This is a genomic window from Limosilactobacillus portuensis, from assembly GCF_028607025.1.
GTDB lineage: Bacteria > Bacillota > Bacilli > Lactobacillales > Lactobacillaceae > Limosilactobacillus > Limosilactobacillus portuensis.
The window spans coordinates 288,358-345,008 of sequence record NZ_CP117296.1; the positions used below are offsets into that span (position 1 = coordinate 288,358).

At 40.6% G+C, this 56,651-nt stretch carries 65 protein-coding genes, 5 tRNA genes and 1 riboswitch (2 of these 71 only partly in view); of the genes, 64 read left to right on the forward strand and 6 right to left on the reverse strand.

The genetic code is table 11. The annotated features are described in order from the left end of the window. The 3 genes in view from PRK60_RS01255 to PRK60_RS01265 are tightly spaced (at most 16 nt apart) and all read right to left on the reverse strand, a layout consistent with a single transcriptional unit that may run on beyond the window. Positions 1 to 78 carry the 5' portion of an amino acid ABC transporter permease gene (locus PRK60_RS01255; RefSeq protein WP_102168171.1) on the reverse strand. 561 nt of this gene lie to the left of the window's left edge, so 78 of the gene's 639 nt are visible here — the first part of the coding sequence; the start codon lies at positions 76 to 78; its stop codon lies off the left edge, out of view. Then, complete coding sequence (locus PRK60_RS01260; protein ID WP_273646168.1) at positions 79 to 906, reverse strand: transporter substrate-binding domain-containing protein; 828 nt, start codon at positions 904 to 906, stop codon at positions 79 to 81. Positions 907 to 922: 16 nt separating this feature from the next. Then, complete coding sequence (locus PRK60_RS01265) at positions 923 to 1,663, reverse strand: amino acid ABC transporter ATP-binding protein (RefSeq protein WP_273646169.1); 741 nt, start codon at positions 1,661 to 1,663, stop codon at positions 923 to 925. A 272-nt stretch (positions 1,664 to 1,935) separates the two neighbouring features. Here PRK60_RS01265 and PRK60_RS01270 point away from each other — a divergent pair, with 272 nt between their 5' ends. The 5 genes from PRK60_RS01270 to PRK60_RS01290 all read left to right on the forward strand — a co-directional run bounded on the left by PRK60_RS01270 (position 1,936) and on the right by PRK60_RS01290 (position 5,511). Further along, entirely contained in the window at positions 1,936 to 2,412 is a 477-nt protein-coding gene (locus PRK60_RS01270) for a universal stress protein (RefSeq protein ID WP_102168168.1), read from the forward strand. Between the two features lie 196 nt (positions 2,413 to 2,608). Continuing rightward, entirely contained in the window at positions 2,609 to 3,292 is a 684-nt protein-coding gene (locus PRK60_RS01275) for a VIT1/CCC1 transporter family protein (RefSeq protein ID WP_102168167.1), read from the forward strand. A gap of 14 nt (positions 3,293 to 3,306) precedes the next feature. Continuing rightward, positions 3,307 to 3,996 (forward strand): VIT1/CCC1 transporter family protein, encoded by a 690-nt coding sequence (locus PRK60_RS01280; RefSeq protein WP_102168166.1) that lies wholly within the window; start codon positions 3,307 to 3,309, stop codon positions 3,994 to 3,996. A gap of 85 nt (positions 3,997 to 4,081) precedes the next feature. Further along, a complete protein-coding gene (locus tag PRK60_RS01285) occupies positions 4,082 to 4,615 on the forward strand; it encodes a helix-turn-helix domain-containing protein (protein ID WP_102169382.1) in 534 nt (177 codons plus the stop codon). An 8-nt stretch (positions 4,616 to 4,623) separates the two neighbouring features. Then, complete coding sequence (locus PRK60_RS01290; RefSeq protein WP_260846181.1) at positions 4,624 to 5,511, forward strand: IS3 family transposase; 888 nt, start codon at positions 4,624 to 4,626, stop codon at positions 5,509 to 5,511. A 67-nt stretch (positions 5,512 to 5,578) separates the two neighbouring features. On the opposite strand, the gene PRK60_RS01295 is transcribed toward PRK60_RS01290, so the two are convergent. Beyond that, positions 5,579 to 6,481 carry a cation diffusion facilitator family transporter gene (locus PRK60_RS01295; RefSeq protein ID WP_273646170.1) on the reverse strand — a complete coding sequence of 301 codons (903 nt, stop codon included), beginning with the start codon at positions 6,479 to 6,481 and terminating at the stop codon, positions 5,579 to 5,581. A 183-nt stretch (positions 6,482 to 6,664) separates the two neighbouring features. Here PRK60_RS01295 and PRK60_RS01300 point away from each other — a divergent pair, with 183 nt between their 5' ends. The 20 genes from PRK60_RS01300 (at position 6,665) to PRK60_RS01395 (ending at position 28,466) form a co-directional block, all read left to right on the forward strand. Continuing rightward, positions 6,665 to 7,330, forward strand: coding sequence for a metal-dependent transcriptional regulator (locus tag PRK60_RS01300; RefSeq protein ID WP_102168806.1), 666 nt, complete (start codon positions 6,665 to 6,667; stop codon positions 7,328 to 7,330). A gap of 119 nt (positions 7,331 to 7,449) precedes the next feature. Next, the gene (locus PRK60_RS01305; RefSeq protein WP_102168805.1) at positions 7,450 to 8,205 is read left to right on the forward strand and encodes a threonine/serine exporter family protein; all 756 of its coding nucleotides are present in this window, start codon (positions 7,450 to 7,452) and stop codon (positions 8,203 to 8,205) included. Between the two features lie 9 nt (positions 8,206 to 8,214). Next, positions 8,215 to 8,688, forward strand: coding sequence for a threonine/serine exporter family protein (locus PRK60_RS01310; RefSeq protein ID WP_102168804.1), 474 nt, complete (start codon positions 8,215 to 8,217; stop codon positions 8,686 to 8,688). A 50-nt stretch (positions 8,689 to 8,738) separates the two neighbouring features. Beyond that, positions 8,739 to 9,413, forward strand: coding sequence for a phosphatase PAP2 family protein (locus PRK60_RS01315; RefSeq protein WP_102168803.1), 675 nt, complete (start codon positions 8,739 to 8,741; stop codon positions 9,411 to 9,413). A gap of 71 nt (positions 9,414 to 9,484) precedes the next feature. Further along, entirely contained in the window at positions 9,485 to 9,958 is a 474-nt protein-coding gene (locus PRK60_RS01320) for a GNAT family N-acetyltransferase (RefSeq protein WP_178696360.1), read from the forward strand. A 48-nt stretch (positions 9,959 to 10,006) separates the two neighbouring features. Beyond that, positions 10,007 to 10,180: riboswitch (Lysine riboswitch) on the forward strand. A 99-nt stretch (positions 10,181 to 10,279) separates the two neighbouring features. Continuing rightward, complete coding sequence (locus PRK60_RS01325; protein ID WP_148444435.1) at positions 10,280 to 11,758, forward strand: amino acid permease; 1,479 nt, start codon at positions 10,280 to 10,282, stop codon at positions 11,756 to 11,758. A gap of 159 nt (positions 11,759 to 11,917) precedes the next feature. Then, positions 11,918 to 12,559 (forward strand): deoxynucleoside kinase, encoded by a 642-nt coding sequence (locus tag PRK60_RS01330; RefSeq protein WP_102168800.1) that lies wholly within the window; start codon positions 11,918 to 11,920, stop codon positions 12,557 to 12,559. A 64-nt stretch (positions 12,560 to 12,623) separates the two neighbouring features. Beyond that, positions 12,624 to 12,696 (forward strand) — tRNA-Val (locus tag PRK60_RS01335). Between the two features lie 3 nt (positions 12,697 to 12,699). Continuing rightward, a tRNA-Leu gene (locus tag PRK60_RS01340) sits at positions 12,700 to 12,782 on the forward strand. An 84-nt stretch (positions 12,783 to 12,866) separates the two neighbouring features. Continuing rightward, positions 12,867 to 12,938: transfer RNA gene (locus PRK60_RS01345), tRNA-Gly, on the forward strand. 6 nt (positions 12,939 to 12,944) lie between these two features. Then, positions 12,945 to 13,018 (forward strand) — tRNA-Arg (locus tag PRK60_RS01350). Between the two features lie 49 nt (positions 13,019 to 13,067). Further along, a tRNA-Pro gene (locus tag PRK60_RS01355) sits at positions 13,068 to 13,141 on the forward strand. Between the two features lie 197 nt (positions 13,142 to 13,338). Next, positions 13,339 to 14,304, forward strand: a complete 966-nt coding sequence (locus PRK60_RS01360; RefSeq protein ID WP_273646171.1) for a serine hydrolase domain-containing protein — start codon at positions 13,339 to 13,341, stop codon at positions 14,302 to 14,304. 199 nt (positions 14,305 to 14,503) lie between these two features. After that, positions 14,504 to 15,526, forward strand: a complete 1,023-nt coding sequence (gene adhP / locus PRK60_RS01365) for an alcohol dehydrogenase AdhP (RefSeq protein ID WP_273646172.1) — start codon at positions 14,504 to 14,506, stop codon at positions 15,524 to 15,526. Positions 15,527 to 15,803: 277 nt separating this feature from the next. Then, on the forward strand, positions 15,804 to 16,271 hold the full coding sequence (locus tag PRK60_RS01370; protein WP_102168797.1) for a CtsR family transcriptional regulator: 468 nt from the start codon (positions 15,804 to 15,806) through the stop codon (positions 16,269 to 16,271). 14 nt (positions 16,272 to 16,285) lie between these two features. Further along, on the forward strand, positions 16,286 to 18,763 hold the full coding sequence (locus PRK60_RS01375; RefSeq protein WP_273646173.1) for an ATP-dependent Clp protease ATP-binding subunit: 2,478 nt from the start codon (positions 16,286 to 16,288) through the stop codon (positions 18,761 to 18,763). A gap of 234 nt (positions 18,764 to 18,997) precedes the next feature. Continuing rightward, on the forward strand, positions 18,998 to 19,591 hold the full coding sequence (locus tag PRK60_RS01380; protein ID WP_102168795.1) for a TetR/AcrR family transcriptional regulator: 594 nt from the start codon (positions 18,998 to 19,000) through the stop codon (positions 19,589 to 19,591). 224 nt (positions 19,592 to 19,815) lie between these two features. Then, the gene (rpoB, locus tag PRK60_RS01385; RefSeq protein WP_273646174.1) at positions 19,816 to 23,436 is read left to right on the forward strand and encodes a DNA-directed RNA polymerase subunit beta; all 3,621 of its coding nucleotides are present in this window, start codon (positions 19,816 to 19,818) and stop codon (positions 23,434 to 23,436) included. A gap of 49 nt (positions 23,437 to 23,485) precedes the next feature. Beyond that, positions 23,486 to 27,121: a DNA-directed RNA polymerase subunit beta' gene (rpoC, locus tag PRK60_RS01390; protein ID WP_273646175.1), complete on the forward strand. Its 3,636-nt coding sequence runs from the start codon at positions 23,486 to 23,488 to the stop codon at positions 27,119 to 27,121. 127 nt (positions 27,122 to 27,248) lie between these two features. Beyond that, positions 27,249 to 28,466, forward strand: a complete 1,218-nt coding sequence (locus tag PRK60_RS01395; protein ID WP_102168792.1) for a DUF998 domain-containing protein — start codon at positions 27,249 to 27,251, stop codon at positions 28,464 to 28,466. Here the strand turns inward: PRK60_RS01395 and PRK60_RS01400 are convergent. Then, the gene (locus PRK60_RS01400) at positions 28,422 to 28,946 is read right to left on the reverse strand and encodes a prepilin peptidase (RefSeq protein WP_273646176.1); all 525 of its coding nucleotides are present in this window, start codon (positions 28,944 to 28,946) and stop codon (positions 28,422 to 28,424) included. The two genes, PRK60_RS01395 and PRK60_RS01400, sit on opposite strands and share 45 nt — an antisense overlap. A 428-nt stretch (positions 28,947 to 29,374) precedes the next feature. On the opposite strand from PRK60_RS01400, the gene rpsL reads away from it, so the two are divergent. The 5 genes from rpsL (at position 29,375) to PRK60_RS01425 (ending at position 35,346) form a co-directional block, all read left to right on the forward strand. Then, positions 29,375 to 29,794, forward strand: coding sequence for a 30S ribosomal protein S12 (rpsL, locus tag PRK60_RS01405; RefSeq protein WP_040530789.1), 420 nt, complete (start codon positions 29,375 to 29,377; stop codon positions 29,792 to 29,794). A 21-nt stretch (positions 29,795 to 29,815) separates the two neighbouring features. Beyond that, the gene (rpsG, locus tag PRK60_RS01410; RefSeq protein WP_003716646.1) at positions 29,816 to 30,286 is read left to right on the forward strand and encodes a 30S ribosomal protein S7; all 471 of its coding nucleotides are present in this window, start codon (positions 29,816 to 29,818) and stop codon (positions 30,284 to 30,286) included. Between the two features lie 139 nt (positions 30,287 to 30,425). After that, positions 30,426 to 32,510: an elongation factor G gene (gene fusA, locus PRK60_RS01415; protein WP_102168790.1), complete on the forward strand. Its 2,085-nt coding sequence runs from the start codon at positions 30,426 to 30,428 to the stop codon at positions 32,508 to 32,510. Between the two features lie 155 nt (positions 32,511 to 32,665). Further along, on the forward strand, positions 32,666 to 34,006 hold the full coding sequence (gene guaD, locus PRK60_RS01420) for a guanine deaminase (RefSeq protein WP_273646177.1): 1,341 nt from the start codon (positions 32,666 to 32,668) through the stop codon (positions 34,004 to 34,006). Positions 34,007 to 34,020: 14 nt separating this feature from the next. Further along, a complete protein-coding gene (locus tag PRK60_RS01425; protein WP_102168788.1) occupies positions 34,021 to 35,346 on the forward strand; it encodes a uracil-xanthine permease family protein in 1,326 nt (441 codons plus the stop codon). A gap of 64 nt (positions 35,347 to 35,410) precedes the next feature. Here the strand turns inward: PRK60_RS01425 and PRK60_RS01430 are convergent, their stop codons facing one another. Continuing rightward, positions 35,411 to 38,305: a YfhO family protein gene (locus PRK60_RS01430; RefSeq protein WP_273646178.1), complete on the reverse strand. Its 2,895-nt coding sequence runs from the start codon at positions 38,303 to 38,305 to the stop codon at positions 35,411 to 35,413. Positions 38,306 to 38,648: 343 nt separating this feature from the next. On the opposite strand from PRK60_RS01430, the gene rpsJ reads away from it, so the two are divergent. From rpsJ to rplM, 34 genes are all read left to right on the forward strand, one after another. Beyond that, positions 38,649 to 38,957 carry a 30S ribosomal protein S10 gene (gene rpsJ, locus PRK60_RS01435; RefSeq protein ID WP_003716651.1) on the forward strand — a complete coding sequence of 103 codons (309 nt, stop codon included), beginning with the start codon at positions 38,649 to 38,651 and terminating at the stop codon, positions 38,955 to 38,957. A gap of 37 nt (positions 38,958 to 38,994) precedes the next feature. Beyond that, the gene (gene rplC, locus PRK60_RS01440; protein ID WP_003716652.1) at positions 38,995 to 39,657 is read left to right on the forward strand and encodes a 50S ribosomal protein L3; all 663 of its coding nucleotides are present in this window, start codon (positions 38,995 to 38,997) and stop codon (positions 39,655 to 39,657) included. 22 nt (positions 39,658 to 39,679) lie between these two features. Further along, positions 39,680 to 40,303 carry a 50S ribosomal protein L4 gene (rplD, locus tag PRK60_RS01445; RefSeq protein WP_102168786.1) on the forward strand — a complete coding sequence of 208 codons (624 nt, stop codon included), beginning with the start codon at positions 39,680 to 39,682 and terminating at the stop codon, positions 40,301 to 40,303. After that, the gene (gene rplW, locus PRK60_RS01450; protein WP_102168785.1) at positions 40,303 to 40,596 is read left to right on the forward strand and encodes a 50S ribosomal protein L23; all 294 of its coding nucleotides are present in this window, start codon (positions 40,303 to 40,305) and stop codon (positions 40,594 to 40,596) included. The genes rplD and rplW overlap by 1 nt, the downstream gene beginning before the upstream one ends. Before the next feature lie 25 nt (positions 40,597 to 40,621). Beyond that, positions 40,622 to 41,467: a 50S ribosomal protein L2 gene (gene rplB / locus PRK60_RS01455; protein WP_102168784.1), complete on the forward strand. Its 846-nt coding sequence runs from the start codon at positions 40,622 to 40,624 to the stop codon at positions 41,465 to 41,467. A gap of 40 nt (positions 41,468 to 41,507) precedes the next feature. After that, positions 41,508 to 41,783, forward strand: a complete 276-nt coding sequence (gene rpsS / locus PRK60_RS01460; protein WP_003716656.1) for a 30S ribosomal protein S19 — start codon at positions 41,508 to 41,510, stop codon at positions 41,781 to 41,783. A gap of 18 nt (positions 41,784 to 41,801) precedes the next feature. Further along, the gene (gene rplV, locus PRK60_RS01465) at positions 41,802 to 42,149 is read left to right on the forward strand and encodes a 50S ribosomal protein L22 (RefSeq protein ID WP_003716657.1); all 348 of its coding nucleotides are present in this window, start codon (positions 41,802 to 41,804) and stop codon (positions 42,147 to 42,149) included. A 12-nt stretch (positions 42,150 to 42,161) separates the two neighbouring features. Continuing rightward, positions 42,162 to 42,821 (forward strand): 30S ribosomal protein S3, encoded by a 660-nt coding sequence (gene rpsC / locus PRK60_RS01470; RefSeq protein WP_003716658.1) that lies wholly within the window; start codon positions 42,162 to 42,164, stop codon positions 42,819 to 42,821. Positions 42,822 to 42,823: 2 nt separating this feature from the next. Continuing rightward, a complete protein-coding gene (gene rplP / locus PRK60_RS01475; protein ID WP_003716659.1) occupies positions 42,824 to 43,258 on the forward strand; it encodes a 50S ribosomal protein L16 in 435 nt (144 codons plus the stop codon). Beyond that, the gene (gene rpmC / locus PRK60_RS01480; protein WP_003716660.1) at positions 43,248 to 43,454 is read left to right on the forward strand and encodes a 50S ribosomal protein L29; all 207 of its coding nucleotides are present in this window, start codon (positions 43,248 to 43,250) and stop codon (positions 43,452 to 43,454) included. Before rplP ends, rpmC begins: the two co-directional genes overlap by 11 nt. Before the next feature lie 25 nt (positions 43,455 to 43,479). After that, positions 43,480 to 43,746, forward strand: coding sequence for a 30S ribosomal protein S17 (gene rpsQ / locus PRK60_RS01485; protein ID WP_003716661.1), 267 nt, complete (start codon positions 43,480 to 43,482; stop codon positions 43,744 to 43,746). A 64-nt stretch (positions 43,747 to 43,810) separates the two neighbouring features. Then, positions 43,811 to 44,179 carry a 50S ribosomal protein L14 gene (rplN, locus tag PRK60_RS01490; protein WP_003716662.1) on the forward strand — a complete coding sequence of 123 codons (369 nt, stop codon included), beginning with the start codon at positions 43,811 to 43,813 and terminating at the stop codon, positions 44,177 to 44,179. A 34-nt stretch (positions 44,180 to 44,213) separates the two neighbouring features. Beyond that, positions 44,214 to 44,522, forward strand: coding sequence for a 50S ribosomal protein L24 (gene rplX / locus PRK60_RS01495; protein WP_003716663.1), 309 nt, complete (start codon positions 44,214 to 44,216; stop codon positions 44,520 to 44,522). 30 nt (positions 44,523 to 44,552) lie between these two features. Further along, the gene (rplE, locus tag PRK60_RS01500; RefSeq protein WP_003716664.1) at positions 44,553 to 45,095 is read left to right on the forward strand and encodes a 50S ribosomal protein L5; all 543 of its coding nucleotides are present in this window, start codon (positions 44,553 to 44,555) and stop codon (positions 45,093 to 45,095) included. A gap of 15 nt (positions 45,096 to 45,110) precedes the next feature. Continuing rightward, entirely contained in the window at positions 45,111 to 45,296 is a 186-nt protein-coding gene (locus tag PRK60_RS01505; protein WP_003716665.1) for a type Z 30S ribosomal protein S14, read from the forward strand. 30 nt (positions 45,297 to 45,326) lie between these two features. Further along, positions 45,327 to 45,725, forward strand: coding sequence for a 30S ribosomal protein S8 (gene rpsH, locus PRK60_RS01510; protein ID WP_040530800.1), 399 nt, complete (start codon positions 45,327 to 45,329; stop codon positions 45,723 to 45,725). A 29-nt stretch (positions 45,726 to 45,754) separates the two neighbouring features. Further along, positions 45,755 to 46,291 (forward strand): 50S ribosomal protein L6, encoded by a 537-nt coding sequence (rplF, locus tag PRK60_RS01515; RefSeq protein ID WP_102168783.1) that lies wholly within the window; start codon positions 45,755 to 45,757, stop codon positions 46,289 to 46,291. Positions 46,292 to 46,356: 65 nt separating this feature from the next. Beyond that, the gene (gene rplR, locus PRK60_RS01520; RefSeq protein ID WP_040530802.1) at positions 46,357 to 46,713 is read left to right on the forward strand and encodes a 50S ribosomal protein L18; all 357 of its coding nucleotides are present in this window, start codon (positions 46,357 to 46,359) and stop codon (positions 46,711 to 46,713) included. A 22-nt stretch (positions 46,714 to 46,735) separates the two neighbouring features. After that, entirely contained in the window at positions 46,736 to 47,245 is a 510-nt protein-coding gene (rpsE, locus tag PRK60_RS01525) for a 30S ribosomal protein S5 (protein WP_003716669.1), read from the forward strand. A gap of 14 nt (positions 47,246 to 47,259) precedes the next feature. After that, complete coding sequence (rpmD, locus tag PRK60_RS01530; RefSeq protein ID WP_003716670.1) at positions 47,260 to 47,442, forward strand: 50S ribosomal protein L30; 183 nt, start codon at positions 47,260 to 47,262, stop codon at positions 47,440 to 47,442. Between the two features lie 32 nt (positions 47,443 to 47,474). Beyond that, entirely contained in the window at positions 47,475 to 47,909 is a 435-nt protein-coding gene (gene rplO / locus PRK60_RS01535) for a 50S ribosomal protein L15 (RefSeq protein ID WP_270529683.1), read from the forward strand. After that, positions 47,910 to 49,232, forward strand: coding sequence for a preprotein translocase subunit SecY (secY, locus tag PRK60_RS01540; protein ID WP_003716672.1), 1,323 nt, complete (start codon positions 47,910 to 47,912; stop codon positions 49,230 to 49,232). Between the two features lie 5 nt (positions 49,233 to 49,237). Next, on the forward strand, positions 49,238 to 49,888 hold the full coding sequence (locus PRK60_RS01545) for an adenylate kinase (protein WP_219721772.1): 651 nt from the start codon (positions 49,238 to 49,240) through the stop codon (positions 49,886 to 49,888). A gap of 129 nt (positions 49,889 to 50,017) precedes the next feature. Continuing rightward, entirely contained in the window at positions 50,018 to 50,236 is a 219-nt protein-coding gene (gene infA, locus PRK60_RS01550) for a translation initiation factor IF-1 (RefSeq protein ID WP_040530804.1), read from the forward strand. A 35-nt stretch (positions 50,237 to 50,271) separates the two neighbouring features. Continuing rightward, positions 50,272 to 50,391, forward strand: coding sequence for a 50S ribosomal protein L36 (gene rpmJ, locus PRK60_RS01555; RefSeq protein ID WP_003714521.1), 120 nt, complete (start codon positions 50,272 to 50,274; stop codon positions 50,389 to 50,391). 31 nt (positions 50,392 to 50,422) lie between these two features. Next, positions 50,423 to 50,788 carry a 30S ribosomal protein S13 gene (rpsM, locus tag PRK60_RS01560; RefSeq protein ID WP_003716675.1) on the forward strand — a complete coding sequence of 122 codons (366 nt, stop codon included), beginning with the start codon at positions 50,423 to 50,425 and terminating at the stop codon, positions 50,786 to 50,788. A gap of 33 nt (positions 50,789 to 50,821) precedes the next feature. Next, positions 50,822 to 51,211, forward strand: coding sequence for a 30S ribosomal protein S11 (gene rpsK / locus PRK60_RS01565; RefSeq protein ID WP_003716676.1), 390 nt, complete (start codon positions 50,822 to 50,824; stop codon positions 51,209 to 51,211). 82 nt (positions 51,212 to 51,293) lie between these two features. Further along, positions 51,294 to 52,238: a DNA-directed RNA polymerase subunit alpha gene (locus PRK60_RS01570; RefSeq protein WP_102168780.1), complete on the forward strand. Its 945-nt coding sequence runs from the start codon at positions 51,294 to 51,296 to the stop codon at positions 52,236 to 52,238. Between the two features lie 34 nt (positions 52,239 to 52,272). Next, a complete protein-coding gene (gene rplQ, locus PRK60_RS01575; protein ID WP_003716678.1) occupies positions 52,273 to 52,656 on the forward strand; it encodes a 50S ribosomal protein L17 in 384 nt (127 codons plus the stop codon). Positions 52,657 to 52,856: 200 nt separating this feature from the next. Next, entirely contained in the window at positions 52,857 to 53,684 is an 828-nt protein-coding gene (locus tag PRK60_RS01580; RefSeq protein WP_102168778.1) for an energy-coupling factor transporter ATPase, read from the forward strand. After that, positions 53,660 to 54,523 (forward strand): ATP-binding cassette domain-containing protein, encoded by an 864-nt coding sequence (locus PRK60_RS01585; protein WP_102168777.1) that lies wholly within the window; start codon positions 53,660 to 53,662, stop codon positions 54,521 to 54,523. The genes PRK60_RS01580 and PRK60_RS01585 overlap by 25 nt, the downstream gene beginning before the upstream one ends. Beyond that, the gene (locus PRK60_RS01590; protein WP_191912986.1) at positions 54,516 to 55,316 is read left to right on the forward strand and encodes an energy-coupling factor transporter transmembrane component T family protein; all 801 of its coding nucleotides are present in this window, start codon (positions 54,516 to 54,518) and stop codon (positions 55,314 to 55,316) included. The genes PRK60_RS01585 and PRK60_RS01590 overlap by 8 nt, the downstream gene beginning before the upstream one ends. Before the next feature lie 17 nt (positions 55,317 to 55,333). Further along, positions 55,334 to 56,104, forward strand: a complete 771-nt coding sequence (gene truA, locus PRK60_RS01595; protein WP_102168775.1) for a tRNA pseudouridine(38-40) synthase TruA — start codon at positions 55,334 to 55,336, stop codon at positions 56,102 to 56,104. A gap of 105 nt (positions 56,105 to 56,209) precedes the next feature. Continuing rightward, positions 56,210 to 56,651, forward strand: the 5' portion of a protein-coding gene (gene rplM / locus PRK60_RS01600; RefSeq protein WP_273646179.1) for a 50S ribosomal protein L13. It continues 2 nt past the right edge of the window; the window shows 442 of its 444 coding nt (coding positions 1–442); the start codon lies at positions 56,210 to 56,212; its stop codon straddles the right edge of the window (only 1 of its three bases is visible, at position 56,651).

Consider the following 56,651-nt stretch of genomic DNA (forward strand, 5'->3'; position numbering starts at 1 on the left):
TGCGATTAAACTACAGAGAATGGTGTTCCACAAACCGTTGAGTAGGGGATGCCACTGTGTTGTAATAATATCTAACATTTAACGCTTCATCTCCTGATAATTAAACCCTTTAACGTTACCAAACCATTTTAGAAGAAGGCGGTTATAAGTTCCGTTTTTTTCAAGTCGTTCCAAGGCCCAATTTAACTTGTTCCTGAATGGTGCTTGATTCTTGTTTACTGCGATTCCATATGGTTCCTTAGTAAAATTACCACCGACAACTTCATAACCAGGATTTTCACTTGCCATTCCGTAAAGGATCCCGTTATCCGTAGTTAACGCATCCCCTTGCTTAGATTTTAGAGCAGTCATTGCTTGGGCATAGTCTGAAAGCTGAAGAACCCGTGCTTTGGGTGCATACTTTGCCACGTTTTTTACTGAATTAGAACCGGAAACACCTAAGATAACCTTGCCAGGCTTATTCAGATCTTGGATATTTTTGATCGGGCTACCTTTTTTTACTAAAAGAGATTGGCCAGCATCAAAATATGACTTAGTGAAATCAACCTGCTTTTCTCGTTCTGGTGTAATCGTCATCGTTGCCATAATGGCGTCAATGTTACCGTTCTTTAGTAGTGGGACTCGGGTGCTGCTAGTAACGGGAACAAAAACAGCCTTTCCGTTAGGCCCAAGGATTTCCTTGGTCATTGCCTTAGCAAGATCAATTTCAAATCCCTCAAGTTTTCCCGTTCGAATATTTTCTAAACCGAAAAGACGAGTATCAGCTTTAACCCCCCAAGTAATTTGCTTGTTCTTTTGATCAACCTTGAGAACATCCTGTTTTGCCACGGAACTACAACCAGAAAGAACAGTGATACTAATAAGGGCGACTACAGCAATCGTTAATAAGTGCCAAATCTTTTTCATTATTTTGGCCGCCCCCTTAGTGTCCACTAATTTTACTCATAAAGTCGCGGGCCCGTTGAGTAGTTGGCTGGTCACCGAAGAATTTCTCAGTGGAGTCGTCTTCGATGATTCGGCCGTCAGCCATAAAGATAACCCGGTCGGCAACATCACGAGCAAATCCCATTTCGTGGGTAACCACCAGCATGGTCATGTTGGAATTTTCCGCAATATCTTTCATTACATTAAGAACATCATCAATCATTTCCGGATCCAGTGCACTCGTGGGTTCGTCAAATAAGAGACACTTTGGTTTCATTGCTAGGCTGCGAGCAATTGCAATCCGTTGCTTTTGACCACCTGATAGTTGGGCAGGCATATTATCAGCCTTATCAGCAAGGCCAACTTTTTCAAGTAGCTGCATTGCCAATTCACGATTTTCTTTTTCTGGTCGCTTAAGAACAACCCGTGGTGCAAGCATTATGTTTTCTAAAACATTCTTATTATTATAGAGATTAAAATGTTGGAAGACCATTCCAACATCTTTGCGAATCAGGTTAACGTTGGTTTTCTTATCAGCCAAATCAAACCCATTAACGATTAGCTGACCGTCACGAATCGGATCCAATCCGTTAATTGTCCGGATTAAACTACTTTTTCCTGAGCCAGATGGACCGATTAAGACGACCGTTTCACCGGCATTGATTGTTAAGTTAATGTCCTTTAACGCGTGGAATTTACCATAGTATTTTTGGACATCATGAAATTCTATCATTGACATGGTACTTTACTCTCCCCCTAAATTGACGGTGTCAATAGTAGTCATAAAGACTAAAACAATTAAATTATAGAACTTGTTGGATCGACAGGCAAGAAAGCCCAGATGAATATAAAAATTTAAAAATAATTATCATTTAATATAAAAGAATTTTATTTTAGGCTTGCCAAAATAAATATTTACAAATATTTGATAAGTAGTAACATAGTAGGTGAAACTTACTGCGATCGAGATAATCTATTGATCGTCAGGACCACAGAGAGGGGAATAGTTTAATGTTTGAAATTAAGCCAAAGAAGTTCAAGAAGATCCTTGTCGGTGTTGATGATGCACCTGATGCCCGGGCAGCTTTTTCATATGCGGTTGATAAAGCAAAGCGTGATGGCTCTGAATTAGGAATTGTTTCTATTCTAGAAACTGATAATGTTAATGTTTACCAAATCCTTGACAAGGACTATGTTCATAGTTCTGCTGATGAATTACGGAAACGGGTTAATGAGTACGTTAAGGCTGCTGTTGACTATGGAGTTGACCCAAGTAAGATTACGGGAATTGTTGATCAGGGTGATCGACCAGCAGAACGGATTTGTAACCACGTTATTCCAGCATTTCAACCAGACTTATTAGTTGTTGGTTCAATTGGTAAATGGGGTAACCGGAAAGCAGTTGGTTCACAGGCTTCTTACATGACTAGACATGCTGGAACCTCAGTGTTTGTTATTCGGACTACTGCAGTCGAAAGATATGAATAGTTATTTCTGATTAGCAATTATTTAAAATCTTAACTAATCAAAGATAAAGGGACTATGGCAATTTGTCGTAGTCCCTTTATCCTTTGAATAGCAATTAATAATCTTTCTAAACTATTGCTATTGATACGAAACTATTAGTTGATCTAGTTCTGAAGAATGTTATAATGATTCTAATTTAAAAAGAGGAGTTTTCAGAATGGCAAGAAAAAAGATGTCGCTGGCACAAAAAGTTAACATTTTACGTGCCAGTGTAATGGGGGCCAATGATGGCATTATTTCAATTGCCGGAATTGTTATCGGGGTTGCTGCTGCAACGAACAATGCCTATTCTATTTTAATTTCTGGACTATCAGGGACGTTAGCCGGAATGATCTCAATGTGTATGGGTGAATATGTATCGGTATCTACCCAGAAGGATTCGCAAAAAATGGCATTGATTAGCGAGCGTCAACGATTAGATGATCAATACCAAGAAGAATTTAATTATGTTCAGCAAAAGTATGAAGATCAGGATATTGATCCTAAACTTGCTAAGCAGGCTACCAAGGAATTGATGGATAAGGATGCCTTGTCAACTGTTGTTCAAGAACGGTACGGGTTTAATCCTAAAGAATTTACCAGTCCATACGCGGCTGCTATTGCATCATTTATCTCTTTTCCAACCGGATCTGTCTTACCAATGCTAGCAGTTACGCTTGCACCAGCGGAAAGCAGAATTCTCGCGACCGCAATCGCTGTTTTAATTGCCCTCTTAATAACGGGATACTGCGCTGCGATCTTGAGTAATTCTAACCGGTTAAAGTCGAGTATTCGAAATGCCATTGCTGGACTGCTAACTATGGGTGTTACCTATATTATTGGTCAGTTGCTGGCACACTAAAGGAGGGGTGATTGATGGAAAAGGTAAAACAACAAAAGAAGCAAACGATGGAAGAGAAGCTGAACACCCTTCGTGCTGGAGTATTAGGTTCGAATGATGGTATTTTAACCGTTGTTGGTGTTTTGGTTTCCGTTGCTGCTGCGACATCTGACCGGTTTACGATCTTTATTGCGGGCCTATCTGATTTGCTTGCATGTGCTTTTTCAATGGCTTCTGGAGAGTATGCTTCAGTTTCAACACAGAAGGATACGGAAGAGTCAGCTGTAAGTAAAGAGCAACATCTCTTAAAAACTGATTTTGAAAGTGAAGTTGCTGCTGTTAAGGATTATTACGTTAGTAAGGGGGTTACCCCAGAAACTTCACTTGCAATTGCAAAGGATCTTCTCAGTAAGAAGCCTTTAGAGACCGTTGTTCGGGTTAAGTATGATATTGAGTTGGGACACTACTTAAACCCTTGGGATGCTGCTTTCTCCTCTCTCTTTTCAGCAGCTGCCGGTGGAATTTTTCCTCTTTGTGCAATGACTTTCGCTCCTGCCGCTTATAAGTGGTATGCGGTTATTTTGGCAGTAGTTTTAACTAGTGCGTTAACTGGGTATATTAGCTCAAAGCTTGGGAACGGACTAGTAAAAATTGCAGTTATTCGAAATATTATTATTGCGTTGATTACTGTTGCTATTCACTACGGTGTTGGTAAGCTGTTCTAAATTAAGTAATGAAAAGGCCCGGAAAATCAAATGAAGTGCCTCATAATTGTTAGACAAAAGTTCTAACGATTGTGAGGCACTTTTTATGACTAAATACAAACCTGACTTTAAAGCTAAAATTGTCCACGAATATCTGACTACTCCACAAAGTTCTCGAGCCTTGGGGCGCAAATACAGTATCAGTAGCCGACTGATCAGGAAATGGATTCAAAGATATCGCTTAAGTGGGATAGACGCCTTGAAACGGCGTCGTCATCCACGAACCCTTACCGCAGATTTTAAGTTGAGTGTGATAGACTACTACCAAACTCATGAGGAATCGATGGTTAAAGTAGCGGCTCGATTTGACGTGCAAGCGTGCCAAATTTCACTTTGGCGGTCACAGTTCAAGCGAGATGGTATTGAAGCCTTGAAACCTCACCCGAAAGGTAGGCCGTCAAAGGTGAAACATACTAAGAAACGACTTCGTCGTCTTACTAATAAGACTGAAGTGGAACGTTTAAAAGAAGAACTTGCCAAGAAAAGCCAAGAACTCTATGACACAAAATTGGAACGTGACATCTTAAAAAAATCGTTGGCCCTGTTCGGACCCTCCAAGGCAAAGAGAAAACGCAAATAGTTGATCAGATCAGGGCAGATCAAGCATCGCTACCGAAGAAATATCGCTATAAGATTGGTGACATTCTCCATAAAATCAACCTTCCTAAGGCTACTTACCATGATGAGCGCAAGCGCATCGCTAACCATCATGATAAATATGCGAGTGTTAAGCAAGTGATTCTTAGCGTGGCTAAAGAAGGGCAAGTCCGCGGACGATGGACCTACGGTTATCGTCGCGTGAACCAAAAACTGCGGGCAATGGGCATTCATTTGGCGGACATGACGGTGAACAAGTTGATGGCGAAATTAGATGTTCAAGTGGCACTGTATAATCGCCACCGTAGTGGTAAATACTCATCTTATGAAGGTAATGTGGGCACAGTTGCGGATAATCTACTAAAACAACAATTTCAGGCCACCATTCCTTATCAAGTCCTCCACACAGATGTTTCTCAAGTTCGCTTAGCTAATCACAGTTGGGCTTATATTTCCTCAATTATCGATGAAGCCAGTAAGGAAGTTTTAGCCTTCCAATTGAGTCAACATCCTGATCGACAGTTGATTACCGCTACTCTCAACGAGCTATGTACAAAGCTGCCTGATAATGCTCAACCAATTATTCATTCTGATCAGGGGTGGCACTATCAACTGGGGTACTATACCCAAAAGTTAGCTGATAATCACTTTATTCAAAGTATGTCCCGTAAGGGAAATTGTCATGATAACGCACCAATGGAGAGTTTCTTTCACCTGTTTAAGACAGAGTTATTAGATGGTTTCCCACCATGTAAAGACTTAGCTGAATTAAAATCACTCTCAGCTCAATACATTCATTACTTTAATTACCAACGTATCTCCTTAAAAACAAAAGGTATGACTCCGGTTGAATACCGAAATCATACCTTGGTAGCTTAAATAATCAATTTTGTCTAACTTTTTTGTTGCACTTCACTTCACAAATTTTCCCAGGCCTTTTCATTACTTATTTAATTAAATGTTCTTCATCAACCACTGTATCGAAAAGGTCTTCATCTTTTCCCCGGTGGTATTCTGCTTGAATGGTGACGTGGCAAATACCATATTTTTCGCGAAGAATTTTATCAACCTGACTATAAATTTTATCAACATCGCTCAGCTTCATATCGTGACAATTTAAATGAGCGGAAAAAATGATTCGCTTTTCATCAATCATCCATGCGTGAACATGGTGAACTGCGGTAACACCATCAATCTTAACCAAATCTTGTTCAATCCCATTGTAGTCAAGCTTTGGTGCTGATTCCATGAGAATGGTAACGGTTTGTTTAATTACAGGCCAAGCTTCACAAGCAATGTAGATTGCCACCGCAATTGTCAAAACCGGATCAAGCCAAGGGATGTTAACAAATGTTAGAATCACACCGCCAATAATTACGGCAAATGATGATAAGGCATCGCTTAAAACGTGAAGGTAAGTTGCTTTCACGTTTAAGTTATTATGACTTCCAGAATGAAGCAGGACTGCTGAAAGTAAGTTAGCTACTAAACCAACAACGGCAACGGTTAACATTACCTCACCGTTAATATGTGTGGGTTGCTGGATCCGTTTAACGGCTTCGATAATTAAGAAAGCCGAGACGATTATCAAGAAAGCGGCATTGACCATTGCTGCAAGAATTTCAGCGCGACGGTACCCATATGTTCGTTTGCTTGTTTCTGGTTTGTTAGCAATTGACTGGGCAACATAGCCGAGAACAATTGAAAATGAGTCTCCTAAGTTATGGAAGGCATCGGACAGTAAGGCGAGACTCCCTGAAATCAGTCCCCCAATAATTTCAACAACAGTAATCAGAACGTTTAATACGGTTACTGCTAAAAAGCGTTTTCCCGTGATTTGTTCATCCATCGTAAACTCCTCATTTCTTTGATATATCCTCCCTAAGTTTAGCATATTAAATTACTAACTAACAAAAAAATTAGGTTATCCGAAGAAGATGTTTATTGATTATGCTATAATCAAATGTGTTATGATAAATTAATCAGAAGACCGTTCGTAGGCCGATAAACAAAGTAGAGGAGGATGTAGCCCTTGACACCGATGAAAGAAGATTATCTTAAGATTATCTTTGAGCTAGGTGGTAGTCACAAAAAGGTTTCAAATAAGGATATTTCGTTAGGCCTAGGTATAGCGGCAGGTTCTGTAACAGAAATGGTTTCAAAATTATCTGATGAAGGACTAGTGGTTCATGAACCCTATGCTGGTATTTCACTTACCGAGAAGGGACAGAAGTATGCAGCAGAGCTTGTCCGTAAACACCGCTTGTGGGAAACCTTTCTTGTTGATAAGCTTCACTATAATTTTGCGGATGTTCACTCAGAAGCTGAAGTCTTAGAACACCAAACAAGTGACCGTTTAGCAACAGCATTAGATAACTTTTTACAACACCCGCAGGCATGTCCTCATGGTGGGGTTATTCCATCAGCGAGTGGACAGTTTCCTGATGTTTCACACCGCCTGCTGGCTGATGCAAGTGATGGTGAGACAGTTCAGCTTGAGCGGTTCTTAGATAATCATGAATTATTAACATACCTGGAAGAGTTAAAGCTCCGGCCAAATGATACCATTAAGGTAATTCGCCACGAGCCGTTTGAAGGGCCATTAGTTATTGAAAAAGATGGTGAAGACACTCCGCTAAATGTTTCGTATAAGGCATCGCACAACATCTTTATTAAGGCCGGGAATTCAGACAAATAATGACATAAAGGGCCGAGAACTACCTCGGTCTTTTTTGCTACTTTAGTGCTAGAAAGATGGCACACCAGCATCTTACAGAGATGAAACATGAACTAGGAACATCGGGAGGAAAAATATTAATGCTAACAGAAGAACGACGAATCCTTGCGTTACGGACCTGTGTTCTAGCGGGGAGATTGCTTGTTGAGAATGGTTCAAATATGGAACGGGTCAACGATACCCTAGATCGAATGGCAAAAAATGCTGGTTTGAGAAAATTTCAAGCTTTCACAACGTTAACCGGGATTGTTGCGAGTAGTGATGATCTCCCTAATTCGCAGGTTGCTGACATTCGACGCCGAAAAAACGATCTTAGTAAAGTTGCGGCAGTGAATGAAGTTTCTCGTGAATTAGCAAGCGGGCTAATTGAATTACCCGAGGCTCACGCTCAATTAAAGTCAATTGAACGGCAGATGACTGAATGGTGGCAAAACCCATTAGAGGCTTTTGCAGCGGCAGTTTTAAGTGCTGCCTTGATGATTGTTTTTACTGGGGATGTTGTTGACTGGTGGGCGGCATTTATCATTGGCGGCTTAGGCTATGCTGTGTTTTCGTTTGTTGTCCGTAAATTTAAGATTCAGTATCTTGGTGAATTTTGTGCGTCATTGGTGATTGGTGGTTTGGCAATCTTAACCGTTAAACTTGGGTGGACCCAAAATGCCAATTCAATCATTATTGGCGGTGTAATGCCACTAGTACCAGGAATTCCTCTAACCAACGCTGCTCGCGACCTTGTTTCTGGTAATCTCATTAGTGGCCCAACTCGTGGAATTGAAGCAATATTAACTGCGGTAGCGATTGGTAGTGCAATTGTAATCATCATGCGTTTTAGTTAGGAGAAGCGAATGAACTGGGAAAACTTATTCATACAATTTGTTCTTTCATATATATCTACCGTCTGCTTCGGTATTTTATTGCATATCCCGTTACGGGCGTATAATACGGCTGGAATTATTGGTGGCGGTGTCTGGGTTATCTATTGGATAATGTATTACCATCAGCATACTGGCTTGGCAATTAGTAACCTTATTGCTGCCGTGTTAATTTCCCTCTTTAGTATGGTTGCCGCTCGTCATCTGAAAATGCCGATGATTGTATTTAATGTTCCGGCTTTAGTCCCGTTTGTTCCAGGGGGACAGGCCTATAAACTTGTCCGTAATTTTGCAATTGGTGACTATCAATTAGCAACAATATATCTTTATCAAGTTATTGTAATTGCCGGGGCGATTACTCTTGGCTTTGGGCTTGGCGAACTGTTAATTCGAGCGGTAAAATACTTGCATATCACTTTAGCAAAAACTTCAAAATCAAAAAGCTAGGGGTATGGTATACTCTAAATTAATGTTTAATTGATGATAGGAGAAAGATAATGTTAATTGTTCCAGATAATCAACGGTGGAAACGATTTACAATTAGTGGGATCGTTTTTATTATTTTGATGCTAATGATTAAGTTCAATTCAACGATCGGAACCACAATGGATGCGGTTTTTCAATCGTTATTTACTAGTCAACGCCTTGAAAATATTGGCTGGTTCCATGCCCTGATGACCTTAATTTCCTTTTTAGCAAGCCCGAAGCTTGACTTGCTATGGGTTCTAATTATTGCAATTGTCCTATGGCTGAGAAATTACCGCATTCCTGCAGTATGGGCAATTTGTACAATTATTGGTGGGGATGTCGTAGGAACGCTGGTTAAGCATTTTGTAAAACGGGCACGGCCAGCGCAACATTTAGCAGCTGATGATGGTTATAGTTTTCCAAGTGGCCACACTCTTGGATTGTTTCTGGTTGCCGGGATTCTTTTTCTTGTGGTAATCCCAATAATTCAAAAGGCAGCTGTCCGGACAATCTGTCAGTTATTATTAATTTTTGCAATTTTCTTCTTGGCGGTTTCACGGGTATACTTATATGCTCACTGGCCTGTAGATACGATTGCAGCAATGGTTTTGGCATATGCTTGGCTCCAAGTTGCTGAATGGTTATACGTTGCCTGGGCACCTAAACTACAAGAGCTAAAAATCTTTAGTAACTCAATTTATTAATAGGGAAACGCAAAGGATCATTTTTGATTTGTTTGCGTTTTTTATTTCCCGGGAAATGGATGGCTTATTTAATGGAAATTAAAACGAAACGTCTTAGTATTGAGAGAGTTCGCCAACAAAATATTACCGAATTAACACCGCTACTAAAATACCAATCATTATTTCAGCAGGCAGGGTTAGTTACAGTTGGAAAAGTTGATCTAGTTACTTTAAGAATGCTTGCCCAAACGGAATGCCTACTGCAAATAAGGGAAAGGAGCAGGCAAAGGTTACTCGGCTTGATAATCCTTCTTCATTCTTACGATAAAACGGGGTTTACTCTTACTGGACAATATGAAGTTGGCTACCTGCTTCTTCCGCAGGAACAGCATCAAGGATACATGACAGAAGGGTTAAATGCCGTTTGTAATCGGTTAAGTCATTCCCAGATTACGGTGATTGCAGAGGTAAAGGGTAATAATTCTTCATCAATTGGTGTTTTAAAACGGTGTAATTTTATTCGTACTACTACAACTCCAGGGATGATCGAACTCTGGAAGCGGTAAGACACACGATGATGTCTTGCGTTATTAAATGATGAGAGTATAATATTATCGAAATGAAGAGGTTGCATTCTTTATCAGTATTAACTATTAGGAAAATAAGTTCCGGAGTGGTTTTGAAAGGAAAGAATGCCGAAATATTGCCTAGCTTATTCTGGGTGGTATTGGGTCATGATTGAAGAAGTCATGGACTGTCGCGATAAATCGCGGGGCGCTTCGCTGAACGATTCAATGATAAATTTTGGGTCTTCTAATGAGGTTGCCTTGTTGGAAGACTCTTTTTTATTGAATAAGTCGCTCAGATATTTACGGGAGGAATTTAAGATGACAGAAGACACGGGTAATGGTCAGGGACAGATAAAAAGGACGCTTAAAACACGTCACCTGGCGATGATTGCTCTTGGCGGAACGATTGGTACTGGTCTATTTATCACCAGTGGTTCGGCAATTTCAACTGCTGGACCAGGTGGGGCTTTAGTGGCATACGGAATCATGGGGATTATGGTCTACTTCTTAATGACTAGTCTTGGTGAAATGTCAACGTATATGCCACTTACTGGTTCGTTTTCTGCATTTTCATCAAAGTTTGTTGATCCTGCATTGGGATTTGCAATGGGATGGAATTATTGGTTTAACTGGGCGATTACAATTCCGGTTGACGTAACCAGTGCAGGAATTGTAATGAATTTCTGGTTACCGCATGTTCCTAGCTGGGTATTTAGTACGATCGTCTTAGTTTTAGTTTTCCTTATCAACTATTTATCAGTTCGCTCGTACGGTGAAACAGAGTATTGGTTAGCTTTAATTAAGGTAATTACCGTGATCGTTTTCTTAATTGTCGGAGTTGCAATCATTCTGGGAATTATGGGCGGTCAACCTGTTGGCTTTAGTAATTTTCACTACAAGAAAGCACCATTTGTTGGTGGAATTCCAGCAATTATTAGTGTATTTCTGGTTGCTGGTTTCTCTTTCCAGGGGACAGAATTAGTTGGGATTACTGCTGGGGAGGCTGCTACTCCTGAAAAGTCAATTTCAAAGGCAATTCATTCAACTTTCTGGCGAATTCTTCTTTTCTATATCTTTGCCATTTTTGTAATTGCATGTATCCTACCATATACAGATAAGAACTTGTTAAATTCGGATGTTACTAATATTACAATGAGTCCATTTACAATTATTTTTAAGCGGGCTGGCTTAGCAGTAGCTGCCAGTATCATGAATGCGGTTATCTTAACTGCGGTTGTTTCTGCTGCTAACTCTGGTTTATATGCTTCAACCCGGATGCTTTACTCACAGGCTCGCGAAGGTTATGCATGGCGATTCTTTGGCTATGTTAACCGTCGTGGGATACCGATTTATGCGCTAATTGGAACGATGGTTGTTTCAACACTAGCATTTGCAACTCAGTTTATTGTTCCTCAAGCTTACCTTTACTTAACAGATGCTTCTGGACTTTGTGGCTTTATTGCCTGGTTAGGAATTGCCATTTCGCATTACCGGTTCCGGAAAGCTTATACTGCTCAAGGTCATTCTGTAAGTGAACTTAAATATCACGCAACTCTGTATCCTTTTGGGCCAATTTTTGCGTTCGTTCTTTGTACAATTGTTATTTGTGGACAGAATGTTGAGGCCTTTGCAAAGCTTGACTGGTCAAATATTTTGATTACATACATGAGTGTGCCGTTATTCTTAATTTTGTTCTTCTACTACAAGATTCGCTATAAGACTCATATTATTCCGTTGAAAAAGGTAGATCTTTCCCGGCAGACTAAAGGGGAAAAGTATGATCCAGAGCAAAATTAATTAAAATTAGAAGAGGATCCTTATACCGAGGAAATTTAGGTATAGGGATCCTCTTTAAAGTTAGGAAAAAGACTTCCGATTCAGTATCTTCTTTTTTTTACTGTTCAATGGTAGAATGGTAAAGTTGTTTTTTATAAATTAAAGGGGGAGAAGCATTTAATGATTGCACTCGCAGGGACAATTGGTGCCGGGAAGACAAGCTTAACTGGATTGCTGGCCGATCATTTGAATAGCCAAGCATTTTATGAATCTGTTGATGATAATAAGATTTTGCCACTTTTTTATAAGGACCCGAAAAAGTACGGTTTTTTACTGCAGATTTACTTTTTAAATCGACGATTAGATGAGATTAAAGATTCTTTTGAAAATGATCTAAATGTCCTTGACCGTTCGATCTTTGAAGATGCATTGTTGTTTAAACTTAATGCTGATATGGGCCGGGCAACTGAAACAGAATCAGCTATCTACTCATCATTACTGCACAACATGATGGAAGAATTACCTGAACAGCCTCATCAAAAAGCTCCTAATCTGCTAATTACGATTCAAGTTTCATTCGAAACAATGCTGGAGCGGATAAAAAAACGTGGTCGGTCATACGAGCAACTTGCCAATGATCCCTCCCTTTATAGTTACTATAAGAACCTTAATGAACGCTATCGTGACTGGTATCAACAATATAATGCCAGTCCTAAGATGCTAATTGATGGGGATAAGTATGACTTTGTTGAGGATCAAGCAGCAGCACGCCAAGTATTGAAAATGATTGATCAAAAATTAATTGAACTTGGTTTAAAATAATTATTGACACTAAATTTAAATAATGATATATTAATAAAGTTCCATTATGAATATATCATTTTTCGGAGGATTAGCTCAGTTGGGAGAGCATCTGCCTTACAAGCAGGAGGTCACAGGTTCGAGCCCTGTATCCTCCATATGCGGATGTGGCGGAATTGGCAGACGCGCAAGATTTAGGATCTTGTATCTTTTAGATGTAAGGGTTCAAGTCCCTTCATCCGCATTTGGAATAAAAACTTTATTTCAAAATCATATTGACATCGGTCTGTGACACGTGGTATATTAATTATCGTTGCAGAACAGTTATGCGGAAGTAGTTCAGTGGTAGAACATCACCTTGCCATGGTGGAGGTCGCGGGTTCGAATCCCGTCTTCCGCTCTTTATGCACCCATAGCGCAATTGGATAGAGTGTCTGACTACGAATCAGAAGGTTGAAGGTTCGACTCCTTCTGGGTGCACTACTTAAAAGCGTGGCACACTACTTAGTGTTGTCACGCTTTTTCTTTTCGGAACTTAGCTCAGCTTGGTAGAGCGCTACGTTCGGGACGCAGAGGTCGCAAGTTCAAATCTTGTAGTTCCGATTATCATAATTATAAGGAGCAGGGAAAACTAATTTGTTAGTTCTGTCCTGCTTTTTTAGTAGTAATGATTTGATGAAAGACATTTTGCTTGTAGATTACAATTTAATTTTTGGGAACGGCTTATGACAAGGAAATTATTCTACTTATTATTAATACCGGTAATTATTTTAGGAGTGCTTCTCTGGAGTCCACAGAAAATGGTGAACGCCAGCCAAGTTGATGGGAAAACCAAGGTAGAATTACAAACTTACCTTCAAGATCACCATATCAATGGCATTATTCTAGTCAACGGGAAACGGGATCAACCGGTAGTTCTAAGGAATAAACTTACAACTAACCCAGCACAAGTTGTTGCTCCTAATGCTCTATTTCCAATTGGCTCGCTACAAAAATTGATAACAGGGGTTGCAGTATACCAGCTCGTTCAGAAGGGGAAGCTAAAGTGGGAGATGCCACTAAGTAAATATTATCCCCAAATTCAAGGAAGCGACCAAATAACATTACAACAGTTAATGGCTCATACAAGTGGTTTGCAAAATGATGGTGCGTTGCCGAAGAAAACTTTAAATAATGAAAAAAGTCAGGAACGTTTTTTCCTTCACCATTTTAAGAATACAGCTAGTCACGATTGGAATTATCAGGATATTGATTTTGAAATGTTAGGTGCTATTATTCGTCAGCGAACACATGATGACTACTATCACTTTATAAAAAAGACAGTTTTAAGGTCGCTGAATCATCAGCAGCTAAAAATGGTGTACCAGGTAAAACCGCGTCAAGTATTGCAGACTATGCAACCGGGTGTGACTTGGCGGATACTATCACAAACTGCTTCGTCAGAAATTGGTGCCGGTGATCTACTGCTCTCACCATTAAATTATTGGAAATTTATTTACCATGACGTAATCAGTAACCCAAAGCTTATTAAGAGCTTTGCTAACCAACCAAAGAGCCAGCGTGAAGCTTATTTTGGTGGTGTTTATTTTCAAGGAACGGTTATTCGGGCTAATGGTAGCGAGCCGGGGTATAATTGTTGTTTTTTTGCGGATTATAAAACTAAACGAACATTGATGCTGTTTACCAATAACATTGATTATCAAACCCTTCGCCAAACTGCTGAAGAACTTTATGAAATTTACAATGGTGAACAAATTCAGCCATAGTGTACGAAATTTATTTGCTAAAATACTCACAATTGGTATTGATTAAGTGATGCTAGTTTCAGCATACTGATAGGAAACTAACAGAATATTGGTCTATTAGTTTCCTGTTTATTTATTCACAAAAGCGCTTTAAAAAACGAATTGGATTTGTTATTATATTTTGTGTAAAAGATAACAAGTTCAAAGGAGATTTTAGATTATGAAAGCTGCTGTTATTAACGATCCAGTAGATGGTTACGTTACTGTTAAGGATGTTCAACTTCGGGATCTTAAACCAGGTGAAGCTCTAGTTGACATGGAATACTGTGGTCTTTGTCACACCGACTTGCACGTTGTTGCTGGTGATTTTGGTAAGAAGCCAGGACGGATTATTGGTCACGAAGGTGTTGGTCGTGTATCTAAAGTTGCTCCTGGTGTTACTTCCTTAAAGGTTGGGGATCGAGTATCAATTGCTTGGTTCTTCAAGGGTTGTGGACACTGTGAATACTGCCTTACTGGTCGTGAAACACTTTGCCGGAACGTTTTGAATGCTGGTTACACTGCTGATGGTGCAATGGCACAACAATGTATCGTTCCTGCTGATTATGCTGTTAAGGTTCCAGAAGGTCTTGATCCAGTTGAAGCTACTTCATTAACTTGTGCCGGTGTTACTATGTACAAGGCATTGAAGGTTGCTGACATCAAGCCAGGTCAATGGGTATCTATTGTTGGTGCTGGTGGTCTTGGTAACTTGGGTATTCAATTTGCTCATAATGTTTTCGGTGCTCACGTTATTGCCGTTGATGGTAACCCTGAAAAGCTTGAAGCTGCTAAGGAAAACGGTGCTGAAATTGTTATTAACCGTCACGATGGCGATGTTGATAAGCAAATCCAAGAAAAGGTTGGCGGTGTCCACGCTGCTGTTGTAACTGCTGTTTCAGCTTCAGCATTTGACCAAGCAGTTGACTCACTTCGTCCAGATGGTAAGTTAGTTGCCGTTGCTCTTCCACAAGGTGACATGAAGCTTAACATTGCTAAGACTGTTCTTGACGGAATTATCGTTGCTGGTTCATTAGTTGGTACTCGTCAAGATTTGGCTGAATGTTTCCAATTTGGTGCTGAAGGCAAGGTTCACCCAATTGTTAAGACTCGGAAGTTAAGTGAAATCAATGACATGATCCAAGAATTGAAGGATAACAAGGTTGTTGGTCGGAACGTTGTTGACTTCAGCTTAGAAGATTAATCTATAAAATATCCCCTTTTTGAAATTTAGCGAGAGCAAGGTATTTAGGTCTTGCAAACGTAAATAAGCTCCTAGAGTAAGGTAAAACCAAACTCTAGGAGCTTTATTTATCTACCATGTGCTACTTGATTTTATCTCGGTAATGAAAAGCATGTCATAGTCTTTTCCTTAAATTATTTGCTAGTACTTACTCTTTATTGAGATAGTTTTCTGGTTCCTGATTTAATATTGTGGTAAAATTTGGTCAAGATTAGTCAGGAAATTTGGAGGTGATGGAATGGAAGAGAAAAGTATTTCTGACATTATTGAGGAGTATTTGAAACAAATCCTTGGTGAGTCATCTCAAATTGAAATTCGTCGTTCGGAAATTGCCAATCATTTTGATGTTGTTCCGTCACAAATTAATTATGTAATTAAAACCCGATTTACTATTCAGCATGGATACTTAGTGCAAAGTAAACGTGGTGGTGGCGGCTATATTCGAATTGAGCGCGTTAATTTACTTGATAATGTTGATGTGTTAAACTCACTAATCCAAGCAATTGGGGATTCAATTAGTGAGCGTGATGCTTACGATATTGTTCGAACGCTTTATGATGAAAAAGTACTGACAAGGCGAGAGGGGGACTTAATGCTAGTTGCCTTGTCAAAGCAAACCCTAAATGTGAATGATTGTAATGTTGAAGCTCAGTTAAGAGCAAGAATTTTAATTTCAATGCTTAATCGTTTACGGTATGAGAGCTAGGAGGAAAGCAGTTAATGGATAATATGTTTACACCAAGTGCCAAACACGTCTTGGCACTCGCCCATGAACAAGCAAAGTACTTTAAGCACCAAGCCGTTGGTACTGAACACTTATTACTCGCGTTGGCAATTGAAAGGGAGGGGATTGCTAGCAAAATTTTTGAGCAATTCTCCATTACTAGTGATGATATTCAGGAAGAAATCGAGCGGATGATTGGCTATGGGACAATGGATGACATGGGGCCAGCCGATTACCTTCCATATTCTCCCAAGGCGCGTCAAGTATTAGCGCTAGCGGGACAAGAAGCGCAACAGTTAAACGCCTTAAAGATTGGTACTGAGCATTTACTGCTTGCGTTGATTTCAGATGAGGGAATCCTCTCTTCCAGGATTCTGCTGAGTTTAGATGTATTACCGCGACAAATTCGTAAAGTAACCTTACGTCGTCTTGGTGTATCAGACATTCAAGCACGGCAGCGGTTAGGAAGACAGCCGGGACAACGGGCACGAAGATCGGAGACGCCAACTCTTGATAAGCTTGCACGTGATATGACTCAAATGGCAAGGGATGGCAAACTTGATCCCGTAATTGGTCGCGACAATGAATTACGACGGGTTGAGCAGATCTTAAGTCGCCGAACAAAGAATAATCCAGTGTTAATTGGTGAACCTGGTGTCGGAAAGACGGCAATTGCTGAGGAACTGGCTCGCCGAATGGCTAGTAATGAGGTTCCTGAAGACTTAGCACAAAAACGACTGATGATGCTTGATATGGGATCGTTGGTCGCTGGAACTAAGTATCGTGGAGAGTTTGAGGACCGGTTGAAGAAGGTTATTGATGAGATTCAAAAAGATGGTCATGTGATCCTCTTCATTGATGAATTACATACCCTAATTGGTGCTGGTGGTGCTGAAGGGGCGATCGATGCTTCAAATATTTTAAAGCCTGCGCTTGCTCGCGGTGATTTGCAGACGATTGGGGCCACGACTCTTGATGAATACCAAAAGTATATTGAATCTGATGCTGCACTAGAACGGCGGTTCGCGACTGTTCAGGTTGAAGAACCGACTGAAAATGTTGCTTTGCAGATCCTGAATGGCTTGCGGCCAAAGTATGAGGAACACCACCATGTTAAAATTGATGATGATGCATTAAAACAGGCTGTTAAGTTATCAAGTCGGTATATCACGGACCGTTATTTGCCGGATAAGGCGATTGATTTAATTGATGAAGCCTCCTCAATGGTACGGATTGATGCCGAAGAAAAAGGAAATCATCAACCATCATTGACCACAAAGCTAGCACAACTCCGGCAACAAAAAGAAGCTGCAATTGAGAATCAGGATTTTGATCAAGCAGCTAATCTCCGACAAGAAGAGCTAACATTGAAGGCTAAAGTTGACGAGCAACAGAAAAAGGCTGAGCAACAATCTACACGACAAAAGCTCCACACAACAGGGGAAGATGTTGCAAAAATTGTTGCTGAATGGACCGGTGTTCCGTTGACCCAGCTTAAGAAGAGCGAGAGTGAACGATTGGTTAACCTCGAAAAGGTTCTTCATAATCGTGTTATTGGTCAAAATGAGGCTGTATCAGTTGTTGCAAAGGCAATTCGCCGAGCAAGAAGCGGGTTGAAAGATCCGCAACGGCCGATTGGTTCATTTATGTTCCTTGGACCAACAGGGGTAGGAAAAACGGAATTAGCTAAAGCGTTGGCGGCAGCAATGTTTGGTTCTGAAGACAACATGATTCGAATTGATATGTCTGAATACATGGAAAAGTATAGTACTAGTCGTTTAATTGGTGTTGCTCCGGGCTATGTTGGTTATGACGAAGGTGGTCAATTGACCGAAAAGGTTCGTCAACACCCATATTCGGTTGTTCTATTAGATGAAGCAGAAAAGGCGCATCCCGATGTTTTTAATTTACTTCTTCAGGTTCTTGACGATGGTTATTTGACTGATGCTAAGGGACGAAAAGTTGACTTTCGTAATACCATTATTATTATGACCTCTAATTTAGGTGCAACACAGCTTCAGGATGAGAAAGAGGTCGGATTTGGTGCACGTGATGTTAGTCAGGACTACCAGGCGATGGCATCTGCAATTCGCCAACAATTAAAATTGCATTTCCGTCCAGAATTTCTGAACCGGATTGATGAAACGGTAATTTTCCACTCCTTGCAAAAGGACGAACTTCACCAAATTGTTAAATTAATGGTTGCCCAATTAAGAGCACGAGTTGCTGAACAAGGGATTAATCTAAAAGTTACACCTGCAGCGATTGATGTTGTTGCAACTGAGGGTTACGATCCGGCATATGGTGCTCGGCCATTACGACGGGCACTGCAGGATTTGATTGAGGATCCGCTAAGTACTGCGTTATTAAGTGGCAATGTTAAAACTGGTGATAACGTTGTTGTTGGTGCGCACCAAGGTAAGATTACCTTGAAAGTAAAAAATGATCACCATGAGCGAATGGTGAAAAATTAAAACTAAAAATGTGCTTTAACGATTGGTTTTCCAAACGTTGAAGCCTTTTTGTTTACGGAAAATTATTAAACATTTCTGTTATCATCTGTTCAATTGAAATTAATAAGAATAAAAATATTATTTTATCTATATCTGATTGGGAAGGAGATAATTTTGCTTAAAAGCTTGTCAAATCAGAGTTTTGGTGGCATTATATATTTATAATGTGATTAATATGTTAGGAGATAGTAAAGTATGAAGAGAGCTGAACAGCTTGAAAAAACACGACAGTCAATTATGAGAACAGCAACTAAGCTCTTCTTACAAAAAGGCTTCGGTGAAACTTCTACTCGTGATATCGCTAAGCAAGTTGGGATTACTCAACCGGCCCTTTACCATCACTTTAGCGATAAGGAAGTCCTCTATCTAGACGTGATGACTAATTTGAGTAGTAAGGTTCGTAAGGATATTAATAAGGTAATGCGAAAACATAAGCTAACACCTAACGAACAATTGTGGCAAATTGCGGTTGCGCTGAAGAAACATCACCCAGTAAGTATCTACGATCAATACCACCAAGCAGTTAGTTTGCTTTCAAAGAGTTCCCAACAAAAATTGAACATGATTCTCGCAATGAATTATCTTCAACCGATTGCTGAGTACTTTAAGCAACCTGAAGTTGAATTGCGCCCTGATATTTTGCCACAAGAGGCTGCTGAATTATTCTTAGCAGGTATCTCGCCAATTTTTGGTACTTACCAACCAATTGGTGGGCATAACATTAGTGACGATCAGCGTGATCAATTAATTTTAGACTGCATTATTAGTGGACTTTCAAAAACAAAATAATTAGTTGAGTAACTCTATTGACATTTAATAAATTATCTTATATACTATAAAAGTATGTAATTGTGAGTTCTCATATGAGTCTGATGATCTATTGTCCATTAGGCTCAGTAAATAAAACCAAAGGCAGTTTTTAACTGTTTTTGGATTTTTTTTGCTCAAAATTATGATTTTAGTTCATTTGTAACCAAATTGTAACATTTGAACTCACTGAATAAATTAGAGAGGTGAACAGTTTGGCCGGACATTTAGTTAAATACGGTAAGCACCGTACCCGTCGTAGCTACTCCCGAATCAAAGAAGTTCTCGAGTTGCCAAACCTGATTGAAATCCAAACGGACTCATATAACTGGTTCATGGATAAAGGTTTACGGGAAATGTTTGATGATATTTTGCCAATTGATGATTTCCAAGGGAAGTTATCATTGGAATTCGTAGACTATCAACTTTTGGAACCTAAGTATACTGTTGATGAAGCACGTGAACATGATGCAAATTACTCTGCACCGCTTCACGTTACTTTACGTCTTACTAACCATGAGACTGGGGAAATTAAGTCTCAAGATGTTTTCTTTGGTGAATTCCCATTAATGACAGATCAAGGGACCTTCATTATTAATGGTGCTGAACGGGTTATTGTTTCTCAATTGGTTCGGTCACCAGGTGTTTACTATAGTGAAGAAGCCGGCAAGAACGGCCGGCCAAGTTATGGTGCTACCTTTATTCCTAACCGTGGTGCCTGGCTTGAATACGAAACTGATGCTAAGAACATTTCTTACGTTCGGATTGACCGGACTCGTAAGTTGCCAATGACTGAATTAATCCGGGCACTTGGTTTTGGTTCAGATGATGAAATCATTGATATGTTTGGTGGCAACAGTGAGACCCTATCCTTGACTTTGGATAAGGATGTTCACAAGAATGCTGAAGACTCTCGGGTCGAAGAAGCACTCAAAGATATCTACGAACGCCTTCGTCCAGGTGAACCTAAGACTGCCGACTCAGCTCGGAACTTGTTAACTGCACGGTTCTTTGATCCTAAGCGTTATGACATGGCTCCAGTTGGTCGATACAAGACTAACAAGAAGCTGATGTTGAAGTACCGTCTTCTTGGTGAAACCTTAGCTGAAACCCTTGCTGATCCAGACACTGGTGAAGTTCTTGCTCAAAAGGGCGATAAGGTTACTAAAGAAGTATTGAAGAAGTTGGAACCATACTTAGATCGTGATGACTTTAAGATGATTACCTACACTCCTTCTGATGAAGCCGTGGTTACTGAACCAGTAAAGCTTCAAAAAGTTTTGGTTTACTCTCACGAAGATCCAGAACGAGTTGTTCCAATTATCGGTAATGGTCACATTCCATTGGAATACAAGCATATTGAACCAGCTGATATTCTTGCTTCATTGAACTACTTCTTTAACTTGCAAGAAGGTATCGGGACAACCGATGATATTGACCACTTAGGTAATCGGCGGATTCGTTCAGTTGGTGAATTATTACAAAACCAATTCCGAATTGGCTTAGCACGGATGGAACGGGTTGTTCGGGAACGGATGTCAATTCAGGATCCTGATACTGTTACTCCACAACAATTGATTAATATTCGACCAGTTGTTGCTTCAATTCGTGAATTCTTTGGTTCTTCACAATTGTCACAATTCATGGATCAGACCAACCCACTTGGCGAATTGACTCATAAACGGCGTCTTTCCGCCCTTGGTCCTGGTGGGTTGACTCGTGATCGGGCCGGATATGAAGTTCGTGATGTGCATTATACCCACTATGGTCGGATGTGCCCAATCGAAACTCCTGAAGGTCCTAACATTGGTTTGATTAACAGCCTTTCATCATATGCTCGTGTTAATAAGTATGGATTTATCGAAACTCCATACCGTCGTGTGTCATGGAAGACTCATAAAGTTACTGATAAGATCGACTACTTAACTGCCGACGAAGAAGATAACTACATCATTGCTCAGGCTAACACGCCTTTGAATGATGATGGTTCATTTGCTCAAGATCAAGTTATGTGTCGTGATAAGGATGATTACATTGAAACGAGCGTTGAGAACGTCGACTACATGGACGTTTCTCCAAAACAAGTTGTCTCCGTTGCTTCCGCATGTATTCCATTCCTTGAAAACGATGACTCTAACCGTGCCTTGATGGGGGCCAACATGCAACGGCAAGCTGTTCCGTTGTTAAACCCTCATGCACCATTAGTAAGTACTGGAATTGACTATAAAGCAGCCCATGACTCTGGGGTGGCCATGATTGCTAAGAAGTCAGGGACAGTTGAATATGTTGATGCTCGAGAAGTTCGTGTTCGTGAGGAAGATGGCACTCTTGATACTTACAAATTAATGAAGTTCCGTCGTTCTAACGGTGGTAAGAACTACAACCAACGACCAATTGTTAAAGTTGGCGAACATGTCGATGCCGATGATGTCCTTGCTGATGGACCATCAATGGAACAAGGTGAATTAGCCTTAGGTCAAAACCCATTGATTGCCTTCATGACTTGGCAAGGTTATAACTTCGAAGATGCCATCGCAATTAGCGAACGGTTAGTTAAGGATGACGTTTATACATCAATCCATATTGAGTCATACGAATCAGAAGCTCGGGAAACTAAGCTTGGACCTGAAGAAATGACCCGTGAAATTCCTAATGTTGGTGACGACGCACTTAAGGATCTGGACGAAAATGGGATTGTTCGGATTGGTGCTGAAGTGCACGACGGCGATATTTTAGTAGGTAAGGTTACTCCTAAGGGAATGACAGAATTATCTGCTGAAGAACGGCTGCTTCACGCTATCTTTGGTGAAAAATCACGTGAAGTTCGTGATACTTCTCTCCGTGTTCCTCACGGTGGTGGCGGTATTATCCAAGACGTTAAGGTCTTTACCCGTGAAAATGGGGATGAACTTTCACCAGGTGTTAATACCATGGTTCGGGTTTACATTGCCCAAAAGCGGAAGATTCAAGTCGGTGATAAAATGTCAGGTCGTCACGGTAACAAGGGTACTGTTTCTATTGTTGTACCTGAAGAAGATATGCCGTATATGCCAGACGGTACACCAATCGACATTATGTTGAGTCCAATGGGTGTGTCAAGTCGTATGAATATCGGACAGTTGCTTGAATTGCACTTAGGGATGGCCGCAAAGCGTCTTGGAATTCACATGGCAACACCAGTATTCGATGGTGCTACCGATAAAGATGTTTGGGATGCTGTTAAGGAATCTGGATTCCCTGAAGACGGTAAGACAATTCTTTATGACGGTCGAACAGGTGAACCATTTGAAAACCGGATTGCCGTTGGTTCAATGCATTACCTTAAGTTGGCCCACATGGTTGACGATAAGATTCACGCTCGTTCTACTGGTCCATACTCACTTGTTACTCAACAGCCATTGGGTGGTAAAGCCCAGTTTGGTGGTCAGCGGTTTGGTGAAATGGAAGTTTGGGCTCTTGAAGCTTACGGTGCTGCATACACTCTTCAAGAAATCCTTACTTACAAGTCAGATGATACTGTTGGTCGTGTTCGGACTTACGATGCCATTATTAATGGTGAACCAATTCCAAAACCAGGTGTTCCTGAGTCATTCCGGGTTCTGGTTAAGGAATTACAAGTATTAGGCCTTGATATGAAGGTTCTTGATGGCAATCAGAATGAAATTCAATTGAAGAATATGGATGAAGATGATGACGAAGTTGTTAATGTTGATGCTTTAGCTAAGTACGCTGCAAAGCATAACGCTGAAGAAAAGAAGGACGAAGCGTCTGCCGATAATAAATCAGCAGCAACAACTGATGAACAAGACAAGACTAAGCAAGACTAGTTTTACTTAGTGCTGAACGTAAACTACTAAAATAAGGAGGAAAAATCCTTTGATTGATGTCAATAAATTTGAAAGTATGCAGATCGGCCTGGCATCACCAGATAAGATCCGTAGTTGGTCTTACGGGGAAGTAAAGAAGCCCGAAACGATCAATTACCGGACTTTAAAGCCAGAAAAACAAGGTCTGTTTGACGAACGAATCTTTGGCCCAACTAAGGACTATGAATGTGCTTGTGGTAAGTACAAGCGGATTCGCTATAAGGGTCGTGTCTGTGACCGTTGTGGTGTTGAAGTTACTAGTTCAAAGGTTCGTCGTGAACGGATGGGGCACATTGAATTGGCTGCTCCGGTTTCCCATATTTGGTACTTCAAGGGGATTCCAAGTCGGATGGGTCTTGTCTTAGACATGAGTCCACGTTCACTTGAAGAAGTTATTTACTTTGCTTCATACGTTGTTTTGGATCCAGGTGATACCCCACTTGAAAAGAAGCAATTACTTTCTGAAGCAGAATACCGTGATAAAAAGGCTGAATTTGGCGACCGCTTTACTGCTGAAATGGGTGCCGCTGCTATTAAGAAGTTATTAGCAGATGTCGACCTTAATAAGGAAGCTGCCGAATTAAAGGAAGAACTAAAGGAAGCAACTGGTCAAAAGCGGACTCGTGCTATCCGTCGTTTGGATATTTTGGAAGCATTCATCAAGTCTGGCAATAAGCCAGAATGGATGGTTCTTGATGTTATTCCTGTTATGCCACCTGACTTACGACCAATGGTTCAACTTGAAGGTGGTCGGTTTGCTACTTCTGACTTAAACGATTTATACCGGCGGGTTATTAACCGGAATAACCGTTTGAAGCGTCTTTTGAAGTTGCAAGCACCAGGAATCATTGTTCAAAACGAAAAGCGGATGCTCCAAGAAGCTGTTGATGCTTTGATTGATAATGGTCGTCGTGGTCGTCCTGTTTCAGGTCCTGGTAACCGTCCATTGAAGTCTCTTTCTCACCTTCTGAAGGGTAAGCAAGGGCGTTTCCGTCAAAACTTGCTTGGTAAGCGGGTTGATTACTCTGGTCGTTCAGTTATTGATGTTGGTCCATCATTACGAATGAACCAAATGGGGCTTCCTGTTCCAATGGCTCTTGAATTATTCAAGCCATTTATCATGCACGAATTAGTTAAGCGTGGTTTATCTGCTAACGTTAAGGCAGCTAAGCGGAAGATTGATCGTCGTGATGATGATGTCTTTGATGTTCTTGAAGATGTGATCAAGGAACACCCAGTTCTTCTTAACCGGGCCCCTACTTTGCACCGGTTAGGTATTCAGGCTTTTGAACCAATCCTGGTTTCTGGTAAGTCGATGCGCCTTCACCCATTGGTATGTACAGCTTACAATGCCGATTTTGATGGGGACCAGATGGCGATCCACGTACCACTTTCAGACGAAGCACAAGCTGAAGCACGGTTGTTAATGCTTGCCGCTTCCCACATTTTGAGTCCTCGTGACGGTGAACCAATTGTTTCTCCATCCCAGGATATGGTTATCGGTAACTACTACATGACCACTGAAGATAAGGGTCGTGAAGGTGAAGGGATGATCTTCAAGGATACCGATGAAGCTGAAATGGCATACCGGAACAATTATGTTTCACTGCAAACTCGTGTTGGTGTACAAGTTTCAGCATTCCCTGATAAGCCATTTACTGATGAGCAACGTGGCAAGATCATGGTAACTAGTGTAGGTAAGTTATTGTTTAACCGGATTCTTCCTAAAGATTTCAATTACATTAACGAACCTACTGCTGATAACATTACTAAGGGTGTTGATGATCGCTTCTTCCTTGATCCAGGTGAAGATATCAATGAATACCTTGAAAATGCACCGCTAGTTCCACCATTCAAGAAGGGCTTCTTGTCTGACTTGATTGCTGAAGTTTACAAGCAATACAAGGTTACTAAGACTTCTCAATTCCTTGACCGAATTAAGGACCTTGGTTACTACGAATCAACAATTTCTGGTTTGACTACTGCAATGTCAGATATTCATGACTTGCCTGAAAAGCCAGAAATTATCAAGAAAGCTCGGAAGCAAGTTGCCTTAGTTACTAAGCAATTCCGTCGTGGTTTGATTACTGACGATGAACGGTATGATCGAGTTATCGGTATCTGGAATGATGCTAAGGATGAAGTTCAAAACAAGCTGATTGAACACATGGACATCCATAACCCAATCAACATGATGTCTGACTCGGGTGCTCGTGGTAACATTTCTAACTTTACTCAGCTTGCCGGAATGCGTGGATTAATGGCATCTCCAAACGGTAAGATTATGGAATTGCCAGTTCTTTCTAACTTCTATGAAGGTTTGTCAGTGTTGGAAATGTTCATTTCTTCTCACGGTGCTCGTAAGGGAATGACTGATACTGCCTTGAAGACTGCTAACTCAGGTTACTTAACTCGGCGGTTAGTTGATGTTGCTCAGGATGTTGTTGTTCGTGAAAAGGATTGTGGTACTGACCGTGGTCTTGAAGTTACTGCAATTACAAACGGTAACGAAATGATCGAACCGCTTTACGACCGGATCATGGGTCGTTACACTATGAAGTCTGTCTTCGATCCAAAGACTGGCGAAAAGATTGTTGGGAAGAACGTTCTCATCGACGAAGCAATGGCGCAAAAGATTGTTGATGCGGGCGTTAAGAAGGTTACTATTCGTTCTGCATTTACTTGTAACACTGAACACGGTGTTTGTGAACGATGCTATGGCCGAAACGCAGCTACTGGTGACCGGGTTGAAGCTGGTGAAGCAGTAGGTACTGTTGCCGCTCAATCAATCGGTGAACCGGGTACTCAATTGACCTTACGGAACTTCCACACTGGTGGTGTTGCCGGTAACGAAGATATCACTCAAGGTCTCCCTCGTGTTCAAGAAATTGTGGAAGCACGTAATCCTAAGGGTCGTGCAACCATTACTGAGGTTACTGGTGAAGTTGAATCAATCGAAGAAAATCCGGCAGAACGGACCAAGGATGTTACTGTTAAGGGTGAAACTGATACCCGGACATACACCTTGCCAATTACTGCACGGATGCGGGTTGCTGAAGGTGACTTTGTTCACCGTGGAACCGCCCTTAACGAAGGTTCAATTGATCCTAAGGAATTAATTCGTGTTCGTGACGTTCTTTCTACAGAAACTTATCTTCTTGCTGAAGTTCAAAAAGTTTACCGTATGCAGGGGATTGATCTGTTAGATAAGCACGTTGAAATCATGATTCGTCAAATGATGCGGAAGGTTCGTGTCATGGATCCAGGTGACACGGATATGTTGCCAGGACAATTGATGGACATTGGTCAATTCCGTGATGCTAACTACAAGACATTAGTAGCAGGTAATATCCCAGCTACTGCTCGTCCAGTTATCTTAGGAATTACCAAGGCTGCTCTTGAAACTAACAGCTTCTTATCAGCTGCTTCATTCCAGGAAACTACTCGTGTCCTGACAGATGCTGCTATTCGTGGTAAGAATGACCCATTAGTTGGTTTGAAGGAAAATGTTATTATCGGTAAGATTATTCCAGCCGGTACTGGTATGAGTACATACCGGAACATTAAGCCAAAGGAAGTTAATGTTGCTGCATACTCCATCAAGGACTTAGAAGCTAAGATGAAGGAAGAAGACAAACAGAACTAATTTGCTTAATCCATAAAAGGGCTATGACTTGATTGTCATAGCCCTTTTTGCTATTTTAAATATTGAAAATGAGAGAGGAGAACTGTAGCTAAAAGACTATGGTTCTTTGTTACTATTGGGAGAAAAAATGTCAAAGAAATATACTATTGAAATTCCATCATCAGCTATGGAAAAAACAGGTTTTACTGCCAACGAACAACTAGAATTAAATGTTAACCATAATGAAATTACCATTAGGCCTTCACGAGTAATCGATCAATTGCCCAAAATTAGGCTATATTGGTATATTTTACCAGCCTTCCTTTTAACGATTGGCTTTTTTATGTTCTGTTACGAACATCATATGAAAACTGTTCCGATCACCGGTGATTATTCAATTGCTAACGGTGCAACGTTATTAAGTCTGGTAAGTGGTTTGTTTGTTTTTGTAATTAGCTTTATTGTTACAAAATTGCGAAATACTGGACCAACGAAAAATATTTACTGGCGAAGTTTGCCGACAATTACCATTGCTTGCGGACTAATCATTGCTTTTTCTTTTTCAGCTTTCTTCTGGCTATTAGAAAAGTTATTTACGGATGCACGATTTGATATTTATACGTCGACTACCTTTGTCTTTGTGATCGTTGCTGTGATCAATTACTTAATGATTAATCTCGCGCTGACTCTCTCTTCGGCGATTATCACTAATCTATTGACGATAATGATTATTGGTGGAATGTTATTTTCGATGTTAACCAATTCTACTCGTGATTGGTGGAAATATAATTTTAGTTTTTTAGGAACAGCCAAGAACTCAGCTAATTTACAATTTAACGTGACCTTGATATTTTCGGGATTGTTAATGATGGCGTTAGTTGATTATCTCTTTGTCAACCTGCAACAAAAGTATCCGGGGATTAAAACTCAATTATTACGGTGGCTACTATATGGAGAAGCAGCTTGTATTGCTGCAATTGGATTGTTCCCTAATAATCCTAAATTCCACATTCTCCATGACCGAATTTCAATGTGGCTAGTTTACATTATGTTAATTTTAATTGTTGCTATTCGCTGGATCCTTCCAGAGGTTACTAAGCAATTTTTGGTTACTTCCTATGTAATTGGGGCAGTGATGGGAGCAGAGTATATAATCTTCAAACTAGCTAATTATTTATCACTAACGGCTTTTGAGCTAATTGAGTTTGCCCTTTCATTCTCGTGGTTATTATTACTACTACAAAATATTGAAAATCTTGCTCAATATGGCGAACGACTATTTCTTGTTAAAATCAAAAACAGTTCTACAGAAGAAGAAACACTAGTTGGAACAGAAAAGCAGCCTCAGGATGAAGCCAAGCGCTAATCCGGGAATCAGGGGCAGCTTGCTGTTCCTTTTTATTAAAGCTGGAATTAGTGTTAGTAGGCACCCAATTAAAACAATTTGGGCTGTTAGTTCCCAGCCTCCAATCAGGTCAGTCATGAGAATGAATTCAATATCGCCCGTTCCCAGTCCCTTAGTAATATGCTGTAATCCAAAAAAGAAGAATCCCATTATAACTAATTCAACCACGACTTTACCGATTGAAAATGAGTGGCGTGGTAGAACGAGAAGAAGTGGAAGTAACCCAATTAATGCAATTGGGTAGATTACCTGGCTAACAAAATCGGTTGTTGAAAGGTATAAAAGTGTGAGAATGACAATGGTAAAAATCAGATTATGGTACCAGGAGGAAGTGAACGTCTTAGCCGTGACAAGAATAATCATGAGTTCTGATAATGGAAAGAATGCTGAAATTTGAGTTCCACACCAATGGCAACGTCCCCGTTGAATGATGAAGCCCATGATCGGAATAAGCTGCCACCAACTGAGAGGATGATGGCAAAAATCACAAACGGAATACTTGGGGGACTATGGTAACTGGCCATTAAGTTGTCGTTGGCCACAGAGGGTAACGAAAGAGGCTAGGGTAGTAAGAATAGCACAATTGATAAACGTAAAGAACAATCAAATCATCTCCAAAAAGTTTCTCTATAAATCTATAACGTAAAAATTGTGAAATGATCTTTGGAAAAGTTAACGAGACTTCGTTGACATTATTGAATGACCGTGATAGTCTATTAAAGGTGCTTTTTATAGCAACGTCGGTGTCTGTCGTTGGGCAGACTTTGCGTCAACGAAGGCACATAATTTAATAACATCCAAGTACTTTTTTTATTCATAAAAAAGAACCACCTGGATGTGTGGACTTAAAACTAGGAAGGGGAAAAATTATGCCAACCATTAACCAATTGGTACGTAAAGGCCGGAAGAGCCACAAGGGCAAGTCAAAGTCACCAGCTCTTGGATATGTTTACAACACATTTAAGAAGGAAGAAGTTAAGACTCCATCACCACAAAAGCGTGGAGTTGCTACCCGTGTCGGTACTATGACACCTAAGAAGCCTAACTCAGCTTTGCGGAAGTACGCCCGTGTACGTCTTTCAAACTTGATTGAAGTTACTGCTTACATCCCTGGTATTGGTCACAACCTCCAAGAACACTCAGTTGTTTTAATTCGTGGTGGTCGTGTTAAGGATTTGCCTGGGGTTCGTTACCACATCGTTCGTGGTACTCTTGATACTGCCGGTGTTGAAGGACGGATGCAATCACGTTCTAAGTATGGTACCAAGAAGCCTAAGGACAAGAAGTAAAATATTAGGAGGGATTAAGTAATGCCACGTAAAGGACATGTACAAAAGCGTGAAATTTTACCAGATCCAATGTACAACTCAAAGTTGGTTACCAGCTTGATTGACCACTTGATGATCGATGGTAAGCGCGGAACTGCTACTAAGATTTTGTATGCAGCATTTGATGAAATTAAGAATGAAACAGGTAACAACCCTGTAGAAGTTTTCGAACAAGCTATGGAAAACGTTATGCCTGTTCTTGAAGTTAAGGCTCGTCGTGTTGGTGGTTCAAACTACCAAGTTCCAATCGAAGTTCGTCCAGAACGTCGGACCACTTTAGGTCTTCGTTGGATTGTTCAATACGCACGGTTGCGTGGTGAACACACAATGGTTGAACGTCTTGCACGTGAAATCATCGATGCTTCAAACAACACTGGTGCCTCAGTTAAGAAGCGTGAAGATACTCACCGTATGGCTGAAGCCAACCGTGCTTTCGCACACTACCGTTGGTAATCACTGCGAATTGAAACCGGTTGTCTAACCAGTTACAATATAGGGGTGACGTAGATTATTTGAATAACCGTCATCCCTTTTTCTAAATAAAGTTTGATTTTTGAAATAACCATATTCTGGAAGGAGATACACTTTTAAGATGGCTAACAAACGTGAATACCCTCTTGACAAGACTCGTAACATCGGTATCATGGCCCACATCGATGCCGGTAAGACGACTGCCACTGAACGGATTCTTTACTACACTGGCAAGATTCACAAAATTGGTGAAACCCACGATGGTGCTTCACAAATGGACTGGATGGATGAAGAAAAGGAACGTGGTATCACTATCACTTCTGCAGCCACTACTGCCGTTTGGAAGGATTACCGGATTAACATTATCGATACCCCAGGACACGTGGACTTCACTGTCGAAGTTGAACGTGCACTTCGGGTTCTTGATGGTGCCGTAACTGTTCTTGATGCCCAAGCTGGTGTTGAACCACAAACCGAAACTGTTTGGCGTCAAGCTGATGACTTTAACGTTCCACGGATTGTGTTTGCTAACAAGATGGACAAAGTTGGTGCCAACTTTGACTACTCAGTTCAAACTATTAAGGATCGTTTGAACGTTACTCCATTACCAATCCAAATGCCAATTGGTGCCGAAGATACTTTCTCCGGTGTTGTTGACCTAGTTAAGATGGTTGCTTATGTTTATGACGAAGATAAGCTTGGTACTAACTGGGACACTGTTGATATTCCTGATGACATGAAGGAAGAAGCACAAAAGCGTCACGATGCCTTGATCGAAACCTTAGCCGATATTGATGACAACATCATGGAAAAGTACCTTGAAGGTGACGAAATTTCTGTTGACGAAATTAAGGCTGCTATTCGTAAGGGTACTTTGGAACAAAAGCTCTTCCCTGTATTAGCTGGTTCAGCTTACAAGGATAAGGGTATCCAAATGATGCTTGATGCTGTTATTGACTACTTACCATCACCACTTGATGTTAAGCCATTCGTTGCTCACGATGCTGATGGTAATGAAGTTGAATTAACTGCCGGTGATAACAAGCCATTTGCCGCTTTGGCATTTAAGATTGCTACCGACCCATTCGTTGGTCGTTTGACATTCTTACGGGTTTACACTGGTTCACTTCAATCAGGTTCATATGTTCTTAACGCAACTAAGGACAAGCGTGAACGGATTGGTCGTTTGCTTCAAATGCACTCTAACCAACAACACGAAATTCCAGAAGTATTCTCTGGTGATATTGCCGCTGCTATTGGTTTGAAGAACACTACTACTGGTGATTCATTGACTGATCCTGATCACCCACTTCAACTTGAATCAATGGACTTCCCTGACCCAGTTATCCAAGTTTCTGTTGAACCTAAGTCTAAGGCTGACCAAGATAAGATGGACAAGGGTCTCCAAAAGTTGGCTGAAGAAGATCCAACCTTTAAGGCTGAAACTAACCCAGAAACTGGTGAAACTTTGATCGCCGGAATGGGTGAACTTCACTTGGACATCATTGTTGAACGTCTTCGTCGTGAATTCCACGCCGAAGTTACTGTTGGTAAGCCACAAGTTTCTTACCGTGAAGCATTTACTAAGAAGGTATCTGCACAAGGTAAGTTCGTTCGTCAATCTGGTGGTAAAGGTCAATACGGTGATGTATGGATTGAATTTACACCACTTGAAGAAGGTAAGGGCTTTGAATTCGAAGATGCCATCGTTGGTGGTGTTGTTCCTCGTGAATTCATTCCTGCCGTTGAACAAGGTTTGAAGGAAGCTATGCAAAACGGTGTATTAGCAGGTTACCCACTTGTTGATATGCACGCTAAGCTTTACGATGGTAGTTACCACGAAGTCGACTCTAGTGAAGCCGCCTTCAAGGTTGCTGCATCACTCGCATTGAAGAATGCTGCTAAGAAAGCAGATCCAGTTATCCTTGAACCTATTATGAAGGTTGACATCGTTGTTCCTGAAGAAAACATGGGTGACGTTATGGGTCAAGTTACTGCTCGTCGTGGTACCATTGATGGTATGGAAGAACGTGGTAACGCTCAACAAATCCACTCATTTGTTCCACTTTCAGAAATGTTCGGTTATGCTACTGCCCTTCGTTCTGCTACCCAGGGTCGTGGTACCTTTACTATGACTTTCGATCACTACTCAGCTGTTCCTAAGGCAGTTCAAGAAAAGATCATTAAGGAAAGCGGCAATAACTAATTATTATTGTCAATTATCCTTAGAGAGGACTTGAAGACGAATTAGTCTTCAAGTCCTTTTCTTATTCTTTAAATAAAAACGAATTATTAAGTGTTTACATTTAAAATAGTTCGTGTTAACCTAATGATACAAATTTATTGAAAGGAAATAATTTGATGGAGGAACTCGTTATTCACGGAACCTACTTTACTTCTAAAAATATAAATGAAGTAGAATCTCATGAAGATCATATAATTTGTATTGATCGTAGTGGAACTATAACACGAACGTTATCACCAACTAATGATGAGTATTCTCAAATACTAAATGATGCCCGGCAAGCGGAGAGGCTAATAGAATTAAAAGCTAACCAGTACTTATTGCCAGGGTTCATTGATCTTCACGTCCACGCTCCACAATGGCCCCAAGCAGGATTAGCACTTGATTTACCATTGGCTGATTGGTTGAATCACTATACTTTTCCGCTGGAAGCTAAGTTTGCTGATTCTCACTATGCTCGTCATGTTTATCAAGAGTTTGTTCACCAGCTACTCAGTCACGGCACTACTACTGCAATGATGTTTGGCACGATTCATAATGACGCCAACGTAGAGTTAGCCCGGCAATCGATTATGCAGGGATTACGTGCTTTTGTTGGTCAGGTTGTAATGGATAATCCAGAGCAGACACCGGATTATTACCAAAACCAATCGCCAGCAAGCGCTCTTCATGCAACGGAGCAATTTATTAAAGAGATCTTTGAATTAGCCAAGAGAAATTCATCAACAGTGGTTCCGGTGATTACACCACGGTTTGTGCCAAGCTGTACTGATGAAGCATTGACGGGCCTAGGTCAGCTTGCTAAACAGTATGATTTACCGATCCAGTCGCATTTAAGTGAAAGCGATTGGGAGCATGGGTATGCAATTAAACGATTTGGCATCCATGATACGGCAGTAATGGATCACTTCCATCTTTTAACAGAAAAATCAGTGATGGCTCATGGAACCCAACTAACTGCGGATGACTTAACGATTCTTCGACAAAGAGGAACTACGATTGCTCATTGCCCAATTTCAAATATTTATTTTGGTAATGGGGTTTTACCAGTTAGAAAAATGTTAGCTGATGGAAACTGCGTTGGCTTAGGGAGCGATATTTCAGGAGGCTATTCACCAAGTCTTTACCATAATATCCGGCAAGCAGTTAAGTCATCACAGATGCTTATGGATGGGGTTGATAGTTCTTTACCGCCGATGGTTCGTGGTGTTAAAGGCTCACGAATAACGATGGCAAATGCATTCTACTTGGCGACTGTTGGTGGGGCTAAAGCTTTTCAGCTAAAAGTTGGAAAAATTATTCCAGGTTTTCAAGCTGACTTTCAGATTGTCAATGCGCACCAAACATTAATGAAACTAACAAGCGCTGATATCTTTCAGCGATTAATGTATCAAACCGAACAGCAAGATATTCAAAGTGTTTATGTTGCTGGTAAAAAAGTTTATGGAAGAGAGTAGGAGGATTATCTTAAATGGATGAAAAGGCACAATTATTAATTGGACCTGATGAAAAGGTTCCAACCGGAGAAGCAGTATTACTTGGTTTACAACACGTTTTGGCAATGGACGTTTATGTTCCGCCAATTATTCTTGGTGGATTATTGGCAATGGGGGCAGCTGATTCCACAGGACTACTTCAAGCAACGTTTTTAGCTTGTGGGATTGGTACAATCTTGCAAACGGCTTACTTTATGAAAATGCCCGTGTCTCAAGGGCCGTCATTTGTCCCTTTAACCGCGGCTGCTGGGGTTGTTCTTGCTAGTGGTGGCCTTCATGGTGGTGGGATGTCAACATTAATGGGGGCATTACTTGTTGGTGCAATTCTGTTAATCCTGCTAGGCCTTAGTGGCTTCTTCCAAAAAATTATTAACCGGTTAGTTCCGGCTGTTGTTGGTGGAACAATTATTACTTGTGTTGGTTTATCACTAATCCCTTCAGCATTGAACGATAATATCTTTGAGGCTAAAGGGGATGTGTACCAAAATATGGAATTAGCAGGAATTACTGCTGCCATTTTAATTATTTGTGTGGCAATCAGTATTCGTTTCCCTAGGGTTCAAAAGTTATTTAAGACTGGCTCAATTGTAATTGCCTTGTTAGTGGGGACAGCAATCAGTGCTTCAATGGGACGCTTTGATGCTTCATCTGTTGCAGCAGCTCCATGGTTTAGTCTTCCTCAACGAACAATTTTTCACTGGGGGATTCACTTCGATATGACTGCTATTTTTACCTTCATTATTATTTATGCAATTCTAACTACTGAAACTACCGGAACTTGGTTTGCAATGGGTGCCGTAACAAATCATGAAATTACTGATAAGCAATGGAACCGGGGAATTATTGGTGAAGGTCTTAGTTGTTTAATCGCTACGATTACCGGGACAACACCTGTCACGGGATACTCTACGAACGCCGGAATCATTTCAATCACTGGTGTTGCCAGTAAGATTGTGTTTGTCGCCGCTGGGGTATGGTTTATTATTCTAGGATTTTGTACGAAGCTTTCAGCCTTTCTTGCAGCTATTCCGGCTCCAGTAATCGGTGGGGTTTTCGCTATCATTACTGTAACGATCATGTTAAATGGGTTAAATGTTATTCGAAACTTAAAGGTCCGAGAAAGTGACCTCTACATCATCGGATTGCCAATTGTGATTACAATTGCTTTAGTGTTAATTCCGCAAAAGATTGTTCATGGTGCACCACAAATGGTTCAATACCTTCTTGGTTCGCCAGTTGCAATGGCAGCAATTACGGCAATTGTTCTTAACCTTATAATGCCAAAGCGGGCTAAAATTTAATCTATTCTCTAGCCTAAAAAGGCTTCCTAGCGTCTAAATGACGTTGGGGAGCCTTTTCTAGTTATTATATTTTTTGGCGATTAAACATTATTAGTGAGATCAAAGCAGCTACTAGCGTCCAGATTAAACCAACGATGCTTATGATTAAGCCAGGACGGAAGCCAGGTAATTGATAAGTGAACGTTATCCGGTGTGTTCCGGCCGAAAGCGGAATTCCTAGAAATGCTTGGTTGGTTCTAACCGTCTTAACGGCTTTACCGTTTACAGTTGCCTGCCAACCACTCGAATAAGGAATCGAGGAGGTAAGGATTCCTTTTCTGCTAGTGCTGATCGTGCCTTGAATCTGGTTTTGACTAAACTTGAGATTACGTAAAGCATGGTTTTTAATTCTTGCCACCTGATTCTCGTAATGATTATCAAGCTTTTCAGCAACTACCTGGTACTTTAATTGATAAGTACCAAGTTTCGTTGGTTGAAATGAAAGATGATCTGGGAGACCGCCGGTATAGTAGCCAATATTTAATGTCGAATTTTTAACCTGCTTAAAGAATGAGAGAGTACTTTGCTTTGGCTGACTAATGGTTGCAGTACCAAAGCGACTGCCGACATTAATTTTAAAGCTAATATCAGGAGAGCCGTTAAGGACATGGTAACGCCAATAGCGATACTGGTTATATTTATGATTAACGCTACTGCCAGGATTAGTTGCCATCTGTTGGAGGTGTTCCTGCTCATACTTAAGCTGATCCTTCATTGAAAATGGGGTGAACTTAATTTGGCTAAACTCAATGTGAAGTTCAGAACCACGGAGCTTTTGTCTAAAAGCAGAGTTTGTTAATTGAGGAAGCTCAATCCGGTATTTTTCTTCGCTGTCCGTATACTTTAAGTTTTGGGGATTAACTTTATTCAATCGGTTTGATATTAAATTGCTCTTTAGTTTATAGACATGGTTATTAAGATTTGCGGCTTTCATCCCTTTAGTAACGTTTTCGTGATTAACCACCACCCCGCTTGCCAATGCTCGCTCTTTCTCGGTAGGGGACAGTCTATGGTAGCACTTCTGACTAATATAGCTATCTTGCCAGTAAATTAGTGGGAAAGCATTGTTTGATTTATAGCGATTTGTTTGGGTAGGAATAAAGTCTTTTTTGTCTTTGATATCGCTCGGTTGACCAGAATCGTAATTAATAATGGGTGTAGATGATTGATCCAGAAAATAACCAGCAGGAATCTTGGTAGCATTTTCGCTATCGCTTTGGACAAATAAGTATTTAACACCCAAAAAGTGATTGAGTACTGTTCGATCATCAACTTGACGAAGGGGAACGTTTGCTTGGTACTGATTGTTTTGCAAGCTTGTACTAAAATTACCTAAATATTGGTTTTGCAATGAATAATATGAATCAATATTATGAAGTCCGGAAGTAAGATCGTTATCAATAGTTGGAACATCAATAATTTGATTTTGACTAATTGTGGATACTCGGTAAGTAGGGGTACGAGTTAAGCCTTTATCAAGGCCACCATAACGCATTGCCATCATTTGTTGGTATTGTCCGCGGTTAAGCATCTTAGTACTAAAATCGCCGTTAAACGGGAATGATGCGTAGATCGCATTGAAACCTGCATTAAGAACGATAATTCCAAGAAGCCAAAGCTGGGGATGGTTAAGCCGATGGAAGTCAATTAGCCAGAGGAGGAGGAGTGAGGTTATGAGGAAAAGGAGGGGGATGACAATATCATTTTCGTTTTCAAAGAGAAACGTAACAAGGAGGATCATTACATAAATTCCCGTTGCTGAGGAAATAATTTTTAGCGAATGGCGAGAGAGTGAGGTAGCATTTTCAACCAATAGGCAAATTGCCATTGCTAAAGGAAGATAGATTAAGAGTGTCCAGCGATTCGAGGCAGCCATCATTCCGTTAAAGGCTGCACCAACAGCAGGAATAAGGAGCATGATAAGGGCAAGACCAAGGCTAATTGTAATTAATGGGTACTTTTTAGCATGGATATAGGCGTAGACAAGGGCAATGAAACCAATGGAGACAATTCCTAGAGCGCTCCAAAACATAAAGGACCATTGATCACCGTTGATTAGCTGCTTCGGTAAGAAAAGGTAATAATATAGTGGGTAAACCTTCAAGCCATTAGCAAATTGTGCTCCAAGCCGAGTTGAATGACTAACAGCAATCAGCTCCGGAATCCACATAATGGCTGACAAAAGTAAACTTGTGATAGTAGCAAAGGCTAATTTAATAAATACTTGGAGGTAATTAAGGTCCCGTAAGTACTTAGTTGTAACGCGGAGAATGAGGTAGATTAATGAACCAATCCCGAGAATAAATGCCAGGTAGTAGTTACTAATGAGCATCCACGTAAAGGCCCCAGTCAATGGCCATGCAGAACCGCCTTGTAAAATTCGTTCAATTTGAACCACAATTAATGGAAAAAGAATAAAAGGTGTTGTAAAGAACGGTTGGGCAACACAAGCATATAATAGGAAAGAATTTACTAAATAAGCAGTTGTTCCTGCGAGAATGGTAGTATTCTTAAATTTGAAATGCTGTGCAAAATAGACGAAGGATAAGCCAGCACAGTACATTCGAATAACGCTAATAAACTGGTAAGCTCGAGTGATTTCACGTGCAGGAAAGAGAAGGGCTAAATAGGAAAAAATATCTCCAATATTATAATAGGAAAAGACTTGAAAAGTATCTGATCCTAATCCAAATTGCCAGGACCAAAAATTAAGTTTTCCAGGATGATGGAGAAAGTTAACTACTGCTTGCCGGTACTGGGCTAAAAGAGGAAGGTGCTGATTCAGAGCGTCCTTACTCCAAATAATACTATGACCTGTTACTAAATATGTCCCAAAAATACACAGAGCAAGGAATAGAAAGAGAACCGTGTATTCGAGATATAATTTAGTAACGTTTTTTTTCTTAAACGAAAACTCCATAAGTAACTCCTTGATAAATAAATGTGCAATGATCATATTTTAGCATTTGTTAGTACAAACACGACCAAAACTAAAAAATATTGCAGAAAAATTTCGCGGCTGCAATCAACTTGTAAAGAAAAAAGTAAAATTAATTTCTCAAAAAGGTTGATATAACAATCATTCTTTAGTATTATGGATAGGTGCTTGAGTTCAAGAGGTATATTTTGTATACCCCCAACGAAATTAAGCTGCGAAGCGATGATGCGGAAGGTTGCGACACACCCGGCCGCTTTGCCACAGGATGTGGCGGTAATTTCCGCGGAGCTAGTCAAATTTTAAATCTGACGAAGGAGGGAATATAATGGCAAAACAAAAGATTCGTATTCGGTTAAAGGCTTATGAACACCGTATCCTTGATCAATCAGCAGACAAGATTGTTGAAACTGCAAAGCGTACAGGTGCTCAAATTTCAGGTCCTATCCCGTTACCAACTGAACGGACAATTTACACTGTTCTTCGTTCACCACACAAGTTTAAGAAGTCTCGGGAACAATTTGAAATGCGCACTCACAAGCGTTTGATTGATATTGTTGATCCAACACCAAAGACTGTTGATTCACTTATGAAGCTCGATCTTCCAAGTGGTGTTGATATCGAAATTAAGTTGTAATTATATTTTAAATTAAATTATTTTAGGAGGTGTACTCATGGCCAAAGGAATCTTAGGTAAAAAGGTTGGGATGACTCAAGTTTTTACTGACAACGGTGAATTGGTACCAGTTACTGTTATTGACGTAACACCAAACGTTGTTATGCAAATCAAGACTGTTGAAAACGATGGTTATAATGCCGTTCAACTTGGTTTTGATGACAAGCGTGAAATCTTGAGTAACAAGCCTGAACAAGGTCATGCAGCAAAAGCAAACACGACCCCTAAGCGCTTCATCGGTGAAATCCGTGACGCTGAATTAGGGGATGACATCAAGGTTGGAGACGAAGTTAAGGCTGATGTCTTCAATGAAGGTGAAACTGTCGACGTTACGGGTGTTACAAAGGGTCATGGTTACCAAGGTAACATTCACAAGGACAACCAATCACGTGGACCAATGTCACACGGTTCTCGTTATCACCGTCGTCCAGGTTCATTAGGACCAATTATTAACCGTGTCTTCAAGGGAATGAAGTTGCCAGGTCGTATGGGTGGCAAGACTGTCACTATGCAACACCTTGAAGTGGTTAAGGTTGATCTTGATAACAATGTTCTTTTAATTAAGGGTAACGTTCCTGGTGCTAACAAGTCATACGTTACTATTAAGAATTCTGTGAAGGCTAACACTAAGAAGAGCCTGAGCAAGCAACATAACAAATAATTAAGAAAGGAGGAAGTTAATAATGACTAGCGTTAATTTGTACAAGCAAGATGGTAGCCAAAACGGTACTATCGATTTGAATGCTGATATTTTCGGTGTTGAACCAAATGAAAATGCTGAGTTTGAAGCCATTCTTCGTCAACGCGCTTCAATGCGTCAAGGTACTCATGCCGTAAAGAACCGTTCAGCTGTTAGCGGTGGTGGTAAGAAGCCATGGCGTCAAAAGGGTACTGGTCGTGCTCGTCAAGGTTCAATCCGTTCACCACAATTCCGTGGTGGTGGTATTGTCTTCGGCCCAACTCCACGTTCTTACAAGTACAGCCTTCCCCGCAAGGTTCGTCAACTTGCTATTAAGTCTGCCCTTTCTCAAAAGGTTCTCGACAATGCTTTAGTTGTTGTTGATGCATTGAACTTTGATGCACCAAAGACTAAGGAATTTGCAGGAGTTATGGATAACCTTAAGGTTGCCGAAAAGGTACTGGTTGTTGTTACTGATGATGACAAGAACGCTGCTTTGTCTGCTCGCAACTTGGCAAATGCCACAGTTGTTACACCAGCTGGTGTTAACATCTTAAGTGTTGTTGACAGTCAAAAGATTGTCATCACTAAGTCAGCTCTTTCTCAAGTAGAGGAGGTGCTCGCATAATGGAAGCACGCGAAGTTATCTTACGTCCAGTAGTTACCGAAGCTTCAATGGCCGGTATGGACGACAAGCGTTACACATTCGATGTTGATTTACGAGCAACTAAGACACAAGTAAAGAATGCTGTTGAAGAAATCTTTGGTGTTAAGGTTGTTAGGGTAAACATCATGAACTTAAAGGGTAAGAAGAAGCGTCAAGGCCGTTACGTTGGTTACACTAAGCGTCGTCGTAAGGCTATTGTTACTTTATCTGCCGACTCAAATGAAATCAAGCTGTTTAATGACAGCGAAAACTAATCATTAGAAAAAGGAGGAAAACATAGTGGGAATTCGTAAGTACAAACCTACTACTAACGGTCGCCGTAATATGAACGGTTATGACTTTGCAGAAATTACAAAGTCAGCTCCAGAAAAGTCATTATTGGCTCCTTTGAAGCACAAGGCTGGTCGTAACAGTTACGGTCATATTACTGTTCGTCACCGTGGTGGTGGTGTAAAGCGTCAATACCGTATCATTGACTTCAAGCGGATTAAGGATAATGTACCTGCAACCGTAAAGGCAATTGAATATGATCCAAACCGGACTGCAAACATTGCTTTACTTGGTTATGCTGATGGTACTAAGTCATACATCTTGGCTCCAAAGGGTCTTAAGGTTGGCATGACTGTTCAATCTGGTCCAGATGCTGATATCAAGGTTGGTAATGCTCTTCCATTAAAGAACATTCCAGTTGGTACAGTTATTCACAACATTGAATTAAAGCCAGGCAAGGGTGGTCAATTAGCTCGTTCAGCTGGTGCTTCTGCTCAATTACTTGGTAAGGAAGAAAAATATGTACTTGTTCGTTTATCATCTGGTGAAGTTCGGATGGTTCTTGCAACTTGCCGTGCTACTATCGGTACTGTTGGTAATGATGAACATGCATTGCTGATTAAGGGTAAAGCTGGTCGTACTCGTTACGCTGGTCAACGTCCACATGTTCGTGGTTCTGTTATGAACCCTAATGATCACCCACATGGTGGTGGTGAAGGTAAGCAACCTGTTGGTTTACCATCTCCTCTATCTCCATGGGGTAAGAAGACTGCTGGTAAGAAGACCCGTTCACACAAAGCTCGTTCAAACAAGTTTATTGTTCGTGGTCGGAAGCGCGGTCCACACACTCGTTAAGATTAAATATCGCTTAAATACCCGAGAGGAGGTACACTAAATGGGTCGTAGTTTGAAGAAGGGACCTTTCGCTGACGCTTCTCTATTAAAGAAGGTTAAGGAACAAGAAGGTTCTGATAAGAAGACTGTCATCAAGACATGGTCACGTCGTTCAACAATTTTCCCAAGTTTTATCGGTTATACTTTTGCTGTATATGATGGTCGTAAGCACGTGCCAGTTTACGTACAAGAAGATATGGTTGGTCATAAACTTGGTGAATTTGTTCCAACACGGACTTTCCATGGTCACGCTACTGATGACAAGGCAACTAAGTAAGGAGGGTGAACAATAGACATGGCTGAAAACATTACATCCGCTAAGGCAACTGCTAAGATGGTTCGTGTTTCTGCACGTAAGGTTCGTCTTGTTTTAGACGCAATTCGCGGTAAAAGCGTTGCTGAAGCATTTGCTATTCTGAAGTTCACTCCTCGTGGTGCCGCTTCAGATGTTGAAAAAGTATTAAATTCTGCTGTTGCAAACGCTGAAAACAATTTTGACTTAGATCGTGCTTCACTTGTTGTTAGCGAAGCATTCGCAAACGAAGGACCAACCCTTAAGCGGTTCCGTCCACGTGCTAAGGGCTCCGCTTCACCAATTAACAAGCGGACTAGTCATATTACAGTGGTTGTTACAGAACGATAGGAGGAATGAATAGTGGGTCAAAAGATCAATCCTAATGGTTTTCGTGTTGGGGTCATTCGCGACTGGACTGCTAAGTGGTATGCAGAAAAAGATTTTGCAAACTACTTAAACGAAGACCTTCGGATCCGTAAGTACATTGAAAAGCGACTTGCTGATGCCTCAGTATCAACCGTTGAAATTGAACGTGCTGCTAACCGCGTAAACGTTTCAATTCATACTGCCAAGCCTGGTATGGTTATTGGTAAGGGTGGTTCAGAAGTTGAAGCACTTCGTAAGGAATTAAACAAGTTAACTGGTAAGCGTGTCCACATTAACATTGTGGAAATTAAGAAGCCAGACTTGGATGCTCACCTTGTTGGTGAAAGCATCGCTCGTCAATTGGAAGCACGTATCGCATTCCGTCGTGCAATGCGTGGTGCTATGCAACGTGCAATGCGTGCCGGTGCTAAGGGTATTAAAACTCAAGTTGCTGGTCGGTTGAATGGTGCAGATATGTCACGGGTTGAATCATACTCAGACGGAACTGTTCCTTTGCACACTTTGCGTGCCGACATTGATTACTCTTGGGATGAAGCAAATACTACATACGGTGTTCTTGGTGTAAAGACTTGGATTTACCGTGGTGAAGTTTTGCCAACCAAGAAGAACAACGATGAAGAAGGAGGGAAGTAAACATGCTAGTACCTAAGCGAGTTAAGCACCGTAAGGTTCAACGTGGCCACATGCGTGGTGAAGCCAAGGGTGGTAAGACTGTTTCATTCGGTGAGTTTGGTTTACAAGCATTGGATTCCCACTGGATTAGTAACCGTCAAATTGAAGCTGCTCGTATCGCTATTACCCGTTACATGAAGCGTGGTGGTAAGGTTTGGATTAAGATCTTCCCTCAACTTTCCTACACTAGCAAAGGTGTTGGTGTCCGGATGGGTAATGGTAAGGGTGCCCCAGAAGGATGGGTTGCCCCAGTTAAGCGTGGCAAGGTAATGTTCGAAGTAGCAGGTGTATCTGAAGAAACTGCTCGTGAAGCTTTACGTCTTGCCGGTCACAAGTTGCCAGTTCGCACTAAGATCGTAAAACGTGAGGAAGTAGGTGGACAATCTAATGAAAAGTAAAGATTACGTACAAGAACTGAATGGATTAACCACTGAGAAGCTACTTGACCGTGAAAAGGAACTGAAGGAGCAATTATTTAACTTACGTTTCCAATTAGCAACCGGCCAATTGGAAAACACTGCAAGTCTTAAGCAAGTACGCAAAGACATTGCCCGGGTTAAGACAGTTCTTCGTCAACAAGAATTAAATAAATAAAGAATACGAAAAGGAGGATTAGCGCATGAGTGAAGAACGTAATGCACGTAAGGTTTATCAAGGCCGCGTTGTTTCCGATAAAATGGATAAGACTATCACTGTTGTGATTGATACTTACAAGAGTGCCCCAATTTACGGCAAGCGTGTTAAGTATTCTAAGAAGTACTACGCACATGACGAAAACAACGAAGCTAAGACTGGCGACACTGTACAAATCATGGAAACACGTCCATTATCTGCAAAGAAGCGTTTCCGTCTTGTAAAGATTGTCGAAAAGGCTGCTACCCTTTAATTAGCAGATAACTCTAAATTTCGTATTCTAATTCTTATTCAAAGATGGAAGGAGGACATTAACCGTGATTCAACAAGAAAGTCGGTTGAAGGTCGCTGATAACTCCGGTGCCCGCGAAATCTTGGTAATCAAGATCTTAGGTGGTTCCCGAGTAAAAACAGGTAATATTGGTGATATTATTGTTGCTACTGTAAAACAGGCAACACCAGGTGGCGTTGTCAAAAAGGGTGACGTTGTTAAGGCTGTTGTAGTACGGACTAAGCAAGGTCTACACCGTAAGGATGGTTCATACATCAAGTTTGATGAAAACGCTGCTGTTTTGATTAACAACGATAAGAGCCCTAAGGGTACCCGTATTTTTGGCCCAATTGCTCGTGAACTTCGTGGAGATGACTTCATGAAGATCGTTTCATTAGCTCCAGAAGTTCTGTAAGATTTACCCAAAAATAAGGAGGTGCACTATCAACATGTTCATTAAAACAGGTGACAAAGTTCGCGTTATCGCCGGTAAGGACAAGGGCAAGGAAGGTACTGTTAAAAAGACCATTGCTTCTGCAAACCGTGTGATCGTTGAAGGCATTAACATGGTTAAGAAACACCAAAAGCCAAGTAACTCAAACCCTAATGGTGGAGTTATTGATACTGAAGCTGCTATCAGTGCTTCAAATGTTATGCTGATTGATCCTTCTACTAACGAACCAACCCGTGTTGGTTTCAAGTTCGTTGATGGTAAGAAGGTTCGTTTTGCCAAGAAATCTGGCAAGACTATCGACTAAAATTAATTACGAAAGGAGGAATAACTTCCAATGGAAAATCGTTTGAAAGCTAAGTACGAAAGTGAAATCCGTCCAGCATTGATTGAAAAGTTTAACTATTCATCAATCATGCAAGCACCTAAGATTGACAAGATTGTCTTAAACATGGGTGTTGGTGACGCTACTACCAACTCAAAGAACCTTGATGAAGCCGTTGAAGAATTGGGATTGATTTCTGGACAAAAGCCTTTAATTACTAAGGCTAAGAAGTCAATCGCCGGCTTCCGTCTTCGTGAAGGAATGTCAATTGGTGCCAAGGTCACTTTACGTGGTGAACGCATGTATGATTTCTTGGATAAGTTGATTAATGTTTCATTACCTCGTGTTCGTGATTTCCATGGTGTAAGCAACAAGTCATTTGATGGCCGTGGTAACTACACCTTAGGTATTCGTGAACAATTAATCTTCCCTGAAATTGATTTTGATAAGGTTAACCGTGTTCGTGGTTTGGATGTTGTTATTGTTACAACTGCACAAACTGATGAAGAATCACACGAATTATTGGCTCAACTTGGTATGCCGTTCGCTAAATAAAGGAGGTTCCACAAATTGGCTAAAAAATCAATGATTGCTAAGTGCAACCGTCCAGCTAAGTTCTCAAGTCGTGAATACACACGTTGTGCACGTTGTGGACGTCCGCACTCAGTTTACCGTAAATTCCACTTATGCCGGCTTTGCTTACGAGAACTTGCCCACAAGGGACAAATTCCTGGTTTAAAGAAGGCTAGCTGGTAAACAAATCACCGACAAAGGAGGAAAACATCGATGTCTATGAGTGATCCAATCGCAGATTTCTTAACTCGTATTCGTAACGCTAATATGGCTCAACACGAATCAGTAGAAGCACCTGCATCAAAGATGAAGAAGGACATCGCCGAAATCTTAAAGAATGAAGGTTTCATTCGCGATGTTGAATACGTTGACGATAACAAGCAAGGCATCATTCGTGTCTTCTTAAAGTATGGTAACGATGGTCAACGGGTTATTTCCGGATTAAAGCGGATTTCTAAGCCTGGTCTTCGTACATACGTTAAGGCTGACGCAGTGCCAAAGGTTCTCAACGGATTAGGGATTGCCATTATCTCAACATCTGAGGGTGTTGTGACTGACAAGGTTGCTCGCGCCAAGAAAATTGGTGGCGAAGTTATCGCCTACATTTGGTAATTAATTAAATTAAGTTAGGAGGTGCAAGCATGAGTCGTATTGGTTACAAGGAAATTGATCTACCAGAAGGTGTAGAAATTTCTCAACAAGGTAATGTTGTGACTGTAAAGGGTCCTAAGGGTACTTTAAGTCGCGAAATTTCACCATTGATCAAGATGAGCGTTGAAGGCAACGTTGTAAAATTTGATCGTGATGAAGATAGCAACCAAGTTAAGATGGTTCACGGAACAACCCGTGCAAACGTCAACAACATGGTTGAAGGTGTTGTTAATGGATTTAGTAAGACCTTGAAGCTTGTCGGTGTTGGTTACCGTGCTCAATTTAAGGGTAACAAGCTTATTTTGACTGTTGGTTACTCACAACCAGTTGAAATGGACAAGCCTGAAGATGTTGATATTAAGGTTCCTGACAACACTACTATTGAATTAAGCTCAATCAACAAGCAACACCTTGGTGATTTTGCTGCTTTAGTTCGTGCCGTTCGTTCACCTGAACCATACAAGGGTAAGGGTATTCGTTACGAAAACGAACACATTATTCGTAAGGAAGGTAAGACTGGTAAGTAATATTTGGTTACTAATTAGTTATTATCGACAAATTAAACTATATTTTATATTAAGAGGTGACTGTTGTGATTTCTAAACCAGATAAGAATAAGATCCGTCAACGTCGTCATATGCGCGTTCGCGGTAAGATTTCTGGTACTGCGGAGCGCCCACGCTTAAGTGTTTACCGTTCAAACAAAAACATTTACGCTCAATTAATTGATGACGTAAAGGGTGTGACGCTCGCAAGTGCCTCCACAATTGACAGTGAAGTTAGTGGAAAGAGCAAGACTGAACAAGCTAGTGGTGTTGGTGAATTAATTGCCAAGCGTGCTGCTGCAAAGAACATCACTAATGTTGTTTTTGATCGTGGTGGATACCTTTACCATGGTCGTGTTCAAGCATTAGCTGAAGCTGCTCGTGAAAACGGACTTAAATTCTAAGGAAAAGGAGGAATAACCTGCAATGACATCATCAGAATTCATTGATCCAGCAAAGTTGGACTTAGACGATCAAGTTGTTGCCATCAACCGGATTACCAAGGTTGTTAAGGGTGGTCGTCGGATGCGTTTTGCCGCTTTAGTAATTGTCGGCGATCGTAAGGGCCATGTTGGTTTTGGTACTGGTAAGGCTCAAGAAGTTCCTGAAGCTATTCGTAAGGCTCAAGCTGCTGCTGAAAAGAACCTGATCACTGTTCCTATCGTTGGTACTACTATTCCACACGAAGTTATCGGTACATACGGTGGTGGAAAGATTATGTTGAAGCCAGCCGTTGAAGGTTCCGGGGTTGCTGCCGGTGGTGCGGTTCGTAACGTTATGGACCTTGCTGGTGTAGCCGATGTTACTTCAAAGCGTCTTGGTTCAAACACTCCTGTTAACGTTGTTCGTGCAACATTCGAAGGTTTGAAGCAATTAAAGAGCGCTGAAGAAGTTGCTAAACTTCGTGGCGTTTCTGTAGACCACTTAGCAGAATAAGGAGGGCACTAATTATGGCTCAAGTTAAAGTTACTTTAATCCACAGTGTTGCCCACCGTCAGCCAACTCAACGCCGGACTGTTAAGGCTTTGGGTCTTGGTAAGATTAACAGTTCTGTTATCTTACCAGATAACGCTGCAACACGTGGCCAAATCTTTAAGATTGCTCACTTAGTTTCTATTGAAGAAGTTAAGTAATTACAACTAAATAATAAGGAGGTGCCTACTAAATGAAGTTAAACGAATTAAAACCTGCTGCAGGTTCTCGTTCAAAGCGTCTTCGTAAGGGTCGTGGCCTTTCATCAGGTCATGGTTTTACTTCTGGACGTGGTACTAAGGGTCAAAAGGCTCATGGTAAGACACGTTTAGGCTTTGAAGGGGGTCAAATGCCACTCTACCGGCAAATTCCAAAGCGTGGTTTCACTAATATTAACCGTAAGGAATATGCTATTGTTAACTTAAGTACTTTAGATCGGTTTGAAGATGGTACTGAAGTTACTCCACAATTATTGATGGAAAGCGGCATTGTTAAGAACTTGAAGAGCGGTGTTAAGGTTCTTGGTAACGGTAAGCTTACTAAGAAGTTAACTGTTAAGGCTAATAAGTTTTCTGCTTCAGCAGTGTCAGCTATCGAAGCTGTTGGCGGTAAAACTGAGGTGATGTAATTGTTTACAGCCGTCAAAAATGCATTTAAGGTTAAGGATATTCGTAAAAAAATATTCTTTACATTATTTGTATTAATTGTTTACCGGATTGGGGCGGCGATCACAGTTCCTGGTGTTAATGCTGCTGCTTTGCAGGAAATTTCATCGACTGGATTGGCTTCAATCCTTAATACCTTTAGTGGTGGTGGACTAGAAAATTACTCACTATTTGCGATGGGTGTTTCTCCATACATCACTGCACAAATTGTTGTTCAATTACTACAAATGGATATTGTTCCACGATTTGTTGAATGGAGTAAACAAGGTGAAGTTGGTCGGCGAAAGTTGAATCAAGCAACCCGATGGCTGACAATTGTTCTCGGATTTATTCAGTCAATCGGGATTACAGCAGGTTTTAATGCTTTAAGCTCGATAAAGCTTGTCAATCATCCAAATGTTACAACATACTTGACAATTGGATTAATTCTAACTGCAGGGACAATGTTTGCAACTTGGATGGGTGATATGATTACTGAGCGAGGATTAGGAAATGGGGTTTCCATGCTAATCTTCGCTGGTATTGTTGCTCAGATGCCAGGTGGTATTTACCAACTATGGCAAGACCAAATTGCTGGTGAATCTGGATCGGCACTTTGGATGGGAATCGGTTTTGTTGCCTTAGTAATAATTGCATTGATTATCATTGTTGCTTTTGTTACTTGGGTACAACAGGCTGAACGACGCTTACCAATTCAGTATACTCGACGGACTACCACTTCACCTGCTAGTAGTTACTTACCATTAAAGATTAACGTTTCTGGTGTTATTCCGGTTATTTTTGCTGGTTCATTCATTTCTACACCGCAAACAATCTTAATGGCATTCCAACAAAATCATGGTGGAGATACCTGGTACCAAGTGTTATCTACAATATTTAACATGCAGTCTGGACCAGGAATTACATTATATATTTTCTTAATTGTTGTATTTACCTTCTTCTATGCCTTTGTTCAAGTCAATCCAGAAAAGCTTGCGGAAAACTTGCAAAAACAAGGGAGTTATATTTCAGGAGTTCGTCCTGGAAAGGGTACTCAGCAATATATTTCAGCATTATTAATGCGATTAAGTACTGTTGGTTCACTTTTCTTGGGATTGATTTCATTAATTCCATTAGTAGCCAGCAATGTATGGAACCTAAGTCAATCAATTGGATTAGGTGGTACTAGTTTACTGATTATTGTTCAAATTGCTCTTGACGTTGTCCGTCAATTAACTGGTTTGACAATGAAACGTGAATATATTGGATTTATTCGTGGACCAAGACCAGAAGGAGGAGAGGTATAATGACAATGAATCTTGTTTTAATGGGTTTGCCTGGTGCCGGTAAAGGTACACAAGCTCAAAAGATTGTTGAGGATTTTGATATTCCTCACATTTCTACCGGAGATATTTTCCGGGCAGCAATTAAGAATGAAACGCCAATGGGAATTGAGGCAAAGAAGTACATCGATAAGGGAGAACTTGTTCCTGATGAAGTTACCAATGGTATTGTTAAGGAACGTCTTTCGAAAGATGATACGGCAAAAGGCTTCATGTTAGATGGCTTCCCACGTAATCTTAACCAAGCAGCAGCATTGGATAAGATGTTGGCTGAAAGTAATCGACAACTAGATGCGGTTATCAATATTCACGTCGAACCAGATGTATTGGTAGAACGACTAAGTGGTCGATTTATCTGTCGTAATTGTGGTGCAACTTATCACCGAGTATACAACCCACCTAAGGTTGAAGGTACTTGTGATGTTTGTGGTCATCATGATTTTTATCAACGTGATGATGATAAACCTGAAACCGTAAAGAATCGGTTAGATGTTAACATCAAGTTAAATACACCACTGGTAGACTACTACCAAAAGAAAGGTGTTTTGTACACAATCGATGGTCAACAAGACATTGACAAGGTTTATGAAGATGTTAAAAGGGTATTAGATAACCTTTAAGCTGTTAAACCTTGCGAAGTTTACATAGTTATGCTAAACTTTGTAAGGTTTATATAGCTTACAGTGGGAAATGATGTCGTTTTCCACCGTTTTTACGTCATTTCTTGGTTATGCAAGGAGGAACCAATTGTGGCAAAAGCCGATGTGATTGAAGTTGAAGGTAAGATTACTGAAACCTTACCTAATGCGATGTTTAAAGTTGAATTGGAAAATGGTGCTGAAATTTTAGCACACGTTTCTGGTAAGATCCGGATGCATTACATTAAGATTTTACCTGGTGACCGTGTTAAGGTTGAAATGTCACCATATGATTTGACCAAGGGTCGGATTACCTTCCGGTTTAAGTAGTAATTAAACAGTAACTCTCTAGGAGGATTAATAAAATGAAAGTAAGACCATCAGTCAAGCGGATGTGCGAACACTGCAAGATCGTAAAGCGTCACGGACGTGTTATGGTTATTTGCTCTGCTAATCCAAAGCACAAGCAACGTCAAGGTAAGTAATTTATTTAAATAAGGATGGAGGTGTAAATAAATGGCTCGTATCGCAGGTGTCGATTTACCTCGTGACAAGCGAATCGTAATCGGCTTAACATACATTTACGGAATTGGTAACACACGTGCTCAAAAGATTTTGAAGGACGCTGGTGTTTCTGAAGATATTCGTGTTCGTGATTTAACTCCTGAACAAGAAGAACAAATCCGTACTCAAGTTGACCAATACCAAGTAGAAGGTGACTTACGTCGTGAAGTTACTTTGAACATTAAGCGGCTCCAAGAAATTGGTTCATACCGTGGAATGCGTCACCGTCGTGGTTTACCAGTTCGTGGTCAACACACTAAGAACAATGCACGTACTCGTAAGGGTAAGGCAGTTACTATTGCTAACAAGAAGAAGTAATCTATTTTAATATAAAGGAGGTTAGTACTTAATATGGCAACCAAAAAAGGTACGCGTAAGCGTCGTGCAAAAAAGAATGTTGAAACCGGTGTTGCTCACATTCACTCAACATTTAACAACACTTTGATCATGATTACTGATGTTCAAGGTAACGCTGTTGCTTGGTCATCAGCTGGTGTATTGGGCTTTAAGGGTTCACGGAAGTCAACTCCTTTCGCTGCTCAAATGGCTTCAGAAGCTGCTGCTAAGCAAGCTATGGAACATGGCATGAAGACCGTTGAAGTTGAAGTTAAGGGTCCAGGTTCTGGTCGTGAATCAGCTATCCGTGCTCTTCAAGCAACTGGTTTGGAAGTCACTGCTATTCGTGATGTGACTCCAGTTCCTCATAATGGTTCTCGTCCTCCAAAGCGTCGTCGTGTTTAATTGACATTGCTGGAGTTACGAATCCATCAATGGCCTTTTAGTCTAAAATACGAACTGCGTTTGAAAGGGGTACAGAGATAGAATGATCGAATTTGAAAAGCCAAACATTCACAAGGTTGAAGAAACTGATAGCTACGGTAAGTTCGTTGTTGAACCGCTCGAACGTGGTTATGGAACTACACTTGGTAATTCATTAAGACGAGTTTTACTGGCATCATTACCTGGTGCTGCCATCACTAGTATTCAAATTGATGGTGTTTTACATGAATTCAGTACTGTTGAAGGTGTTACTGAAGATGTAACTCAAATCATTTTGAACCTGAAGAAAGTTTCTCTAAAACTGGATTCAGAAGAACAAAAGGATCTTGAGATTGATGTTAAAGGTCCTGCTGAAGTTACCGCCGGTGATATTCAAGGCGATGGTGAAGTTGAGGTTCTTAACCCTGACTTGTACATTGCTACCGTTGCAGATGGTGCCGAACTGCACATTAAGATGACTGCTGACAAGGGTCGTGGTTACTTTTCTGCAAATGATAACAAAGCTCGAATGGATGATCTCGCAATTGGTGTATTGCCAATTGACTCCATTTATACCCCGATTGAACGTGTTAACTACACAGTTGAAAATGCTCGGGTTGGTCAACGTAATGATTACGATAAGCTAACCTTAGATGTTTGGACTGATGGTTCATTAACACCGACTGAAGCTGTTAGCTTGGGTGCTAAAATTTTAACCGAACACTTGGCAATGTTTGTTAACCTTACTGAAGAGGCTCAAAATGCACAAGTGATGGTCGAAAAGGAAGAAACCCATAAAGAAAAGATGCTTGAAATGACAATTGAAGAACTTGATCTATCAGTTCGTTCATACAACTGTCTCAAGCGTGCGGGTATCAATACCGTTAAGGAATTGACTGATCGGACCGAAGCTGACATGATGAAGGTACGGAACTTAGGCCAAAAGTCACTTGAAGAAATTAAGTTGAAATTAAACGATCTCGGCGTTTCATTCCGTCAAGATGATTAATTAATCAAACCAATGGAAAAGGAGGGACAACTTCATGAGTTACCGTAAATTAGGACGTACAAGTTCACAACGTAAGGCTTTATTACGTGATTTAACTACTGATTTAATTGTTAATGGTCGGATTACTACTACCGAAGCTCGTGCTAAGGAAGTTCGTAAGACTGCTGATCAAATGATTACCCTTGCAAAGCGTGGCGATTTAGCTTCACGTCGTAAGGCAGCTGCTTTTGTTCGGAATGTCGTTGCTGATGTTAAGGAAGATGGCGACAACATCCGTATTCAATCTGCTCTTCAAAACTTATTTGAAGAATTAGCACCTAAGTATGCTGAACGTAATGGTGGTTACACACGGATTTTGAAGACTATGCCTCGTCGTGGTGACGGTGCTAAGATGGTTATCTTAGAATTCGTTGACTAACATTTCGTTAATCAGAGTTTATTAATACGTAATAAAGAATCACTATCATTGAAGTATAGAGTGTTATGATGGTGGGATTATTCCCTAGTCTAGCTTGAATGCGGATTAACCGTGCACTTCTCTGGTAAGTGATTTTTTATTTTTAAATTCTTTTACTTTCTCTGTTAAAATAAAAGGTATTAATGTAAAGGATAAAAAAGATGCAAGAGATTAAATTTAACCATGTCACATTTAAATATCCTGATTCTGATAAGGTGCTAATAGATAATCAATCTTTTGTCTTGCCAGTAAATAAGTGGATCGCGGTTGTTGGACATAATGGAAGTGGGAAGAGTACGATTGTTCGCCTTCTTAATGGGCTCCTTCAGCCAAATAAAGGGAAAATTCTGATTGATGATTTAGAGGTAAATGAACAGCATTTAGAAACAGTTCATAAGCTGGTGGGAATGGTTTTCCAAAATCCAGAAAATCAATTTGTTGGCTCAACGGTTGCTGAAGATGTTGCTTTCGGTTTAGAAAATTATAATGTTGCTCCGGAAGAAATGCCGACGATCATTAAGCAAGCTTTAAAGAGTGTTGGAATGATTGATTATGAAGATAGTTTAATTGCTGATCTTTCTGGTGGTCAAAAACAACGAATTGCTATTGCGGGAGTGTTAGCAGTAAAGCCTAAAATAATTATCTTTGATGAGGCTACTAGCATGCTTGATCCAGTGGGAAGAGAATCAATTATGAAGCTACTAGAAACTCTTCATCATGATGGGGGGTATACAATCATCATGATTACTCACGATCTTAATGAAGCAGAACTGGCTGATCATATTTTGATCCTTGATCAAGGTAAAGTAGTAGCAAATGATGTTACTAAAAAGGTTTTATCAAATCATCAATTATTAAGAAAGCTTCAACTGACACCAGCAGCTGGTGAGCAAATTAGAGAGGAGTTAATCCATGCAGGAATAAAGGCTCCTCAAGAATACATAACAACGGGGGAAATGGTTCGATGGTTAAAGCAAAAATTGAATTAAGGAATGTTAACTTTATTTACCAGCCAACGACGCCTCTCGCTCATCAAGCACTGCGTAATATTAATTTAAAGATTGCGGATGGAGCATTTACTGTGTTGGTTGGCCAAACTGGCAGTGGTAAATCAACTCTGGTCAACTTAATTGATGCCTTGACTCTTCCAACATCAGGACAGGTAGTCGTCAATGGACGGTTAATTAATAATCAAACATCCAAAAGAGAACAGGAGCTATTTCGCCAAAAAATTGGTTTTGTTTTTCAATTTCCTGAGCGCCAACTATTTGCGCAAACTGTTCGTGATGATTTAGCGTTTGGGCCACAGAATCTTGGTTGGCCTCAGAAAAAAATAAATAAGTCAATTATGAAGGCGTTAGAAACCGTTCAATTATCACCGACGATTCTTAAACAATCTCCTTTTTCACTATCTGGTGGACAAAAACGACGAGTTGCAATTGCTGGAGTACTGGCAATGAATCCTGAAGTTTTAATTTTAGATGAACCCGCAGTTGGCCTTGATTCCTTGGCTGTTCAACGGTTACTCAACATTATTAAAGAATTAAACCAACGTGGAGTTACCATTATTATGATTACTCATTACTTAGAAATGGTTACATCATTAGTAACCCAAATTGTTGCACTTCACGATGGGCAGATTACGTTTGATGGTAGTCCACAAGAATTTTTTAGTAGTCAGCAATTGTTAAAGAAGAGTGACTTGTTGGCTCCTAAAAGCATTCAAATTTCCCGGGAAATTGGTTTGAGCGGATTGCCTCTATCATTGGATGAACTGTCTGCAAACCTGATTGAACGATTAAAGAATGGGGGAATGGCAAATGGGTAACATGGTTGTCTTTGGAAGCTATGTTCCGCTAAATTCACCAATTCATCGTTTAGATGCCCGGACTAAATTAATTCTTTGTATTTGGTATGTTATCAGTGTTTTTTTTGCTAATCATTTATGGCCAGCGATTTGGATATCATTTGTTTTGCTAATTACGCTGATTATAAGCCGGGTTCCTCTTCGGATGTATTGGACAGGGATAAAGCCATTTTTAATTGTGATCCTAATAACTGTTTGTCTACAGGTCCTATTCAGTAGCGGCGGTCAGATGTATTGGCATTATGGCTGGATTTCGATAACAAGTGACGGAATAAAGAATGCATTTTTAATCTTTTATCGGTTTACGGTAATTATTACAGCATCCACGATTCTCACGGTAACCACGCCAACTCTGCAGTTAGCTGGAGCATTTTCCTGGTTAATTTTTCCGTTAAAATGGTTAAGAGTTCCGGTAGATAAGATTTCCCTGATGTTATCAATTGCATTAAGATTTGTTCCGACAATTATGGCAGATATTAAGATAATTATGAATGCTCAGCGGTCACGGGGAATGGATTTCCACCAAGGAAACTTAATAACGAGGCTAAAGCACCTTATTCCAATTATCATCCCATTATTTGTAAATTCGTTTCAGCATTCGGAAGACTTAGCAACGGCAATGGAAGCGCGGGGATATTCATTAGAGCGTCCACGAACTCAATATCGTCAGTTATCCTGGCACAAAGGAGATACCGTTGCATTATTATTGATGCTTATGGCTGATGTTGGAATTGAAATTTTAAACTTAATTTAGCGAGGAGAGTTTTTATTGTGTATCGTTACAAAATAACATTTGCTTACGATGGATCAAATTTTTCCGGCTTTCAAATTCAGCCGCATAAGAGAACGGTAGAGCAGGTTTTAAAAAATGCGGTTAACAAGATTGCTAAGCATCCAATCCCTGAAATTCCAGTAATTGGATCAGGGAGAACTGATGCTGGGGTTCATGCCTTAAATCAGGTTGCGCATTTTGATATTCCATACCGCCTGAGTAATGAATCAATGCGCAAGGCATTAAATAGTATTTTGCCGCTTGATATTCTGATAAAAAAAGCAGAATTAGTAGATAACGATTTTCATGCCCGGTATAGTGCGCATAATAAAACTTACCGTTACCGAGTGGATCAAGGAGAATTTGTTAATCCCTTTAAGCGAAACTATACAGCACATTTTAAATATCCATTGGATTTAACGTTAATGCGAAAAGCCGCTAAAGACTTTATTGGCGAGCATGATTTTACTAGTTTTGTAGCCTCAGGGAGTCAAGCTAAAAGCAACGTCCGAACTGTTTATAAAATAGATATTAAACGAGATGAACTGCGAAATGAGGTTGTTTTTGATTTTACTGGGAATGGTTTTCTCTATAATCAAATTCGCATTATGGTGGCTTTCCTTTTAGAAATAGGCAGTAAGCAACGACCTGTTGATGATGTTAAACGTGTATTAGCAGCTAAAGATCGGACACAAGCTCGGATGACTGCTCCCGCAAGCGGCCTATATTTAGTTTCAGTAGATTACGGGAATGATCGGGAAAGTGATTGACGAAGTGGTTGTAACAAGGTATACTAGCACTTGGTATTTCTTTTCCATCTAATAACTCGGTACACTATTATATGTAAAAGAAAAACAAAATTGGAGGACTTAATCGTGAGAACGACATACATCGCAAAACCTGGTGAAGTTGATCGCAAGTGGTACGTTGTCGATGCAAAGGATGTCCCAATGGGTCGTCTTTCTGCTGTCGTCGCATCAATTTTGCGTGGTAAGAACAAGCCAACATACACTCCACACGTTGATACTGGTGACAATGTTATTGTTATCAACGCTGCGCAAGTTAAGTTAACTGGTAAGAAAGCTACTGACAAGATTTACTACCGTCACTCAGACTACGCTGGTGGTTTGAAGCAACGGACTGCTGGTGACTTCCGTGCTAAGGAACCTGAGAAGTTATTGGAACACTCAATCAAGGGTATGCTTCCACACAACTCTCTTGGTCGTAAGATGGGCTTAAAGCTTCATGTATACGCTGGTGAAGATCACAGTCATGCAGCACAAAAGCTTGAAGCACTCGATATTACTAACTTAATTT

Excerpts from the sequence above, each read along its gene's own strand:
- PRK60_RS01590 (WP_191912986.1), top strand. The coding sequence starts at position 54,516 with ATGGGTAACATGGTTGTCTTTGGAAGCTATGTTCCGCTAAATTCACCA.
- PRK60_RS01330 (WP_102168800.1), top strand. The coding sequence starts at position 11,918 with ATGATTGCACTCGCAGGGACAATTGGTGCCGGGAAGACAAGCTTAACT.
- rpsM (WP_003716675.1), top strand. The coding sequence starts at position 50,423 with ATGGCTCGTATCGCAGGTGTCGATTTACCTCGTGACAAGCGAATCGTA.
- PRK60_RS01380 (WP_102168795.1), top strand. The coding sequence starts at position 18,998 with ATGAAGAGAGCTGAACAGCTTGAAAAAACACGACAGTCAATTATGAGA.
- PRK60_RS01325 (WP_148444435.1), top strand. The coding sequence starts at position 10,280 with ATGACAGAAGACACGGGTAATGGTCAGGGACAGATAAAAAGGACGCTT.
- rpsJ (WP_003716651.1), top strand. The coding sequence starts at position 38,649 with ATGGCAAAACAAAAGATTCGTATTCGGTTAAAGGCTTATGAACACCGT.
- PRK60_RS01315 (WP_102168803.1), top strand. The coding sequence starts at position 8,739 with ATGTTAATTGTTCCAGATAATCAACGGTGGAAACGATTTACAATTAGT.
- PRK60_RS01425 (WP_102168788.1), top strand. The coding sequence starts at position 34,021 with ATGGATGAAAAGGCACAATTATTAATTGGACCTGATGAAAAGGTTCCA.
- PRK60_RS01375 (WP_273646173.1), top strand. The coding sequence starts at position 16,286 with ATGGATAATATGTTTACACCAAGTGCCAAACACGTCTTGGCACTCGCC.
- rplV (WP_003716657.1), top strand. The coding sequence starts at position 41,802 with ATGGCTGAAAACATTACATCCGCTAAGGCAACTGCTAAGATGGTTCGT.
- rplD (WP_102168786.1), top strand. The coding sequence starts at position 39,680 with ATGACTAGCGTTAATTTGTACAAGCAAGATGGTAGCCAAAACGGTACT.
- PRK60_RS01265 (WP_273646169.1), bottom strand. The coding sequence starts at position 1,663 with ATGTCAATGATAGAATTTCATGATGTCCAAAAATACTATGGTAAATTC.
- PRK60_RS01270 (WP_102168168.1), top strand. The coding sequence starts at position 1,936 with ATGTTTGAAATTAAGCCAAAGAAGTTCAAGAAGATCCTTGTCGGTGTT.
- rplC (WP_003716652.1), top strand. The coding sequence starts at position 38,995 with ATGGCCAAAGGAATCTTAGGTAAAAAGGTTGGGATGACTCAAGTTTTT.
- rplQ (WP_003716678.1), top strand. The coding sequence starts at position 52,273 with ATGAGTTACCGTAAATTAGGACGTACAAGTTCACAACGTAAGGCTTTA.
- rpmC (WP_003716660.1), top strand. The coding sequence starts at position 43,248 with ATGAAAAGTAAAGATTACGTACAAGAACTGAATGGATTAACCACTGAG.
- PRK60_RS01275 (WP_102168167.1), top strand. The coding sequence starts at position 2,609 with ATGGCAAGAAAAAAGATGTCGCTGGCACAAAAAGTTAACATTTTACGT.
- adhP (WP_273646172.1), top strand. The coding sequence starts at position 14,504 with ATGAAAGCTGCTGTTATTAACGATCCAGTAGATGGTTACGTTACTGTT.
- PRK60_RS01430 (WP_273646178.1), bottom strand. The coding sequence starts at position 38,305 with ATGGAGTTTTCGTTTAAGAAAAAAAACGTTACTAAATTATATCTCGAA.
- PRK60_RS01310 (WP_102168804.1), top strand. The coding sequence starts at position 8,215 with ATGAACTGGGAAAACTTATTCATACAATTTGTTCTTTCATATATATCT.
- rplP (WP_003716659.1), top strand. The coding sequence starts at position 42,824 with ATGCTAGTACCTAAGCGAGTTAAGCACCGTAAGGTTCAACGTGGCCAC.
- PRK60_RS01545 (WP_219721772.1), top strand. The coding sequence starts at position 49,238 with ATGAATCTTGTTTTAATGGGTTTGCCTGGTGCCGGTAAAGGTACACAA.
- rpsQ (WP_003716661.1), top strand. The coding sequence starts at position 43,480 with ATGAGTGAAGAACGTAATGCACGTAAGGTTTATCAAGGCCGCGTTGTT.
- rplF (WP_102168783.1), top strand. The coding sequence starts at position 45,755 with ATGAGTCGTATTGGTTACAAGGAAATTGATCTACCAGAAGGTGTAGAA.
- rpsL (WP_040530789.1), top strand. The coding sequence starts at position 29,375 with ATGCCAACCATTAACCAATTGGTACGTAAAGGCCGGAAGAGCCACAAG.
- PRK60_RS01585 (WP_102168777.1), top strand. The coding sequence starts at position 53,660 with ATGGTTAAAGCAAAAATTGAATTAAGGAATGTTAACTTTATTTACCAG.
- PRK60_RS01360 (WP_273646171.1), top strand. The coding sequence starts at position 13,339 with ATGGTGAACGCCAGCCAAGTTGATGGGAAAACCAAGGTAGAATTACAA.
- rpsH (WP_040530800.1), top strand. The coding sequence starts at position 45,327 with ATGTCTATGAGTGATCCAATCGCAGATTTCTTAACTCGTATTCGTAAC.
- PRK60_RS01580 (WP_102168778.1), top strand. The coding sequence starts at position 52,857 with ATGCAAGAGATTAAATTTAACCATGTCACATTTAAATATCCTGATTCT.
- guaD (WP_273646177.1), top strand. The coding sequence starts at position 32,666 with ATGGAGGAACTCGTTATTCACGGAACCTACTTTACTTCTAAAAATATA.
- PRK60_RS01400 (WP_273646176.1), bottom strand. The coding sequence starts at position 28,946 with ATGGGCTTCATCATTCAACGGGGACGTTGCCATTGGTGTGGAACTCAA.
- rpmJ (WP_003714521.1), top strand. The coding sequence starts at position 50,272 with ATGAAAGTAAGACCATCAGTCAAGCGGATGTGCGAACACTGCAAGATC.
- rplE (WP_003716664.1), top strand. The coding sequence starts at position 44,553 with ATGGAAAATCGTTTGAAAGCTAAGTACGAAAGTGAAATCCGTCCAGCA.
- PRK60_RS01570 (WP_102168780.1), top strand. The coding sequence starts at position 51,294 with ATGATCGAATTTGAAAAGCCAAACATTCACAAGGTTGAAGAAACTGAT.
- PRK60_RS01295 (WP_273646170.1), bottom strand. The coding sequence starts at position 6,481 with ATGGATGAACAAATCACGGGAAAACGCTTTTTAGCAGTAACCGTATTA.
- PRK60_RS01305 (WP_102168805.1), top strand. The coding sequence starts at position 7,450 with ATGCTAACAGAAGAACGACGAATCCTTGCGTTACGGACCTGTGTTCTA.
- rpmD (WP_003716670.1), top strand. The coding sequence starts at position 47,260 with ATGGCTCAAGTTAAAGTTACTTTAATCCACAGTGTTGCCCACCGTCAG.
- rpsS (WP_003716656.1), top strand. The coding sequence starts at position 41,508 with ATGGGTCGTAGTTTGAAGAAGGGACCTTTCGCTGACGCTTCTCTATTA.
- PRK60_RS01280 (WP_102168166.1), top strand. The coding sequence starts at position 3,307 with ATGGAAAAGGTAAAACAACAAAAGAAGCAAACGATGGAAGAGAAGCTG.
- PRK60_RS01260 (WP_273646168.1), bottom strand. The coding sequence starts at position 906 with ATGAAAAAGATTTGGCACTTATTAACGATTGCTGTAGTCGCCCTTATT.
- rplO (WP_270529683.1), top strand. The coding sequence starts at position 47,475 with ATGAAGTTAAACGAATTAAAACCTGCTGCAGGTTCTCGTTCAAAGCGT.
- rpsE (WP_003716669.1), top strand. The coding sequence starts at position 46,736 with ATGACATCATCAGAATTCATTGATCCAGCAAAGTTGGACTTAGACGAT.
- PRK60_RS01320 (WP_178696360.1), top strand. The coding sequence starts at position 9,485 with ATGGAAATTAAAACGAAACGTCTTAGTATTGAGAGAGTTCGCCAACAA.
- rplX (WP_003716663.1), top strand. The coding sequence starts at position 44,214 with ATGTTCATTAAAACAGGTGACAAAGTTCGCGTTATCGCCGGTAAGGAC.
- PRK60_RS01370 (WP_102168797.1), top strand. The coding sequence starts at position 15,804 with ATGGAAGAGAAAAGTATTTCTGACATTATTGAGGAGTATTTGAAACAA.
- rplW (WP_102168785.1), top strand. The coding sequence starts at position 40,303 with ATGGAAGCACGCGAAGTTATCTTACGTCCAGTAGTTACCGAAGCTTCA.
- fusA (WP_102168790.1), top strand. The coding sequence starts at position 30,426 with ATGGCTAACAAACGTGAATACCCTCTTGACAAGACTCGTAACATCGGT.
- rpsG (WP_003716646.1), top strand. The coding sequence starts at position 29,816 with ATGCCACGTAAAGGACATGTACAAAAGCGTGAAATTTTACCAGATCCA.
- PRK60_RS01395 (WP_102168792.1), top strand. The coding sequence starts at position 27,249 with ATGTCAAAGAAATATACTATTGAAATTCCATCATCAGCTATGGAAAAA.
- PRK60_RS01285 (WP_102169382.1), top strand. The coding sequence starts at position 4,082 with ATGACTAAATACAAACCTGACTTTAAAGCTAAAATTGTCCACGAATAT.
- rpsK (WP_003716676.1), top strand. The coding sequence starts at position 50,822 with ATGGCAACCAAAAAAGGTACGCGTAAGCGTCGTGCAAAAAAGAATGTT.